We start from the raw sequence: 54,920 nt of genomic DNA on the forward strand, positions 1-54,920 counted from the left end.
ACTACAACCCGCAGGGCAACGACATCAACTTCCCCGCCGGTGTGCTGCAGCCGCCGTTGTACGACCCGAAGATGGACGCCGGCCCCAACTACGGCAACACCGGCGGCACCATCGGCCACGAGCTGATCCACGGCTTCGACGACGAGGGCCGCCAGTTCGACGCCCGCGGCAACCTGCGCAACTGGTGGACGCCGCGCGACGAGGCCGCCTTCAACGAGCGCGCCCAGTGCCTGGTGGACCAGTACGCCCAGTACCCGGTGGTGGACGACATCCGCATCAACAGCCGCCTCACGCTGGGCGAGGACCTGGCCGACCTGGGCGGCCTGGTGCTGGCGCTCATGGCCTGGCAGGCCGAGGTGGGCGAGCAGGCCACGGCCACGCAGCCGCTGCGCGACGGGCTCACGCCGCTGCAGCGTTTCTTCGTGGGCTTCGCCCAGTGGGCCTGCGAGAACACGCGCCCCGAGGAACTGCGCATCCACGCCCGGGTGGACCCGCACTCGCCCGGCCGCTGGCGGGTGAACGGCCTGGTGGTGAACCTGCCGGAGTTCCAGCAGGCCTTCGCCTGCCGCACCGGCCAGCCCATGGCCCCGGCCAGGCGCTGCCGCGTCTGGTGACCCCCTCGCGGGCCGCGGACGCCCCGCCCTTGGGGTAAACGACGATGGCCCGGATCGCCCGGGGCAGCGATACAGCTGCCCGGGCGGTCCGGGCCTTGTTCTTGCGAGGTCCTGCGCCGGTTGAACACCACACGAGGAGCGCAGCGGATGGGGCGTCGACAAAGGCAGCACGGGCCGGTGGGCCGGGCGCGGGCGTGGCTGGCCATCGGGATGGTCGCCGTCGGGGCGGCCGGGGCGGCCGGGGCGGTGCAGGCGGCGCCTGGGCTCACCATCGGCGCCATCGTGCCGCGCAGCTGGCCCAACGCCGCGGACGGCGAGGACATCGTGGCCGGCATGCAGCTGGCCATCAAGACCTGGCCCGGCAGCGTGGCGCCGCGCCTGGTGATCCACGACAGCGGCTGCCGGGCCGAGCGCGCCGACGCCGCCGCGCGCGAGCTGGTGGCGGCCAAGGTCGATGTGGTGCTCGGCAGCTGGTGCGTCATCGGCCAGGCGCCGCGCATCGTCGCCGAAGCGGGCCTGCCCTACGTGTCGGCGCACCCCGAGCGCCTGCAGCGGCCGCCGGCCGGCGTGCTGCAGCTCGGGCGCATCGAGGTCTACCAGGCCGAGCAGGTGGCGGCGCGGCTGCGCCAGGAGACGGGGCTGCGCGTGTCCGCCCGCACCGCCTGTTGGATGGACTTCCGCCCCGTGGTGCGCGAGCCCTATGACGCCGTGCTGTGCCCGGTGGTCGGCATCGACGCCGGGCGCTGGCAGCAGGCCGAGGCCACTTTCACCGCCGCGCACCGCCGGCCCTTCACCTGGGCCGTGGCGCGCGGTTACGCGGCGATGGAGGCGGCGCTCGCCCAGACACGGCGGCTGCGCACCACCGGCCGCGCGAACGAGCCGCTGCCCACGGTGCTGGGCCCGCTGCCGGCGGCCGACGCCCCGGCGCCGCGCGACGCGCTGCAGCTGGTGCTGGCGCCGCGCCTGCCGAAGCTGGCCGCGCGCGAGGCCGCTGCCGTGCAGCAGCTGCTGCAGACGAAGGCCTGCTGTGCACCGGGCAGCGCCTGCGCGCCCACCGGTCCGTGGGCCGAACTGCCCTTCGAGGTGCGCGGCGCGAGCGCCGCCTGCCCGGTGCGCACGCCGGGCGCCGCCCCCTAGGGAAAAAACCGATGACCCCCTGACTTGCGTCAACCCGGCTGGCGCGCCTATGATTTACCGACCGTCCGGTAAACAAACCCCCCAGCTGCCCCGCAGCGCGCCCCATGCCCGTCAAGACACCCGCCCCCGGCGACCTGGAGCCCATCGAGACCGCCAGCCGGGATGAGCTGGCCGCGCTGCAGCTGCAGCGCCTGCGCGACACGCTGGAGCGGGTCTACGCCCACGTGCCGCACTACCGCGCCGCGTTCGATGCCAAGGGCGTGCACCCGTCCGACCTGCGCACCCTGGCGGACCTGGCGAAGTTCCCCTTCACGACCAAGCACGACCTGCGCGCCAACTACCCGTTCGGCATGTTCGCCGTGCCGCGCGAGCAGGTGGTGCGCGTGCACGCCTCGTCGGGCACCACCGGCAAGCCCACGGTGGTGGGCTACACCCAGGCCGACATCGACACCTGGGCGGGCCTGGTGGCGCGTTCCATCCGCGCGGCCGGCGGCCGGCCGGGCGACATCGTGCACGTGGCCTATGGCTACGGGCTGTTCACCGGCGGCCTGGGGGCCCACTACGGCGCCGAGCGCCTGGGCTGCACGGTCATCCCCATGTCGGGTGGCCAGACCGAGAAGCAGGTCCAGCTGATCCGCGATTTCCAGCCCGACATCATCATGGTGACGCCCAGCTACATGCAGGTGATCATCGAGGAGTTCCGCCGCCAGCAGCTGGACCCGCGCGAGATGTCGCTCAAGGTCGGCATCTTCGGCGCCGAGCCCTGGACGGAGGCCATGCGCGCCCAGATCGAGGCCGATGCGGCCATCGACGCCGTGGACATCTATGGCCTGTCCGAGGTGATGGGCCCGGGCGTGGCCAGCGAATGCGTGGAGAGCAAGGACGGCCCGGTCATCTGGGAAGACCACTTCTACCCCGAGATCATCGACCCCGAGACGGGCGAGGTGCTGCCCGATGGCGCGGAGGGCGAGCTGGTGTTCACCTCGCTCACCAAGCAGGCCTTCCCGATCATCCGCTACCGCACGCGTGACCTTACCCGCCTGCTGCCGCCCACCGCGCGCGGCATGCGCCGCATGGGCAAGATCGTCGGCCGCTCGGACGACATGCTCATCATCCGCGGCGTCAACCTGTTCCCCACCCAGGTGGAGGAGCTGGTGCTGCAGACGCCGGGGCTGTCGGGCCAGTACCAGCTCGTCGTCACGCGCAACGGCGCGCTGGACGAGGTCACCGTGCGCTGCGAGCTGCTGCCCGGGCAGGCCGGCGCCGACCGCGACGGCCTGGCGCGCCAGCTGCAGCACCGCATCAAGACGCTCATCGGCGTGAGCACCCACGTGGAGGTGGGCGCGCCCGAGACCATCGAACGCACGCTGGTGGGCAAGGCCCGCCGCGTCATCGACCAACGGCCGCGCTGACGCCTCCCGCGCCCGCCAGCCGCAACCAGGAGACCGCATGTACACCCAGGCGATGGACACCGCGCCGCAGGAGGCGCGCCAGGCCGTGCGTTCGGCCGACGAGGCCGCGCTGGAGGCCCGCTTCGAGGCCCGCATCGACGACGGCGCCTTCATCGAGGCGAAGGACTGGATGCCCGAGCACTACCGCAAGACGCTGGTGCGGCAGATCAGCCAGCATGCGCACTCCGAGATCGTCGGCATGCTGCCCGAGGGCAACTGGGTCACGCGTGCGCCCACGCTCAAGCGCAAGGCCATCCTGCTGGCGAAGATCCAGGACGAAGGCGGCCACGGCCTGTACCTGTACGCCGCCGCCGAGACGCTGGGCACCAGCCGCGACCAGCTGCTGGACGCGCTGCACAGCGGCAAGGCCAAGTACAGCTCGATCTTCAACTACCCCACGCTCACCTGGGCGGACGTGGGCGTGATCGGCTGGCTGGTGGATGGCGCGGCCATCATGAACCAGATCCCGCTGTGCCGCTGCTCGTATGCCCCGTATGCGCGCGCCATGATCCGCGTGTGCAAGGAGGAGAGCTTCCACCAGCGCCAGGGCTTCGACGCCCTGCACGTGATGATGCGCGAGGGCACCGAGGCGCAGCGCGCCATGGTGCAGGACGCGGTGAACCGCTGGTGGTGGCCCAGCCTGATGATGTTCGGCCCGCACGACAGCGACAGCCCGAACAGCGCGCAATCCATGCGCTGGGGCATCAAGCGCATCAGCAACGACGACCTGCGCCAGAAGTTCGTCGACGCCACCGTGGAGCAGGCCAAGGTGCTGGGCGTGAGCCTGCCCGACCCGCTGCTGAAGTGGAACGAGGCGCGCGGACACCACGACTTCGGCCCCATCGACTGGGCCGAGTTCTGGCGCGTGGTGGGCGGCGAGGGCGCGTGCAACCGCGAGCGCCTGCAGGCCCGCGTGGACGCCTGGGAAGAGGGCGCGTGGGTGCGTGACGCCGCGCTCGCCCATGCGGGCAAGGCCCCCACGGCCCCTGGCGGGGCCTGCCCCCCGAGGGGGCTCGCGCAGCGGACCGGCCAAGCCGGATCCGCGCACGCCACTTGAAGGGCGGCGGCGCCTTCGGCGCGCCGCGTCAGTGACCGGTCAGCGAAATGAGGAGATGGAGATGAGCGACGTGAAGAAGGAATGGCCGCTGTGGGAAGTGTTCGTGCGGCCCAAGGCCGGCCTGGACCACAAGCACTGCGGCAGCCTGCATGCGGCCGACGCCCGGATGGCCGTGCAACTGGCGCGTGACGTGTACACCCGCCGCATGGAAGGCACCAGCCTGTGGGTGGTGCGCTCCGACCAGATCGTGGCCTCGGACCCGGCCGACAAGGACATGTACTTCGACCCGGCCGAGGACAAGGTGTACCGCCACCCCACCTTCTACGAGCTGCCCGAAGCCGTGAACCACATGTGAGCCTGGCGCGACCATGACGACCCCCTCCATCACGGCCCCCACGTCGCTGCGCGCGCGCTACCTGCTGCGCATCGCCGACACCTGCCTCATCCATGCCCAGCGCCTGTCCGAGTGGTGCGGCCACGGTCCCATCCTCGAGGAGGACATGGCGCTCACCAACATGGCGCTCGACCTCGTCGGCCAGGCGCGTGCGCTGCTCACGCATGTGGGTGCCGCGCAGCCGCAGGCACTGGACGAGGACCAGCTCGCCTTCCTGCGCGAGGAGCGCGACTACCTCAACATGACGCTGGCCGAGCTGCCCGGCCGGCGCGCCGGCCGCGACTTCGCCGACGCCACGCTGCGCAACTTCCTGCTCGGCCAGTGGCTGCTGCTCACCTGGCAGCGTCTGCAGGCCAGCAGCGACGCCGAGGTGGCCGCCATCGCGGCCAAGGCCGTGAAGGAAGCGCGCTACCACGTCGAGCATGCCAGCGGCTGGGTGGTGCGCCTGGGCGACGGCACCGAGGAATCCACCCGCCGCATGCGCCAGGCCCTGCAGCGCCTGTGGCCCTACACCACCGAGCTGTTCGACACCGACGAGGCGGATGCCGAGGCCGCGGCCACCGGCCTGGGCCCCGCGCGCGACACGCTGCGTGCCGACTGGCAGGCGGCGGTGGCCGCGGTGCTGGCCGACGCCGGCCTGGCGGTGCCGGCCGAGACGCCTTTCCGGTCCACCGGCAGCCGCGGCGTGCACAGCGAGCACCTGGGCTACATGCTGGCCGAGATGCAGCAGCTGCAGCGCAGCTACCCCGGCGGACGCTGGTGAGCCGCGCGGCCCACGGATGACGAGCATGGCGGCGTCGCGCACTTCCTCCTCCGCGCTGTTCCCCGCGCCCGAGCTGCCCGCCGCGGCGCTGGGTGCGCTGGGCGTGGGTGGCGTGGCGTTGCCGCCGGTGCCGCCGCGTGCGCCCGGCCAGGGCCGCGTCGAGCGTGCCTGGGCGGTGCTGGGCGGTGTGGCCGACCCGGAGGTGCCCGCGCTGTCCGTCACCGACCTGGGCCTGGTGCGCGAGGTCAGCGAATCGCCCGCCGGCCTGCAGGTGGTGGTCACACCCACCTACTCCGGCTGTCCTGCCACCGAGGTGATCGAGGCGTCCATCCGCCAGGCGCTGGAGGCCGACGGCCTGGGCCCGGTGCAGGTGAGCCAGCGCCGTTCGCCCGCCTGGACCACCGACTGGATCAGCGACGCCGGCCGCGAGCGCCTGCGTGCCTACGGCATCGCCCCGCCCGGCCGGTGCGGCGAGGCAGGCGCTGCCCCGGCCGAGCAGCCCGTGCGGATCGTCGCCCGTGGCGTGGCCTGCCCGCATTGCGGCAGCGCCCGGACCGAACGCCTGTCCGCCTTCGGCGCCACCGCTTGCAAGGCCCTGTACCGCTGCCTCGCCTGCCGCGAGCCCTTTGAGCACTTCAAGCCGATTTGATGGACCCCCACGCTCCCTGCCGGTCGCTGCCCCCCGAGGGGGCTCGCGCAGCGGACCGGCGAAGCCGGATCCGCGCACGCCACTTGGAGCGAGCGGCGCTTCGCGCGCTCCCTTGACGGAGATATTGCCGATGACTTCTCTTCACTTCCACGAGCTGCGCGTGCGCGACGTGCGCCCCGACACCGACGAGGCGATGATCGTGTGCTTCGACGTGCCGGCGGAAATGGCCGAGACCTTCCGCTTCACGCAGGGGCAGTACCTCACCGTGCGGCGCGAGCTCGAGGGCGAGGACGTGCGGCGCAGCTACTCCATCTGCGCCGGCCTGGACGACGGCGAGCTGCGCGTGGGCGTGCGCAAGGTGGCGGGCGGGCGCTTCTCCAACTGGTTGCACAGCCAGCTCAAGGCCGGCGACACGCTGCAGGTGATGCCGCCGCAGGGCCGCTTCTTCGTGCCGCTGGAGCCCGCCGCCGCGCGCCACTACCTGGGCATCGCCGGGGGCAGCGGCATCACGCCCATCCTGTCCATCATGAAGACGGTGCTGGCGCGCGAGCCCGGCAGCCGCTTCACGCTGCTGTACGGCAACCGCCGCGCCGCGTCCACCATGTTCAAGGAAGAGCTGGAGGACCTGAAGAACCGCTACCTCACCCGCCTGGCGCTGCACCATGTGTTCAGCGACGAGCAGGTGGACTCGCCGCTCAACATGGGCGTGATGAACCGCGAGAAGGTGGCCGAGTTCCTGCGCACGCTGGTGGACGTGGGCAGCGTGGACCACGCCTTCGTGTGCGGCCCCTACGCCATGAACGACGAGGCGGAGGCCGCGCTGCGCGAGGCGGGCCTGGCCGAGGAGCGCATCCACATCGAGCGCTTCGGCATCCCGCTGCAAAGCGCGGGCGACCTGGCGAAGCTGCATGCGCCGCAGGAGGGCGACGCCGACAATGCCCGCGTCACCGTGGTGCGCGACGGCCTCACGCGCGACATCGTCTTCCGCAAGACCGACCCCAGCATCCTCGACGCCGCGGCCGCCGCCGGCATGGACGTGCCGTTCTCCTGCAAGTCGGGCGTGTGCGGCACCTGCCGCGCCAAGCTGATGGACGGCCAGGTGCGCATGGACCGCAACTTCGCGCTGGAGAAGCACGAGGTGGCCCAAGGCTTCATCCTCACCTGCCAGGCGCACCCGCTCACGCCCTGCGTCACCGTCTCGTTCGACGAGCGCTGACCGGCTGCCCGCTGCATGGCCCGACCCCGTTCTGCCGGCTACGACGACCAGCGCGACGCCATCCTGGCCCACGCCGCGGCGCTGTTCGCGCAACAGGGCTACACCGCCAGTTCCATGAACCAGGTGGCGGCGGCGTGCGGGCTGTCCAAGGCGGCGCTGTACCACTACGTGCGCGACAAGCACGCCCTGCTCGCGCTGGTGGCCGAGGGCCACGTGAAGCGGCTGGAGGCGGTGGTGCAGGACGTGCTGGCGCAGCCGCTGGCTCCCGATGCCCGCCTGCGTGAGCTGATCCTGCGCTTCGTGCGCGAATACGCCAGCGCGCAGAACGAGCACCGCGTGCTCACCGAGGACGTGAAGTTCCTCGGCGACGAGGAGCGCGCCCGCGTGCTGGCCATCGAACGCCGCGTGGTCGATGCCTTCGCCCGCACCGTGGCCGAGGTGCGCCCCGAGCTGCAGCAGGCCGAGCTGCACAAGCCCCTGACCATGCTGCTGTTCGGCATGATCAACTGGATGTTCACGTGGCTGAAGCCCGCCGAGGTGGGTTCGCCACGATTGACGCACGAGCAGATGGCCCCGATCGTGGCGGAGTTGTTCTTCGGCGGCCTGCCCGCCGTGGCAGCCACCGCCGCATCCCGGCGCGACAACGACCCTGCACCCCGACAGAAGACCGCTCGAAAGGAGACCGCCCTGTGAAGACCCTCAAGACCCTGGCCGCTGCCGCCCTCGTGGCCATTGCCGGCCAAGCGCTGGCCGACATCAACGTCGGCGTCACCGTCTCGGCCACGGGCCCGGCGGCTTCGCTGGGCATCCCCGAGAAGAACACCATCTCCCTGATGCCCACTACCATCGCGGGGCAGAAGGTCAACTACATCGTGCTGGACGACGCGTCCGACACCACCAAGGCCGTGGCCAACACGCGCCGCCTCATCACCGAGGACAAGGTCGACGTGATCCTGGGCTCCACCACCACGCCCAACTCGCTGGCCATGATCGACGCCGTGTCCGAGGCCCAGGTGCCGATGATCTCCATGGCCGCCTCGGCGCGCATCGTCGAGCCCATGGACGCGAAGAAGCGCTGGGTGTTCAAGACGCCGCAGAACGACATCATGATGTCGCTCGCCATCGCCGCGCACATGGCCGACGCCAAGGTGAAGACCGTGGCCTTCATCGGCTTCGCCGACGCCTACGGCGAAGGCTGGTACGGGGAGTTCGCCAAGGCGGCCGGCATCAAGGGCATCAGCATCGTGGCCAACGAGCGCTACAACCGCACCGACGCCTCGGTGACGGCGCAGGTGCTCAAGCTGGTGGCCGCCAAGCCCGACGCGGTGCTGATCGCCGGCTCGGGCACGCCTTCGGCGCTGCCCGCATCGGCCCTGGCCGAGCGCGGCTACACCGGCAAGGTCTACCAGACGCACGGCGTGGCCAACAACGATTTCCTGCGCGTGGGCGGCAAGAACGTCGAGGGCACCTTCCTGCCCAGCGGCCCGGTGCTCGTGGCCGACCAGCTGCCTGCCGGCCACCCGGTGAAGAAGTCCGCCATGGAGTACGTGGCCAAGTACGAGGCCGCCTACGGCAAGGGCAGCGTCTCCACCTTCGGCGCCCACGCCTGGGACGCCGGCCTGCTGATGGCCGCGGCCGTGCCGCAGGCGCTGAAGAAGGCCCAGCCCGGCACACCCGCCTTCCGCGCCGCCCTGCGCGACGCGCTGGAGCAGGTCAAGGAACTCCCGGGCGCGCACGGCATCTTCACCATGTCGCCCAACGACCACCTCGGCCTCGACCAGCGCGCCCGCGTGATGGTCAAGATCGAGAAGGGCGCCTGGCGCTACGTTCCTTGAGCCCCCACGCCCCCTTGCCAGGGGGCTGCCCCCCGGGGGGGCTCGCGCAGCGGACCGGCGAAGCCGGATCCGCGCACGCCGCTGGAAGGGGGCGGCGCTGCGCGCGCCCCGTTCCGTTCTCCCTGAGCTTGTCGAGGGGGTTGCCTCTTTCCCCGTTCGCCCTGAGCTTGTCGAAGGGCCTTCGTCTTTCCGTTCTCCCTGAGCTTGTCGAAGGGCCCACGCCATGACCACTCCACAACTCCAAAGTTTCATTGCCGGCCGCTGGCTGGGCCAGGAGGCTGGGCAGACGCTGCGCAGCGCCATCAATGGGCAGCCCGTGGCGCGCACGCATGCGGATGCCATCGATTTCGCCGAGGCACTGGCCTACGCCCGCGGCACGGGCCTGCCCGGTCTGCTGGCGCTCGACTTCCAGCAGCGCGCCGCGCGGCTGAAGGCGCTGGCCAAGTACCTGGTGGAGCGCAAGGAAGAGCTCTACGCCATCTCCGCCCACACCGGCGCCACGCGCGCCGACAGCTGGATCGACGTGGAGGGCGGCACGGGCACGCTGTTCGCGTACGCCAGCATGGGCTCGGCCGAGCTGCCCAGCAGCAACGTGGTGCACGAGGGGCCCGTGGTGCCGCTGGGCAAGCACGGCGGCTTCGCGGGCACGCACATCCTGGTGCCGCGCCGCGGCGTGGCCGTGCACATCAACGCCTTCAACTTCCCCATCTGGGGCCTGCTGGAGAAGTTCGCCCCCACCTTCCTGGCCGGCATGCCCTGCATCGGCAAGCCCGCCACCGCCACCAGCTACCTCACCGAGGCCCTGGTGCGCCTGATCGACCAGTCCGGCATCCTGCCGGCGGGCAGCCTGCAGCTCGTCATCGGCGGCACGGGCGACCTGCTCGACCGCCTGACCGGCCAGGACATCATCACTTTCACCGGCTCGGCCGATACAGCGGCCAAGCTGCGCGTGCACCCCAACGTGATCCGCCAGAGCGTGCCCTTCAACGCCGAGGCCGACTCGCTCAACTGCGCCATCCTGGGCCCGGATGTGACGCCGGGTGACGTGGAGTTCGAGCTCTTCGTCAAGGAGGTGGCCCGCGAGATGACGGTGAAGGCCGGCCAGAAGTGCACGGCCATCCGCCGCGCCATCGTGCCGCGCCAGCACCTGGACGCCGTGGCCGCCGCGCTCAAGACGCGCCTGGCCAGGACCGTGGTGGGCGACCCCGCGGTCGAGGGCGTGAAGATGGGCGCGCTCGCCTCGCACAGCCAGCAGGCCGACGTGGCCGAGAAGGTGGCCCTGCTGCGCCAGGGCGCCGAGCTCATTCACGGCGGCGAGGGCGTGCAGCCCCAAGGGGCCGGCACTGCCGAGGGCGCCTTCTTCGCGCCCACGCTGCTGCTGGCGCAGCACCCCATGGCCAACGACGCGGTGCACGACATCGAGGCCTTCGGCCCCGTGAGCACGCTCATGCCCTACGACGATTTCGACGAGGCGCTCGCCCTGGCCGCGCGCGGCAAGGGCAGCCTCGTGGGCTCGCTGGTCACCAAGACGCCCGCCATCGCGGCGCAGGCCGTGCCCGTGGCGGCTGCGCACCACGGCCGCCTGCTGGTGCTGGACGCACAGGCCGCGCCCGAATCCACCGGCCACGGCAGCCCGCTGCCCATGCTCAAGCACGGTGGCCCCGGCCGCGCCGGCGGCGGCGAGGAGCTCGGCGGCACGCGCGCCGTGAAGCACTACCTGCAGCGCACGGCGGTGCAGGGCTCGCCCACCATGCTGGCCGCGGTGACCGGCGAGTACGTGCGGGGTGCGGCGCGCATCGAGACCGAGGTGCACCCCTTCCGCCGCCATTTCGAGGAGCTGCAGATCGGCGAGAGCCTCACCACCCACCGGCGCACGGTGAGCGAGGCCGACATCGTCAACTTCGGCGGCATCTCGGGCGACTACTTCTACATGCACTTCGACGAGATCGCGGCGAAGGACACGCAGTTCGGCCAGCGCATCGCGCACGGCTACTTCGTGCTCTCGGCGGCGGCCGGCCTGTTCGTGAGCCCGGCGCCCGGGCCCGTGCTGGCCAACTACGGGCTGGACACGCTGCGCTTCGTGAAGCCCGTGGCCATCGGCGACACCATCCAGGCGCGGCTCACGGCCAAGCGCAAGATCGACCGCATGAAGACCGACGACAAGGGCCGCGGCCAGGGTGTGGTGGCGTGGGACGTGGAGGTCACCAACCAGCACGGCGAGCTGGTCGCCAGCTACGACATCCTGACGCTGGTGGCGAAGAAGGCGTGAGGCGCTCGGCCAGGCGGGCTACAGCCCGCTGACCACGGCGTCCAGTGCACCCACGATATCGGCGGCCCGGTCGGCCAAGGAGGCGACGGGCCGCTTCAGCTGGCGGGCGTCGATGCCCGCCGCGAGATGCGGCTGCAGCGCCAGCAACTGCCCCTGCACGACGAACGTGGGTGACAGGCGACGCGGCGCATGCGGCAGCGCGGCGGCCGTGGCGGACAGCGGCACGACGAACCGCGTGCGCAGCTCACTGAGCATCGCGCTCTGCACATCGACCAAGTACGGCACCTGCTCGCGAGAACGCAGGTCCGGGTTGGCGTACACGTCGTACTGGGCCATGGCCGAGGCCGGTCACCAGGTGCGCAGCCCGTCGCTCCACACGCCGTGCAGGTCGACCGCGTCGTTCTGGGCCTGCAGCCACTCCCCATACTCTGCGCTCAACGGCCTGCTGCGCTGGCGGGCGCGCTGGGCCGCCTGCAGCCGTTCGTAGTCGGCGTAGGACAGCAGCACCGAATCCGGCTGGCCCGACTTCTCGATCACCACGGGCTCTTCCTTTGCGCGCAGACACAGCGCGCCGAATCGGTTCTTGGCTTCGGTGGCAGTGACTCGCATGGCGCGCTCCAGCTCAGGGATTGGCCATTTTAGCCAATGCCCGCGCGGGTGCTGGCGGCGGTGGTGAGCGCGCGCATGGGATGATGCGGCTGCCCGGATCCGCCTGCAGCCCGACCATGACCCGCACTGCTTCGTTTCTTCCCCGCCGGCTCGGCCCGGTCGCGCTTGGCCTGTGGGCGCTGGCCTGTGCCACTGCCACGCTGGCGCCCGCCGCCGCGCACGCGGCGGCGCGGCCCGCTGCCTGGCGCACGCTGCACGGCGGCGCGCTCCCGCGCATGGCGCAGGCCAGCCCGACGCCGGCCGCGGCCGTGCTCGGGGTGGCGAGCGGTCATCCCGTCATCGGCCTGTGGGACATCGAGGTCGAGGACAGCGGCTGCCACGAGACCTACGACGTGCGGCCGGACGGCACCGTGTCCGTCACCAGCGGCCGGCAGATGCTGGACGCCCGCTTCATGGTGGCGCCCGAGCCAGATGAAGACGGCTTCTACGCCTGGGCCGACCAGATCGTGCGCGACAACGGCGAGCCCGATTGCCTGGGCGAGCGGGCGGAGGTCGGCCAGCTCGCTTTCAGCTTCCTGTACTTCGACCACGGCCAGCGCCAGTTCCTGATGTGCGAGAGCGAGAGCCTGGACGCCTGCATCGGGCCCTTCCGGCGGCTGGACGACGACGCCTGACGGTGCGCCCGGCATGACCTGGCACGCCCGCCTCGACCTGCACTACACCACCACGCCCCAGGGCGGCACCGTGGGGCACGACCGCCACGAAGGCCCGCTGCGGGTGCTCAAGCGGCTCTACCCGGAAGGGCCGGCGGTGTGCCACCACGTGCTGGTGCATCCGCCCGGCGGCATCCTCTCCGGCGACCGGCTCGAGGTGCACGCCAGGCTCGATGAAGGCGCCCACGCGCTGCTCACCACCCCCGGGGCGACGCGGCTGTACAGGCGCGGCGAGGGCGCGGCCGATGCCGGCTGGCGCGCCGAGCAGGCCGTGCAGGCGGCGCTCGCGCCGGGTGCGCGGCTGGAGTGGCTGCCCATGGAGACCATCGCCTACCGGGCTTGCGTGGCAGACACGGCCCTGCGCTTCACCCTCGCTCCTGGCGCCGAGATGATCGGCTGGGACGTGCTGGCGCTGGGCCTGCCGGCGTCCGATGCGCCCTTCGGCCAGGGCACGCTCACCCAGACGGTGGAGCTGCCGGGCGTGTGGCTCGAACGCGGCCGCCTCGATGGCCAGGACACGGCCCTGCTCGATGGCGCCCTGGGCCTGGCCGGCCGGCGTGTGATGGCGCTGGCCTGGTTCGCGGCCGGCGCGCCGTTGGCCGATGCGCGCCGCGAGGCCCTGCTGGACGCCACCCGCGCCTTGCCGGCGCTGCAGGCGGCCCCGCTGGGCGACGCGCCCGTGGTGGCGGCCGCCACCGCGCCCCACCCGCAGGTGGTGGTGGTGCGGGCGCTGGCGCAGCGGGTGGAGCCCGCCATGGCGCTGATGCAGGCGGTGTGGTCCGCCTGGCGGCCGCTGGCGTGGGGCCTGCCGGCCCACCCGCCGCGGGTGTGGCGCACCTGAGCGCTCAGCGCGCGCGCTGGCCTTTCAGGGTCTGGCCGTTCTGGCGCAGCACGGCGTCCGTCACCTGGCCGTCGGCGCCCCGCACGAACTCCACCGTCGCCCCCACGGCGGGAATGGCGAGCTGGTCCGGCCCCGCCACCTGTGCCGGGATGGCCGGCTGCCCGGTGCCCTGCACCGTCCACTGGCCGTTGGCATAGGCCACCGTGATCGCGAACTGCGGCGCCAGCGCGTAGCGGCCCGCCCAGTCCTGCCCCGCGGGGGCCGGGCTGGTGGCCGACTGCACCGCGCCGTCGCCGATGCGCACGGCCTCCTGCAGGCCACCGCCCTGGCGCCAGGCGAAGCGCTGCACCGGCCCGTCACCGGGCGCGCTGGCCAGCGGCGTGAGCAGGGCCGAGAAGCCGCGCGGGTAGAAATCGCCGCGCGAGTCGTGCGCCAGCTCGAAGGCCGGCTGTCCGGTGGCCTGGGCCATCAGCCGGCCCTCGGCGGCCGTGACGCGCAGCTGCAGCGGCCCCGCCTGGTAGGTGCCCGCCATGGCGCGCGCCAGCTCGGGCGGCACCGGCTGCTCCACCCGCGGCGCCTGCACCGGCACGTCCAGCCCCAACAGCGACAGCCCCAGGTCGCCCAGGCCGCCCAGGTCGGACAGCGCGGTGTCGGCCAGCACCACCACCGCCTGGCGCGAGGCGGGGTCGACCATGGCCACCGACGAGAAGCCGCCCGTGCCGCCCTCGTGCGCCAGCACGCGCCGGCCGGCGCGGTCCAGCACCCCCCAGTTCATGGCGAAGCCGCCGGCCAGCGGCTGCTGCGTCATGCGCATGCGCGCCACTACCTCGGGCGGCCCGTCGCCCAGCTGGGCGCGCAGGTAACGCACCATGTCGTCGACGGTGGCGCGCACCATGCCCACGCCGGCCAGCGTGGGTGCGATCGTCCAGGCCGGCGTGGGCTGCCCGCCCGGCAGGTGGCCTTGGGCCGCCTTGGCCCGGGCCGGTGGTGTGACCCACGCACCGGCCATGCCCAGCGGCTCGAACAGGCGGCGGCGCAGCGCCGGCTCCACCGGCTCGCCGAGCGCCCGGCTCACGGCGAGCGACACCAGCATCATTCCCCAGTTCGAGTACTCGGCCTGGCTGCCGATGGGGCGCGTCAGGGCCACGGCGGCCAGCGGCGCCAGCACCCCCTTCTCGTCCACGGCGGCGTAGGGGTCGGCCGGGTCGCGCACCGCCATGCCGGGCGGCACCGGGGGCAGGCCCGCGGTGTGCGTGAGCAGGTCGCGCAGCAGGATGCGGCGTTCACCCTGGCGCGGCACGGTGGTGCCGGGTGGCAGGTGCTTCTCGATCGGGTCGTCCAGCGACCACGCACCCCGGGCCACCAGGTCGGCCACGAGGTAGGCCGTCATGGTCTTGGTGACCGAGCCGATCTGGAACGCCGCGTCCGCGTCGGGGGAGGGCGAGGCGCGGGTGCCCGCGCAGGCCTGGGCCCGGCGCACCGTGCTGCCGTCGATCACCGCGGCCTGCACGCACACGCCGGTGCGGTCGCCGGCCACGCGGGCCTGCAGTTGCCGCGCCAGATGCTCGTCGCTGGTGGGCACCGCCGCCTGGGCACACCAGGTGGCCAGCGCCAGGGGCGCCATCCAGGCGGCGCGTCCGACTCCTTGCATCCTGGCTCTCCTTGACGGGGGCGCCGACCGCGGCGCGGGCACCTACCATAGCGGCTTTGGGCATCGACATGGACGTCACCCTCGATTCCTGCGACGACCCGCCCGCCGCGTGGGTGGACGTCGTCGACGCGGGCCTCACCGCCTACAGCGACGCCGCGGCGCCGCTGCACGAGGTGCGTGCCATGGCCTGCATCGCACGCGACGCCCACGGCCGGGTGGTGGGCGGCGCCGTGGGGCGCCGCTGGGGCACCTGCTGTGAGCTGCAGCAGCTGTGGGTGGACGAGCCCCAGCGCGGCGCCGGGCTGGGCACCCGTCTCATGCGGCAGTTCGAGGCCGACGCCGTGCGCCACGGCTGCCGCCTGCTCTACCTGGAGACGCTCAGCTACCAGGCCCCCGGCTTCTACCGCCGGCTGGGCTACACGGTCGAGCTGGAGCGCCACGGCTTCCCGCAGGGCATCGTCAAGTACCACATGGGCAAGGCGCTGCCGGCCGCCGAAGGCTGACGCCGCTGCGCTGCCCGCCGGCCGTCAGGTCGTCAGTTCGTCAGGCCGGCCGGGTGTTCAGCTCGCCCAGCGCCTGCCGCCCCACGCTGGCCGCGCCGGACAGGGCCAGGGCGCCCATCACCGCCGCCACCACCAGGTCGGGCCAGGCGCTGCCCGTGCCGAACACACCGAGCGCGGCCAGCATGACCGCCACGTTGCCCAGCGCGTCGTTGCGCGAGCAGATCCACACCGAGCGCATGTTGGCGTCGCCGCTGCGGAAGTGGTAGAGCAGGGCGGCCACGCCGGCGTTCACCGCCAGGGCGGCGAAGCCCACCGCGCCCATGGTGAGCGGCTCGGGGGCGCCGCCCGCCTGCCAGGCCCATGCCGCCCGGCCCAGCACGAACACGCCGAAGCCGCCCATGCAGGCCGCCTTGAACAGCGCCGCCCGCGCGCGCGCCGCCATGCCCATGCCCAGCACCGCCAGGCTGATGGCGTAGTTGCCCGCGTCGCCGAAGAAGTCGATCGAATCGGCCAGCAGCGACACCGAGCCCGACGACCAGGCGGCCCCCAGCTCCACGCCGAACATCAGCGCGTTGAGCACCAGCGCCACCCACAACGCGCGGCGGAATCGGGGGTCGGTGGGGGCGGGCGCCGAGCAGGCGCCGGAGCAGCAGGTGTCGGACATGGCCGCCACTGTAGCGGCTTGGCCGACGCAGGCCGCGGTGGTACGGCCCTTGCAACCCCGCCCAAGGGGGGTGGAACGTCATGGACCTGTGATCCAATCCCGACCGCCCGCGATCTGCGCGCAGCCCGAGGTGGAGAAGCCGATACATGCTTGCCTGGTTCATCGATTGGACGACACAACTCAACCAGACCAACCACCTCGCGTTCGCGGTCGTCACGGTGGTCACCATGGCCAGCATCGGCGTGTGCATCGCCATGGTGGCCGAGCTGGTGCTCAAGCGCCTGTCGGCGGGCAAGTCCGGCGCGGCGGGTGACCCGCACGCGGGCCACTGAGGGAGCACGGCATGTTCGACTGGGTGGTCTACCTGCCGATCTCCGGCACCGAGGTCAATGGCTTCGCGCTGATCCTGCTGGGCTTCACCGTCGGGGTGATCGGCGGCTTCTTCGGCGTGGGCGGCGCGTTCATGGTGACGCCGGCGCTCAACGTGTTCGGCTTCCCGATGGCCTACGCCATCGGCACCGACATGGCGCACATCGCCGGCAAGTCCATCGTCTCCACGTTCAAGCACCGCAAGTTCGGCAACGTGGACATGAAGCTGGCGCTGTTGATGATCATCGGCACCGTCGTGGGCATCGAGCTCGGTGCCACGCTCATCCTGTGGCTGGAGAAGATCGGCCACATCGGCCCCATCGTGCGCATCACGTACATGTGCCTGCTGTTCGGCCTGGGCACGTTCATGCTCTACGAGTACATGACCGCCACGCGCAAGGCCGTCAGGCAGGCGGCGGCCCACGGCACCGACCCGCAGGCGGACGTCGGCAAGTCGCGGCTCGCGCTGTACATGCAGGGCATCAAGCTGCGGCCGGTGGTGTACCTCAAGGTCTCGGGCTTCCACATCTCGGTGTGGGTGATCATCGGCATGGGCGTGGTCACGGGCTTCCTGGCCGGCTTCCTGGGCGTGGGTGGCGGCTTCATCCGCATGCCGGCGCTCATGTACATCGTGGGGGCGCCCACCAAGGTGGCCGTGGGCACCGACCTGTTCGAGGTGATGGTCACGGGCGCCTACGGGGCGTTCAGCTACGCGCTCAAGGGCCGGGTGGAGCTGGTGGCGGCCATCATCATGCTGGTGGGCGCCGCCATCGGCGCGCAGCTGGGCGCCACGGCCACGCTGTACGCGCGCGGCACCATCATCCGCCTGTACTTCGCCATCACCATGCTGGCCGGCGGCACGTCGGTGGTCTTCAAGCACTTCGCCGAGGCCAGCAAGGACGTCTACCGCGACGCGCTGAACGCCTGGGCGCGCAGCAGTTCCGGCATCACCGACCGCATGGAGCTGGGCCTCTGGCTGCAGAACAACAAGCCGGCGGTGAAGGAGTGGTTCGCCAGCCAGCCCGATGCGCTGCAGCAGGCGCTGGCCACCGAGAAGATGTGGTCCACGTACTCGGGCTTCCTGATGCTGGGCTCGTCGTGCGCGCTGAGCGCCGTGATCATCTTCTGGCTGGTGCGCGGCGTGCTGCGCGAGCGCGCCGAGGCCGAGCAGGCCGCCACGCCCGCGCTGCCCGCCGCCCTGGGCGCCGGCCCGGCCGCACCCGGAGAGGCCGTGGCCGGCACGGGCGTGATGATCGTGGCCGGCGACCGCGCCACCGACCTGCCCGCGGCCCGCATGGGCGCGCAGATCGCCGCGGGCTGGAAGCAGCCCGCCACCCTGCTGGTGCGCGGCCGCGCCGGCGGCGCCGAGGCGGTGCTGCAGCAAAGCCGCGAGGCCCTGCAGCGCCTGGGCCTGGCGCCCACCGAGGTGGCCGCGCCCGGCCAGACGCACGAGCAGATCGCGCAGCGCGCGGCCGGCGCCCGGCTGCTGGTGGTGGGCGCCCGCCCGCTGACCACGCTGAACCCCACCTGGCACCTGGGTGACGACGCCACCCGCATCGTGCGGCACATGGCCACGTCCACCCTGGTGGTGCGTGGCCGAGAGCAGGTGCGCAAGATCCTGCTCAGCACCGATTTGCCCGCCAGCCCCGCCACGGTGCGCATGGCGCAGGACGTGGCCCTCGCCACGGGCGCCAGCATCGAGGTGCTCTACACGGTGCCGCTGCCCACCATGTACATGGCCGAGACACCTTCGGCCGACGCGGCCGAGGACGCCCAGCGCCTGGGTGTGCAGCCCGACCGCCTGGGCCAGCTCATGGCCATCCGCCACGCGCTGGCCGACGCCGGCGTGGCGCAGGTGGGCGTCAAACTGCGCCAGGGCATCGTCGAGGAGGAGATCATCAAGGAGTCGCTGGACGGCGACTTCGACCTCATCGTCGTGAAGGAGGGCTACCTCAAGACCCCCTTCGGCCTGCTGCTGGGGCGCCTGTCCACCAACCTCGCCACGCGCTCGCCGCAGGCGTCGGTCCTGATCGTCAAGCGCTGAGCGGCGCCGGCGCCATGGCCCGGCGACGTGCCCGTCACGTCGGCCGGGTGTGCAGGGAGAAGAAGCGGACCATCTCGCGCGAGGCCTGCGGCCCATGCGGCGTGGCGAACGAGCCGGCGGTGCTGCCTCCCATCCAGGCATGGCCGGCTCCCTGCACGGTCCAGTGCTCCACGACCGGTGTGCCGTCGCTGTCGCGGTGCGTCGTGCGGATGCAGCGGCTGCCCTGGCAGGTCCGCTGCTCCACGACACGCGCCAGCGGTCCTCGTTCCGCTTCGAGCCGGGTGAGTGCATGCGAGGCGATGGCCTCGCCGTTCGCGGGCACCACCGTCGCGTCGGCGTCTCCGTGGAAGACGATCGTGGGAACGGCCCGCCCGGGTGCGCCGCGCCGAGGCGGTACGGCGCGCCTCGGCCCCGCCCCTGCGGCGCCTTGCATGGCCGCGAAGGCAGACGGCACATCGGTCGCGGCCCCCGGCGGCAGCCCGGAGTGGGCGGCGGCGGCCGCGAAGACGTCCGGGTGGGTGTCGCTCAGGATCATCGCCATGGCGCCGCCCGCTGACAGCCCGGCGACGTACACGCGGCGCGCATCCACCGTGAACGCGCGCGCTATCTCGGCGACCATGGCGACGATGATCGAGGGCTCGGCTCCCCCGCGGTGCTGCTGGTCGCGTTCGAACCAGCGCCAGCAGTTGGAACCGTTCGCCTTGCGGGACTGGGCCGGGTAGGCCACCAGCAGACCGTTGTCCTCCGCCACTTCGTTCATGCGCGTACCGCGTGCGAAGTCGGCGGGGTCCTGCTTGCAGCCATGCAGCATCACGATCAGCGGCATCCGCACGCCCTCGCGGTACGAGGAGGGGACGTAGAGCTTGTACGTGCGGCTGCCGTGGGGCCCCGTGTGTCGGTGATCCAGGAAGCGTCCCGAGCGCGGCTCCACGGCGGATGGCGGCGCCCAGCCGGGTTCGCCCGGGTCGTCCAGCGAACGGCCCTCCACGTCGATGACGAGCTGCGTGGTGTCGGCGGTGCGCGTCGAGGGTGGGGGGGCTGCCCCGGGGCGCTGCGGCATCCCCGCTGCCCCCAGGGCCTGCTCGATGGTGTCCAGCACGCCGCGGGCGACGCCCGTGCGCGTGTCGAGGCCGGCGGCGGCGAGGGCGCGGTGGATCTGGGCGCGGATGTGCTCGGTGGACAATGGCGGCTTTCGTATGTTGCAGTGCAGCATAGACCGCTTGCAAAGCCATGCCGTCGTCAGGGAGCGGCCGCCGGGGCGGCGAGCGAGGCCCGCACCCGGGCTCACCCCCAGGTGCAGGGAGCCCGCCCTGCCTAGGTCTGGATGACCAGGATGCTCTTTTCCCGCTGGATCTCCAGCGGGGTGTAGGTCTCCACGCCCACGATGCGCGACCCTTCCCGGCGACAGACCGACTCGTAGTCCGCCAGCGTCCGCCAGCGGCAATGGGGGGATGCGCTGGGCTCGGCGGTGAGGTTCTCGACGATGCACAGATGGCCGCCCGGCTGCGTGTGGGCGTGCAATGCGGCGAGCGTGCGTTGCCACTCCTCGTCGTCGACCACGTGGTACAGCACGTCGATGCACAGGACGGCCGCGAAGGACTCGCCCAGGTTCAGCGTCGCCAGGGGGGATTGCACGTAGGTGATCCGGTCCCGCCCGTACGCGTTCTCGACCGCGTCCTTCGACACGTCGCAGCCCACGCAGTCGAGTCCGATCTGCGCCAGGAGCATGGTCAGGTACCCGCGCCCGCACCCCGCATCGAGCACACGCGCGCCGCGGGCCACGCCGAGGCGGCCGAGCACGTGGGCGAGCAGCAGCGCCTTCTGCAGGATCTGTCGCTCGTTGGCATCGCACGCCAGCGACACGTTGCCCACGCCGCGGAAATCGGCGCCGTACTTGCGATGCCGCGCCTGCCAGTAGCCATGGGCATCGAACTTCCCGGGCCCGGCGGCGCCGCCCTTCGTGTCGCTCACGGGTGTTCGCCCACTGTCGCCATGGACCGCAGGATAGCTCAGTCGGCCCCTGCCCACCGGCCCGCCCGCGCCTGAGCGCGCCGAGCGGCCGACCTCCCGGCCGCCCGACCCGGCGGCCACGACGCTGCCGACCCGTGACCTGCCTGCCCACTGGCCACGCGGCCCGCCCCATCGGCGGGGCACCGAGTGCGACGTGGCCGGAGGTGGCCGTGCAGCTGCCGCGCGCGCCGCACAACGACGTGGCGTTCGAGCTGCGCGCGCTCACCCACGACGGCCTGCAGGAGCGTGCCGACGCGGCCGGCCAGCCGGTGGCCGAGGCTAACGGACTACTTCTTCAGAACCCGGTAGATCACGGATCCCTCGCTGAAGCCGCGGCTCGCAACGCCGTACATGTATGAACCGGCGCGGGTCAGGCGCCCCATGGGCGAGTTGGGCGTTCCGGCGTAGGTGAAGGCTTGCAGCACGCGGGCCTCGCCCGCTGTCGACATCGTGAAGACTGTACCGCCGCCCTCCGCGCCCGACCCGCGTGTGACTCCGTACAGCAATCCCTCGGGCCCAAGGATCAAGTCCCCGTTGACGGGAAAGCCGAGGTCGCCGAAGAACTCGAGCGTGTGGACAAGGGAGACGGTGCCATCTTGCGACAGGCGAAAGATGGTGCCGCAGCAGTATCCGCCGCGGCCGGTCGATCCATAAAAATTGCCGTCCTTGGCCAGGAGGAGTTGGCCAAATGGGTTGGATCCGATCGTGTCCGATTCGTAGGTGAACGAATACACCACGCGATACTCGCTGCCATCGGGTTTCAGTGAGTAGATGGTCCCGACATCGAACTTCCCCCCGCTGGGAGTGACGCCGACCAGCTCGCCTGTCGGAGAAAGCGCCACGCTGACGGGCGAGTAGCCGTCCCCAGTGCCCCAGCCAGCGAAATTCCTGAGGGTCTTGAACTTTCCGCTGGCGGGGTGCCACTTGTAGACGGTACCTGCATCCGCGCTGCCGCCATATTCAGTCGTGCCGTAGATCCAGCCGTCGGGCCCCTGGGCCATTGCCCCACGGGGATTGCAGCCCTCGGTTCTCCTGCCAAGGACGGCAAACGGGCGCATGACCGTGTATTCACCTGTCGATGGCGACACGCGAAAGAGCGATCCGCAGTGCGACACGCCACCGTACCGGACGGTGCCATAGAGATAGCCGTCGCTCGCCGACAACAGGGTCGTCGAAGGATATTGCCCATCGACAGAGGCATCGAACGAATGCAGCACCTCGAAGGTCCCGCGTTTGTCCATCGAGAAAACGGTTCCGGAACGCAGAGCGCCGCCATAGGTCGCCACGCCATAGAAGCGCCCATCACTTGCAAGGGTCAGGGGTCCTGGGGCATCGCCATCCAGAGGAGCGAATACATGGAGCGTTTCGAGGGGCTCCTTCGTTCCCGCATGGGCGCTCGGAAGGATCACGAGCGAAGCGGCGAGGCCGGCCCCACAGAGGGCATTCAAGAACTGCCGAACGGCCCGCAGGCCGACCAAAGTGAATTGCACTGATCTCTCCCTTCTTGTGGTCTGTCTTATGGTCAAGTTCATGGTGCCCCTCGTGCTCGTCACGAGCATCGGGAGGATGCCCAGTCGATGGGAAGTCGGCCCCGACGTCGGTACTGGCACTGACACCGAACGAGGCCACCGCGCACGCCCGGCCTCCCACTTGTCCGGTCTCAGGCACCTCGGTCTTTATAGCGTGGATCCCTGCGCACCCTCGGCGGATTGAACAATCTTGACGACGCGGGCATCGTGCGCGTGCGGGGGCTGTTTCTCCGCCATGTGCAGTCGGTCACCCCGGGCTGCCCATGTCCAATAGGTCGCGTGGGGGCTTGGACGACCAGTCGCGGACATCCAGCGACCTGATGACCGGCTGCCCCCGTACTGCTGGATGGCGAACAATGCCGGGATGGCGACTGGCGGGGTGCCTGGAAGGTGCGCGCCAACGTGAGACTCGCGGTCGTCCGGCATGGCCGATCCTTGCCCAAGGCCATGAGCGCAGCCGGATCGACGCCGTGCGGTGGATGCCGAGTGACGTCTCTCAGATGCTGACGGCGACGAACGGCAGGTCCATGTCGTGGGCGTCATTCCAACGCCGCCACTGACCGGCTCCTCCCCGTTCGGGGCCGCCCTCCCGCCTAGATGCTCATCCTGGCCCGCACCCCGTCGCGCTCCATGTCGGCCCCGCGGCCTCGCTGCACGATCTCGCCGCGCTCCATGACGAGGTACTGGTCGGCCAGCTCGGCGGCGAAGTCGTAGTACTGCTCCACCAGCACGATGGCCATGTCGCCGCGGTCGGCCAGGTGGCGGATGACGCGGCCGATGTCCTTGATGATGCTGGGCTGGATGCCCTCGGTGGGCTCGTCCAGCATCAGCAGGCGGGGGCGGGCGCACAGGGCACGGGCGATGGCCAGCTGCTGCTGCTGGCCGCCGGAGAGGTCGCCGCCGCGGCGGCCGAGCATCTGCTTGAGCACCGGGAACAGGGTGAACAGCTCCTCGGGCACGCGCTCGCCGGCCGGGCGGGTGGCCAGGCCCATGCGCAGGTTGTCTTCCACCGTGAGGCGGCCGAAGATCTCGCGGCCCTGGGGCACATAGGCCATGCCACGGCGCACCCGCAGGTGGGTGGGTGTGGCGGTGAGGTCGTCGCCGGCCAGCTGGATGCTGCCGGCGCGCACGGGCACCACGCCCATCAGCGACTTCAGCAGCGTGGTCTTGCCCACGCCGTTGCGGCCGAGCACCACGGTGACTTCGCCGAGCCGCGCGTCGAAGCCCACGCCGCGCAGGATGTGCGAGCCGCCGTAGTACTGCTGCAGGCCCTGCACGCGCAGCACGGGTGGGGTGGTGTCAGCGGCCAAGGTACACCTCCACCACACGCTCGTCGTTCTGCAGGTCGCGCAGCAGGCCCTCGGCGAGCACATGGCCTTCGTGCAGCACGGTCACACGGCGCTGCCCCTGCGTGAGCTGCTCCACGAAGTGCATGTCGTGCTCCACCACCACCAGCGAGTGCTGGCCTTCCAGCGTGAGCAGCAGCTCGGCGGTGCGCTCGGTCTCTTCGTCGGTCATGCCGGCCACCGGCTCGTCCAGCAGCAGCAGCTTGGGCTCCTGCGCCAGCAGCATGCCGATCTCGAGCCACTGCTTCTGGCCGTGGCTCAGCAGGCCGGCGGTGCGGTGCGCCTCGGGCGCCAGCTGGACGAGCTGCAGCAGGGCGTCGATGCGGTCGCGCTGGGCGCCGCTGAGCGCGCGGCCCAGGTTGGCGGCCACGCGGCGGTCGGCCTTGAGCGAGAGATCCAGGTTCTCGAAGACGGTGAGGCGCTCGTACACCGTGGGCTTCTGGAACTTGCGGCCGATGCCCACCTGCGCGATCTCGGGCTCGGTGAGGCGCCGCAGGTCGATGTTGCTGCCGAAGGACAGGCGGCCGGTGTCGGGGCGGGTCTTGCCGGTGATGCAGTCCATCATCGTGGTCTTGCCCGCGCCGTTGGGGCCGATCATGCAGCGCAGCTCGCCGTGGTCGATGGTGAGGTGCAGGTCGTTGAGCGCCTTGAAGCCGTCGAAGCTCACCGACACGCCTTCCACGTACAGCGCCACGCCCTGCGTGAACACCGGCTCGCCGTGCAGCACCGGGCGGCCGTAGCCGCCGGCCCGCGCGCGCTCGGCGGCCAGGCGGCGGGCGCCGGCTTCCATCAGCTCGGGCGTCATGGCGCGGCCTCCTCGTCGGTGCCCCGGCGCCGCTTCCACAGCCCCAGCAGGCCCATCAGCCCCTGCGGCAGGAAGAGCGTGACGGCGATGAACAGCGCGCCCAGGAAGAACAGCCAGAACTCGGGGAACGCCACCGTGAACCAGCTCTTGGCGCCGTTGACGAAGAAGGCGCCGACGATGGGGCCCACGAGGGTGCCGCGCCCGCCCACGGCGGCCCAGATGGCCATCTCGATGCTGGCCGCGGGGCTCATCTCGCTGGGGTTGATGATGCCCACCTGCGGCACGTACAGCGCGCCCGCCACGCCGCACATCACGGCGCTGAGCGTCCACACCGCCAGCTTGTAGGCCACCGGGTCGTAGCCGCTGAACATGACGCGGTTCTCCGCGTCGCGCACGGCCTGCAGCACGCGGCCCGCGCGGCTGGTGACCACCGCGCGCGCCAGCAGGAAGCAGCCCACCAGCACCAGGCCCGAGAGCACGCACAGCGCCACGCGCATGGCCGGCGTGGCCAGCGGCATGCCGAGCAGGCGCTTGAAATCGGTGAAGCCGTTGTTGCCGCCGAAGCCCGTCTCGTTGCGGAAGAACAGCAGCATGGCGGCGAACGTCATGGCCTGCGTGATGATGGAGAAGTACACGCCCTTGATGCGCGAGCGGAAGGCGAAGAAACCGAACACGAAGGCCAGCAGCCCCGGCACCCCCACCACCATGGCCAGCTGGAAGGCGAAGCTGTCGCTGCCGGCCCAGTGCCAGGGAAAGCTCTGCCAGTTCAGGAACACCATGAAGTCGGGCATGTCCGAGCGGTACTGCCCGTCGCGGCCGATCTGGCGCATGAGGTACATGCCCATGGCATAGCCGCCCAGCGCGAAGAACAGGCCATGGCCCAGCGAGAGGATGCCGGTGTAGCCCCAGATCAGGTCGATGGCCAGGGCGCAGATGGCGTAGCAGAGGATCTTGCCGAGCAGGCTGACATGGTGCTCGCCCAGGTGCAGCGGGTGGCCTGCGGGCACGGCCAGGTGCGCCAGCGGCACGACGACCGCCAGCAGCAGCACGGCGGCCGCCACGCCGGCCCAGCCGCGGGGGGACAGCAAGGTGGGCTTCATGCCTCGGCGCTCCGGCCCTTCAGGGCGAACAGGCCCTGCGGGCGCTTCTGGATGAACATGACGATGAGCACCAGCACGGTGATCTTGGCCAGCACGGCCCCCTGCCAGCCCTCGAGCAGCTTGTTCACGATGCCCAGGCCCAGCCCGGCGTACACGGTGCCGGCCAGCTGGCCCACGCCGCCCGTCACCACCACCATGAACGCGTCGACGATGTAACCCTGGCCCAGGTCGGGCCCCACGTTGCCCACCTGGCTGAGCGCGCAGCCGGCCAGGCCGGCGATGCCCGCGCCCAGCGAGAAGGCCCAGGTGTCCACGCGCGCGGTGGGCACGCCCACGCAGGCGGCCATCTGGCGGTTCTGCGTGACGCCGCGCACCAGCAGGCCCAGCCGGGTGCGCGCGATGAGCAGCGCCATGCCGGCCAGCACCGCGGCCGCGAAGGCGATGATGGCCAGCCGGTTGTAGGGCAGGGTGAGATTGGGCAGCACGGCCAGGCCGCCCGAGAGCCAGGCGGGGTTCTCCACCGCCACGTTCTGCGCGCCGAACAGGCTGCGCACCGCCTGCATGAGGATGAGGCTGATGCCCCAGGTGGCGAGCAGCGTCTCCAGCGGGCGGCCATAGAGCCAGCGGATCACGCTGCGCTCCAGCGCCGCACCCACGGCCGCGGCCACCAGGAAGGCCGCCGGCACGGCCGCCACGATGTACCAGTCGAAGGCGCCGGGCAGGTGCTGGCGGAACAGGTTCTGCACCACGTAGGTCGTGTAGGCGCCGATCATCATCAGCTCGCCGTGGGCCATGTTGATCACGCCCATCAGCCCGTAGGTGACGGCCAGGCCGAGCGCCACCAGCATGAGGATGGAGCCCAGGCTGATGCCGGAGAAGAGCACGCCCAGGCGGTCGCCCCAGGCCAGGCGCGATTCCACGTCGCGCAGCGCCAGCGCCAGCGCGGCGCGCACGCCGGGGTCGGCCTCGGCTTGCAGGCGCTCGAGCAGCAGGGCGCGCACGCTGGGGTCGGCGGCCGCGGCCAGCTCGCCCGCGGCGGCCAGGCGCAGCGAGCGCTCGGGCGCCGCGATCAGCGCGCCGGCGCGCAGGCGGTGCAGGCGCAGCGTGAGCGTCTCGTCGGTCTCGGCGGCCAGGGCGCGGTCGATCAGCGGCAGGCGCGAGGCGTCCACCCCGTCGGCGAGCGCCGCGATGGCCTGCTCGCGTGCCGCCCGCTCGGGCGACAGCAGCGCCAGCGTGGCGGCCATGGCCTCCAGCTCGCGCCGCATGCGGTTGTTGTTGACGACGTCCTGCGCGTCGTCGGGCAGGGTGGCGGGTGCGCCGGTGGCCGCATCGACCACCTGGCTGCCCTGCACCCGCAGTGCCCGCGGCGGGTCGCCTGGCACCAGCTTCACCTCGTCGGCCAGCAGCGCCTGCACATAGGCCGCCAGCGCCGGGTCCGCCGCCGCGGCGTTCAGTGCCTCGATGCGCGCGTCGCTGTCGCCCGCGGCGATGCGCGACGCCTGCTCGGGCGTGAGCGCGCTCGCGCCGCTGGCGAGCAGCAGACCGGGAATCCACCCGAGCAGCAGAACTCGAAACCGCAACACCGAACCCCCATCCATCGAGACGCAACCCTGACGCGCGCAGCGCCGTCAGTCTTCCAGTGGCGTGTGCGGATCCGGCTTCGCCGGTCCGCTGCGCGAGCCCCCTTGGGGGGCAGCGAGCGCCAGCGAGCGTGGGGGCACTCGGTCCCCCGGTCCGCTGCGCGAGCCCCCTCGGGGGGCTGCCCCCTGGCACGGGGGCGTGGGGGCCTTATTTCGCGGGCTCGTCCTTCTTGCCCTTGTTCTCCGGGATGTAGGGGCTCCAGGGCTGGGCCTTCACCGGGCCGGGGGTCTTCCACACCACGTTGAACTGGCCATCGCCCTTGACCTCGCCGATGAACACGCTCTTGTGCAGGTGGTGGTTCTTCTCGTCCATCTTGCTGGTGATGCCCGACGGTGCCTTGAAGGTCTGGCCGGCCATGGCGGCGATCACCTTGTCGGTGTCGGTGCTCTTGGCCTTGGTGACGGCCTGCGCCCACATGTTGATGCCGATGTAGGTGGCCTCCATCGGGTCGTTGGTGAGCGGCTTGTCCTTGTGGCCGGGGATGCCCTTGGCCTTGGCGTAGGCGGCCCACTTCTTGGTGAACTCGTCGTTGGCCGGGTTCTTGATGGACATGAAGTAGTTCCATGCCGCCAGGTGGCCCACGAGCGGCTTGGTGTCCACGCCGCGCAGCTCCTCCTCGCCCACCGAGAAGGCGACGACGGGCACGTCGGTGGCCTTCAGGCCCTGGTTGCCCAGCTCCTTGTAGAAGGGCACGTTGCTGTCGCCGTTGATGGTGGACACCACGGCGGTCTTCTTGCCCTCACCCGCGAACTTCTTGATCTTCGCGATGATGGTCTGGTAGTCGGCATGGCCGAAGGGGGTGTACTCCTCCATGATGTCGGCATCGGCCACGCCCTTGCTCTTGAGGAAGGCGCGCAGGATCTTGTTGGTGGTGCGCGGGTACACGTAGTCGGTGCCCAGCAGCACGAAGCGCTTGGCGCCGCCGCCGTCCTTGCTCATCAGGTACTCCACCGCGGGAATCGCCTGCTGATTGGGCGCGGCGCCCGTGTAGAACACGTTCTTGGAGAGCTCCTCGCCCTCGTACTGCACGGGGTAGAACAGCAGGCTGTTCGTCTCCTCGAACACCGGCAGCACGCTCTTGCGGCTCACGCTCGTCCAGCAGCCGAACACCACGGCCACCTTGTCCTGGGTGATGAGCTGCTTGGCCTTCTCGGCGAACAGCGGCCAGTTGGAGGCCGGGTCCACCACCACGGGCTCGAGCTTCTTGCCGAGCAGGCCGCCCTTGGCGTTGATCTCGTCGATGGCCATCAGCGCGGTGTCCTTGAGCACCGTCTCCGAGATGGCCATGGTGCCGGACAGCGAGTGCAGCACGCCCACCTTGATGGTGTCGGCCGCCTGGGCCGGCAACCCCCAGGCCAGGGCAGCGGCCGCAGCGGCCACGGAAGTCATCAGTCGGCCGGTGAACACGCGGCGGTTGGTCTTCATGGGAACGCCTCTCCTCACAAGGGCAATCAACAAGGGACACACACACAGACTCGGGCAGCACACGAAGGCTCGCGTGCCGTGGCGTCTTTCGCAGCTTCCGTGCCACATGTCGTCACACCCTGTGCCGCGGTGGGGCGTGCACCGCGCTGGCATCGCCCTTGCACTCATGCGGGGCACGATGAATCTCACCCCGCACGAAAAGGACAAGCTCCTGCTGTTCACCGCCGCGCTGCTGGCCGAGCGCCGGCGCGCGCGCGGGCTCCAGCTCAACCACCCCGAGGCCGTGGCGCTCATCAGCCTGGCCATCCTCGAAGGCGCCCGCGACGGCCGCACCGTGGCGCAGCTGATGGGCGACGGCAAGCGCGTGCTCACGCGCGAGGACGTGATGGAGGGCGTGCCCGAGATGATCCCGGAGATCCAGGTGGAGGCCACCTTCCCCGACGGCACCAAGCTGGTGACCGTGCACCAACCCATTGCCTGAGGAACCACCGCGATGCGTCGTCCTTCCCTTGTTCCGCTGCTTGGTCGCCTGGCCGTGCTGGCGGCGGCCACGCCGGCGCTGCCGGCTTACGCGCACGAAGGCCACGGCCTGGCGCTGCCGCACCTGCACAGCCATGAATGGATGGGCCTGGCGCTCGCCGCGGCGGTGGGCGCCGCGCTGTGGTGGTGGGTGCGCCGCGGCGGCGGCCGCTGACTCCGGAGCCGCGCATGGTTCCCGGTGAACTGCTGGTCGACGAAGGTGAGCACACGCTCAACGCGGGCCGCCGCACCTGCACGCTGGTGGTGGAGAACACCGGCGACCGGCCCATCCAGGTGGGCTCGCACTACCACTTCGCCGAGACCAACCCGGCGCTGCGCTTCGACCGCGCGGCCGCGCGCGGCATGCGGCTGAACATCGCCTCGGGCACGGCCGTGCGCTTCGAGCCCGGCCAGCAGCGCACGGTGGAGCTGGTGGACTACGCCGGCACGCGTGCGGTGTGGGGCTTTCGCGGCACCGTGATGGGCGCGCTGTGAGGAAAGGGCTGTGATGAAGATCGGGCGACGCGCCTATGCCGAGATGTTCGGCCCCACCACCGGCGACCGCGTGCGGCTGGCCGACACCTGCCTGGTCGTCGAAGTGGAGCGCGACTTCACCGTGCCGGGCGACGAGGTCAAGTTCGGCGGCGGCAAGACCATCCGCGACGGCATGGGCCAGTCGCAGGCGGTCAACGGCCCCAGGGCGGCCGAGGCCTGCGACTGCGTCATCACCAACGCGCTCATCGTCGACCACTGGGGCATCGTCAAGGCCGACATCGGCCTGAAGGGCAGCCGCATCGCCGCCATCGGCAAGGCCGGCAACCCCGACGTGCAGCCGGGCGTGGACATCGTCATCGGCCCGGGCACCGAGATCGTCGCCGCCGAGGGCCTGATCGTCACCCCGGGCACCGTGGACACGCACATCCACTTCATCTGCCCGCAGCAGATCGAGGTGGCGCTGATGAGCGGCACCACCACCATGCTGGGCGGCGGCACCGGCCCCGCCACGGGCACCTTCGCCACCACCTGCACGCCCGGCCCCGAGAACATCGAGCGCATGCTGCTGGCGGCCGAGGCGTTCCCCATGAACCTGGGCTTCATGGCCAAGGGCAATGCCAGCCGGCCCGAGGGCCTGCGCCAGCAGGTGCAGGCCGGCGCGGTGGGCATGAAGCTGCACGAGGACTGGGGCACCACGCCGGCGGCCATCGACTGCTGCCTCACGGTGGCCGAGGAGACCGACACGCAGGTAGCCATTCACACCGACACGCTCAACGAGTCGGGCTTCGTGGAGGACACCATCGCCGCCTTCAAGGGCCGCACCATCCACAGCTTCCACACCGAGGGCGCGGGCGGCGGCCATGCGCCCGACATCCTCAAGGTGGTGGGCGAGGCCAACGTGCTGCCCTCGTCCACCAACCCCACGCGGCCCTACACGGTGAACACCATCGACGAGCACCTGGACATGCTCATGGTGTGCCACCACCTCGATGCCGGCATCGCCGAGGACCTGGCCTTTGCGGAGAGCCGCATCCGCCGCGAGACCATCGCGGCCGAGGACATCCTGCACGACCTGGGCGCGATCAGCATGTTCAGCTCCGATTCGCAGGCCATGGGCCGGGTGGGCGAGGTGACGCTGCGCTGCTGGCAGACCGCGCACAAGATGCGCGAGCAGCGCGGCTGGCTGGCCCCGCCCTCCAGCGCGCTGATGCCCCCTTCCGTTCGGGCTGAGCCCGTCGAAGCCCTGCCGCCCCCTGCCGTTCAGGCTGAGCCTGTCGAAGCCCGGCCGCGCAACGACAACGTCCGCGTCAAGCGCTACATCGCCAAGCTGGGCATCAACCCGGCACTGGCGCAAGGCATCGCGCACGAGGTGGGCTCCATCGCCGTGGGCAAGTGGGCCGACCTGGTGTTCTGGCACCCGGCCTTCTTCGGCGTGAAGCCCAGCCTGGTGATGAAGGGCGGCTTCATCGCCGCCGCGCAGATGGGCGACGCGAACGCCAGCATCCCTACGCCGCAGCCGGTGCATGCGCGGCCCATGTTCGGCGCCTTCGGCGGCGCGCTGGCGCGCGGCTCGATCACCTTCGTGAGCCAGGCCGCCGAGGCGGCGGGCGTGGCGCAGCGGCTGGGGCTGCAGCGCGCGGTGTCGGCCGTGCGCGGCTGCCGCAGCGTGAAGAAGGCCGACATGGTGCACAACGGCTACACGCCGCACATGGCCGTGGACGCGCAGACCTACGCCGTGCAGGCCGACGGCCAGCTGCTCACCTGCGAGCCCGCCACCGTGCTGCCCATGGCGCAGCGCTACTTCCTGTTCTGAGCGCCCGCCCATGCTGATGATCGAGAAACTCCTGCCCGGCGGGCAGGGCGTGGCGGCGCCGCTGCGCGCGCGGGCGGCCCGCCTGTCGCTGGACTGGGACCGGCGCAGCAAGAGCCGCTTCGCCGCCACCGACAACCAGGGCCGCGCCCTCGGCGTGGTGCTGCCACGCGGCACGCAGCTGCGCGGCGGCGACGTGCTGGTGGCCGCCGACGGCTCGCTGGTGCTGGTGCAGGCCGCACCGCAGCCGGTGCTGCAGGTGCGCGCACCGGCCGGCCCGGACGCCGGCTTCCTGCTCATGCGCGCGGCCTACCACCTGGGCAACCGCCATGTGCCGCTGCAGCTCACGCCCGAGGTGCTGACGCTGGAGCCCGACCCCGTGCTGGCCGACATGCTGGCGCGCATGGGGCTGCAGGTGACGGCCACCGAGGCGCCGTTCGAGCCCGAGGGCGGCGCGTATGGCGGCGGCGGGGGGCATGGGCATGGCCACGACCACGCGCACGACCACGACCACGCGCACGACCACCCCCACGACCACCCGCACGGGCACCCCCATTGACCGTGGACACGCTCGCCCCCGACGCCCTGCTGCAACTGATGTGGCTGGCCTCGCCGGCCTTGCCCGTGGGCGCCTTCAGCTACTCGGAGGGCCTGGAGGCCGCGATCGACGCCGGCCTGGTGGTGGGCGAGGCCGGCGTCGCGCCATGGCTGCAGCAACAGCTGGAGCTGAGCCTGGCGCGCAGCGAGCTGCCGCTGGTGGCGGCCGCCCTGCGCGCCTGGCAGGCGCATGACGCCGCACGCATCCAGGCGCTCAACGCCTGGGCGCTGGCCAGCCGCGAGACGGCCGAGCTGCGGCTGCAGGCCGAGCAGATGGGCCGCTCCATGCGCGACTGGCTGCGCCAGCGCGCTCCCGACGACACGCGCGTGGACACGCTGGCCGCGCTGCAGCCCCCCGCCTGGGCCATCGCCTTCGCGTTGGCCGCCGCGGTGGCCGGCGCGCCCGAGCGGCCGGCGCTGCTGAGCTTCGGCTACGCCTGGGCCGAGGGCCTGGTGCAGGCGGCGGTGAAGGCCGTGCCGCTGGGCCAGAACGCCGGCCAGCGCCTGCTGCGCGGCGTGGTGGCGGCACTGCCGGCCGCCGTGGAGCGCGCGCTCGTCACCGGCGACGACGCCCGCGTCGCCTTCGCCCCCATGGCGGCGCTGCTCAGCGCCCGCCACGAGACCCAGTATTCCCGCCTGTTCCGGAGCTGACACCCGATGGACACCCCCCGCCGCACCAAGAAGCTGCCCGCGCTGCGCGTGGGCGTCGGAGGCCCCGTGGGCTCCGGCAAGACCACGCTCGTCGAGATGCTGTGCAAGACCATGCGCGAGCGCTGGGACCTGGTGGTCGTGACCAACGACATCTTCACCAAGGAAGACCAGCGCCTGCTCACCGTGGCCGGTGCGCTGGAGCCCGACCGCATCCTGGGCGTGGAGACCGGCGGCTGCCCGCACACGGCCATCCGCGAAGATGCCTCCATCAACCTGGAGGCGGTGGACCGCCTGCTCGCGCGCTACCCCGACGCCGACATCGTGTTCATCGAATCCGGCGGCGACAACCTGGCAGCCACCTTCAGCCCCGAGCTGTCGGACCTGACGATCTACGTGATCGACGTGGCCGGCGGCGAGAAGATCCCGCGCAAGGGCGGCCCGGGCATCACCAAGAGCGACCTGCTGGTGATCAACAAGACCGACCTGGCGCCCCATGTGGGCGCCGACCTGGCGGTGATGCGCCAGGACACCCTGCGCATGCGCGGCGAGCGGCCCTTCGTGATGACCAACCTGAAGACCGGCGAGGCGCTGGCCGAGGTGGTGCGCTTCATCGAGCGCGAGGGGCTGCTGCAGGCCGCGGGCTGACTCAGCCCAGCCGCTCGGCCGAGAGGTAGTCCACCAGAAAGGTGTCGAAGGGCAGGGTCTCGGCCAGCTCGATGCGGCGCTGCTCGTCCAGCGAGGCGGCGGCCTGCGCGGCCCAGCGGGCGGGGGCGTCCGCATCGGGCAGCGGGCGGGCGAGCGCGGCGTCGCGCGCCAGGGCCGAGCGGGCGTCGATGAAGGGCACGAACTCGCCGCCGTGCTCGGCCTGCATGTGGGCCAGCACGCGGGCCGACGGCAGGCTGGCCGGGTCCACCAGGGCCTGCTGGGCGGCGGCCACGGCGTCGCGGTGGGCGGTGCCACCGTGCACGGCGTCCAGCGCGCGGGCCAGCGGGCCGCATTGCTCGATGATCTCGGCGGCCCAGTCGACCAGCTTCACGTCGCGCCCGTCGCGCTCCAGCGTGAGGCCGGGCTCGCGGCCGCGTGCGGCGGTGAGGTGCTGGTTGCGGCCCAGCGCCCCGATTTCCTCGGGCGTGTCCGGCGGGCTGTCGGCCAGCAGGCAGTGCAGCAGGAAGACCTCGAGGAAGTGCGCGGTGGTGGCGCCGATGCCGAAAGTCTCGAAGGGGTCGAGGTCCATGCAGCGCACTTCCACGTACTCCACGCCGCGCTCGCGCAGCGCATGCAGCGGGCGCTCGCCGGTGCGGATGGTGCGCTTGGGCCGGATGGTGCCGTAGAACTCGTTCTCGATCTGCAGCAGGTGGGTGGACAGCTGCTTCCAGCTGCCGTCTGCCTCGCGCAGGCCGATGCGCTCGTAGGCGGGGTAGGGCTCGGTCAAGGCGGCCTGCAGGGACGCGCCGTAGCCCTCGAGGCCGTTGTAGCTCACGGCCAGGCGGCTTTGCGCGTCGCTCTGGTAGCCCAGGCGGCCCATGCGCAGCGAGGTGGCGTGCGGCAGCTGCAGCGTGCCGTTGCCCATGGGCAGCAGGCCGTGCGGCAGGCCGTCCACGAAGCTGCGGCACACGGCGGGCGAGGCACCGAACAGCCACAGCAGCAGGAAGCTCTGGCGGCGGAAGTTGCGGATCAGGCCGAAGTAGTCGTCGTTCGTCGCGCCCGGGATCGACCAGTTGTAGTGGATGCCCGAGATCGTCTGCATCTTGCGGCCGTAGCGGTGCGACAGCCCCATGCGGTAGACCGTCTTGGCGCGGCCCACGTTGGAGTGGCCGTACTGGCCGATGGGGATCTGCTCGTCCGCTGGCAGGCAGCTGGGCATGCTGCTCACCCACAGGCGCTCGTCGGGCTGCTCGGCCTGCAGCGCCAGGAACACGGCCTGGTGGATCTGGGCCAGCTCGTCGAGCATGCCGGGCACGCTGGCGTGCACGCCGGTGATGAGCTCGAGCTGGGACTCGCTGAAATCGGTGGTGATGCGCGGGTGCGTGAGCGCCGAGCCCAGCGCCAGCGGGTGCGGCGTGAGCGCCAGCGTGCCGCCGGGCAGCACGCGCAGGCTCTCCTTCTCCAGCCCGCGGCGGATGCCTCGCAGGCGGTCAGGGCCCAGCGCCTGCAGGCGCGTGGCGAGCAGGGATGCGGATGCACTCACGTTGTCGTCCATGTTCTTTTCAGGGTGCGCCATTGGAATGCGGCTCCATGTCCGGAGCGTGGCGTAGGGAATTGCCGCGCTGTGTTAGGCCGGGTGCCTGGCCGGGGCGGCGGCGTGGGCGGAGGCGGGGCGGGGCTCGGCCAGCGCGCGGGCGATGTGCTGGCGCCGCACGGTGGGCCTGGGCACGGGGCCGCGCAGCTCGGTGAACCAGGCGCGCACGTCCTCGTCCAGGCCGATGCCGTGCATGTAGTTGTAGATGGCCTTCTTCAGCCCGCGGCCCAGCGCGTCGTGGTCGGCGCCGGTGGGGTCCACGAAGCCCACGTCGTTCTTCGCGAAGCGGCCGGGCGGCAGCGGCAGCAGGCGGATGCCGTAGTCCTGCGGCCGCTGGCCCACGGGCGAGTGCACGGTGCAGGCGAAGCGGTGGAAGAAGCCGGAGTGGATGCAGCCGTTGGCGAAGAGCTGGCGCACGTATTCCAGCGCGTCCACCGTGTCCTGCACGGTCTGGGTGGGAAAGCCGTACATCAGGTAGGCGTGCACCAGCACACCGGCATCGGCGAAGCCCTTGGTGACGCGCGCCACCTGCTCCACCGACACGCCCTTCTTCATCAGCGACAGCAGCCGGTCGGAGGCCACCTCCAGCCCGCCGGAGATGGCGATGCAGCCGCTGTCGGCCAGCTGCTGCGCCAGCGCCGGGGTGAAGGTCTTCTCGAAGCGCACGTTGCCCCACCACGAGATGGCCACGCCGCGGCGTTCCAGCTCGTCGGCCAGGGCGCGCAGCGCCTTGGGCGGCGCGGCTTCGTCGACGAAGTGGAAGCCGGTCTGGCCGGTCTCGTCGACGATGCGCTCGATGCGGTCCACCAGCGTGGCGGCCGAGGCCGCCTCGTAGCGCGAGATGTAGTCCAGCGAGGTGTCGCAGAAGCTGCACTTCTTCCAGTAGCAGCCCTGCGCCACGGTGAGCTTGTTCCAGCGCCCGTCGCTCCACAGCCGGTTCATGGGGTTGAGCATGTCCAGCAGCGACAGGTAGCGGTCCAGCGGCAGGCCGTCCCAGGTCGGCGTGCCGGTCTCGTCGAAGGGAACGTCGGGCTCGGGCCAGTTCACCCAGCGCACTTGGCCGGCGTCGTCGCGCACGAAGGTGCGCACCAGGCGCTCGGCGCTGCGCCCGCCCTGCAGGTGGTCCAGCATCGCCAGCAGCGGGCGCTCGCCGGCGTCCAGCGTCACATGGTGGACGAAGTCGAACAGGCGCGGCTCGGCCAGCTCGCGCAGCTCGGTGTTCACGAAGCCGCCGCCCAGCACCACGGTGACCTCCGGCCAGCCGGCGCGGATGGTCTGCGCGATGCGCAGCGCGGCGTACACCGCGCCGGGGAAGGGCACGGAGAGCAGCACCACCTGGGGCTGGTGGACCTGCATGGCCTCGACGGTGAGGGCATGCAGGGTCTCGTCGATGAGGTGGCGCGGCGCGGCCAGCGCCTCGGCCAGCGGGTCGAAGTGCGGCTGGCTGGTGGCCAGCTGCTCGGCGTAGCGCACGAACTCGAAGCGCGGGTCCACCGCGTCGCGCAGCACGTCGGCCAGGTCGTTCAGGTACAGCGTGGCCAGGTGGCGCGCGCGGTCCTGCAGCCCCAGGGCGCCGAAGGCCCAGGCCAGCGGGTCGGCGTCGTCGGGGTAGAGCTCGTCGTAGACGCCGAGCGACGCGAAGCGCGGGCCCTCGGGCAGAAAGGCGCGCGTGGCGATGCGGTGGGCCAGGGTGGCGTCGCGGCCCTGCAGGAAGGCGATGACGCGCTCCACCGTGGCGGCGTAGGCGGGGTAGGCGGCCTCGAACTGGCGCGTGGCGGGTGTCTGGCGCGCGCTCGGCAGGGCCTGCACGCGCTCGCGCAGCGCCGCCAGCCCGGGGCGCGAGAGCAGGCGCAGCACCAGCGCGAGCGCCAGGTCGGCCTGGCGCGCGTCCACCCCGCGCGAGCGCAGGAAGCCGGTGAGGTAGGCGGTGGAGGGGTAGGGCGTGTTCAGCTGGGTCATCGGCGGGATGAGGCTCAGCACCCGCATTCCCGCCGGCGCACCGGCCATGCCCGCACCGCCCGCCATGTCAGTCACCGAACACGTCGCGGTAGGACGTCCACAGCGTGAGCAGGCTCACCGGCACCAGCAGCAGCCAGCCCAGCATGGCCGGCACGCTGGCGATGACGGACGCCACGAAGTAGAGGATGCCGTACAGCAGCATGGGCACGATGTTGCGCAGGCAGGCCTGGAAGCTCAGCTTCAGGGCCTCGATGGGGGCCGTGCCGCGCACCACCACGAGCGTGGGCGCGAACCAGAAGGCCATGGCCACCGGCACGCTCAGCGCCAGCACCAGCAGCAGGCCCACGGCGCCCATGCCGAGCGCGGCCAGCACGCCACCCGTGCTGCCCATCGCACCGCCCATGGCCATGCCGATGACCGAGCCGACGCCGAACATCCACATCACGGCCGTCATGGCCACGCCGGCGGCCAGGGCGATGCCGCCCAGCACCAGCAGCGGCGTCATCACCGGCTCCTTGAAGCCCAGCAGGATGTCGCCCGGCTCCAGCGTGCCGCCGCCCTGCAGCTTGCGGGTGGCCAGCACCCAGCCGCCCACCAGCCCGGGCAGCGCCAGCGGCAGCAGCAGCTGCCCCAGCAGCGGGATGACGCTCAGCAGGCCGAAGGCCACGATGAACAGCAGGCCGAGCACCAGCCACATGCCGGGCTGCTTCATGAACAGCGCCCAGGCGTCGGCCCACCAGGCCACGCCGCGGTCGGCGTTCACGCTGCGGGGGCCTTCGGTGGGCATGAGCGGGGTGGTCGAGCTGGCGTCCATGGGGGCCGTCCTCCTTCGGGCGGTGTCTGTGTGTGTGTGAAGCCCGCACGATAGCGGGTTTGCGGCCGGTACGGCCGCCGCACGGGCTCGCGAGGCGCCGCGGCTCAGGCGTCGAACAGGCCGGCCTGCACGCCGGCCGCGGGGCCGAGGCGGGCCCCTTCGGCTTGCAGCAGCCGCAGCTTGGCCGCCACGCCGCCGGGGCCGGAGAACCCGCCGGACGCACCGCCCGCCGCGAGGACGCGGTGGCAGGGCACCAGCGGAGCGAAGCGGTTGCGCGCCAGCGCCTGGCCCACGGCGCGTGCCACGCCCGGGCCGCCCAGCTCGGCCGCCAGCTCGCCGTAGGTGCGCGTGTGGCCGGGCGGGATGCGGCGCGTCAGCGCATACACCTGCCGGTGGAAGGCGGGCACGTCCTCGTCCGCCAGCGGCACGTCGTCGAGCGTGTCGGGTGCACCCTGCAGCGCGGCGGCCAGGCGGGTAAGCACCTGGACGATGGCCGCCGGGGGGGCGTCGACGGCCGCCAGCTCCGGGTAACGGGCGGCCATGCGGGCGCGGGTGAGCGCCTCGGGGTCGGCCATGCCCACCTCGGGCAGCTGGCCGCCCAGCACCGCGCCGCGCGCGTCCCACGCCAGCCCGCAGCAGCCCGCGGGGGTGGGGAAGAACGCGTAGCCCGGCGTCATGGGCTCACTGTCTCACTGCGGCACGAAGCCGGTGGACCGGATGATGCGTGACCACGTGGCCGTGTAGGCGCGTTCGCGCTGCCCCAGCTGCTCGCCCGTCATGTGGCCGACCGTGAGGCCCATCGCGGCCAGGCGCTCGCGCACGGGCGGGCGGGCCAGCACCCGGGCCAGGGCGGCAGAGAACTGGTCCAGCGCGGGTCGCGGCGTGCCGGCGGGTGCGAACACGCCGTAGTAGGGCACGTCCTCGAAGCCGGCCAGCCCGAGTTCGGCGAAGGTGGGCACGTCGGGCAGGGCGGCCTGGCGCTGGCTGCCCAGCACGGCCACCACGCGCAGCTTGCCGTGGCGGTGGTTCTCGATGAAGTCGGGGATGCTGCCCACGCCCGCGGCGATCTGGTTGCCCAGCATGTCGGCCATCATGGGCGCGCTGCCGCGGTAGGGGGCCGCCACCAGGTCGAGCTGGTACTTCTGGGCCACCAGCTTGACGAGGAACTCCGGCACCGAGGCCGGCGCAGGGATGCCCACCGCGCCCTTTCCGCCGCTGGCCGAGCGCACCCAGGCCACGTACTCGCCAAAGCCCTTGGCGGGCGTGCCGCCGGAGACGGCGAACGCGTTGACGAAGGTGGCGAAGCCGGCCACGGGGACGAAGTCGACCGCGGGGTCGAAACCGGGGGTCTTCACCACCTGCGGCAGGATGGAGATGGTGTGGTCATGGCTGAGGAACAGCGTGGTGCCGTCCGGTGCGCTGGCCTTGAGCGCCTGGGCCGCCAGCTGGCCGCCCGCGCCGGGCTTGTTCTCCACGATGACCGTGGCCCCGAGCTCGTCCTTCAGCTGCTCGGCCAGGATGCGGGCGATGGCATCGGTGCCGCCCCCGGCGGGAAAGCCCACCAGCAGCCGCAGCGTCTTGCCGGCCAGCGGCTGGGTGGCCGCCTGGGCGGCGGCCGGGCCGGCGGCCAGCAGGGTGGCGGCCCCGGTGGCCAGCGCCAGCGTGGCGGCCAGCAGGCGGCGGCGGGTGGGGGTGGGGCGCATGGGGCGCGTCGGGCGCGGGGTCATGGGGGGCTCTCCTCGGTGCAACCCCCTGAGCGTAACCCGCCAGGGGCACAATCGCGGCCCGGCGTGCGGCCCCTTGCCGCGTGCCCGCTGCCATGCCCTACCCCCAATACGACCGCGCCTCCAACCACCTGCCCCTGGACGACCAGGAGCTGCAGGACTTCGACGACCTGCTGGCGGCGCTGCCGGTGGACGGCGCCATGAACGTCGAGGGCGTGGACGGTTTCCTCACCGCCATGCTGCTGGCGCCGCCCGCGTGGCTGGACACCTGGCCCACCGCCGACTGGCTGCCCCAGGTCTGGGGCGGCGACGGACCGGACGGCCAGCCCTTTGCCAGCGGCCGCCAGCGCAAGCGCGCGGTTCTGCTGTCGCTGCGCCACCTGCGGGCGATCGACTGGGCGCTGCAGGAGCACGCCCGCCGCGGCGACGCCGCACAGGGCGCCTGGGAACCGCTGTTCAGCGTGGTCGAGCTGGAGGGCCAGCGCGGGCACGAGTGGATCGACGCGGCCGACTGGTGCGCCGGCTTCCTGCAGGCGGTGGACCTCGAACCCGCCGCCTGGGAGGCCTGGCGCAACGATGCCGAGCTGGCGCCGGTGCTGCGCACCATCGCGCTGCTGGGGGGTGACGAGGAGCCGGCCGTGGACAGCGAGGAGGCCCGCCGGCTGGCCGACCCCGAGGGCCGCGACGGCCTGGCACGGGAGGTGGCCGACGGGGTGCTCGAGATGTTCGCCCGGCGCCAGGCGGGCTGACGGCGGCCGCCGCCGGCCGCCCTCAGGCCCCGGCGGCCGTGCCCTGGCGAAGCACCAGCAGCAGGTTGTTCGCCGGCAGGGTGCGCGGGGGCTCCGGCGCGAAGCCGGCCAGCCGGGCCTGGTCGAGCACGTCGGCCAGCGGGCGCACGCCCCACGCCGCGTCGCGCCGGCGCAGGTCGGCATCGAACGCCAAGTTGCTCGCCGCGTCGCTGCCGTCTCCTTGCAGGAACGGCCCATACACCAGCAGCACCCCGCCGGGCCGCAGCACGCGTGCGGCGCCGGCCATCAGCGCCGGCGTGGCAGCCCAGGGAGAGATGTGCAGCAGGTTGGCGCAGAACACCGCGTCGTACGGCCCGCCGTGCCACGCGGCCGGCCACGCCTGCACATCGAGCGGCAGCGCGGGCCGCACCGAGGAACAGGTGGCCGTGCGCGCCCGGATCGCGGCCACCGCGCCCGGGTCGGCATCGGTGGGCTGCCAGTCCCAGCCGGGCTGGTGGGCCGCGACGTGCTCGGCGTGCTGGCCGGTGCCCGCGGCGATCTCCAGCACGCGCGCCCGCGCCGGCAGCAGGCCCTGCAGCTCGGCGAGGATGGGCCCGCGGTTGCGTTCGGCCGCGGGGCTGAAGGGCAGCGGGGCGTCGGTCATGGCGGCATTGTGGCGGGCCACGGCCGCGCCCCGCGCGGCCCGCTTCAGGGGGTGATGACGAGCGTGGGGTTGGGGAAGTACGCCGAGAAGTCGGTGTCGCTGTACATCATGTAGCGGAAGTTCCGGCCCGCGTCCTCGATGTACACGCTGTAGAGCATGTAGCGCCCGGGCGTGAGGTCGGCCCGGGCCTCGGCGCCGACACGGATCACGTTCGCCTCGCGGCCGAGCTCGGCCACCTGCCCGGGCAGCTCGAAGCGGTCCACGCAGTCGCCGAAGCGGTCGGGCAGGCAGAAGGTGAGGACGGCGCTGCTGGCGCCGGCCACGATGCCGTTGCCGGTGTCGGTGGTGTGCACGGCGGCGGCCAGGTAGGGCAGGCGGCCGGGCCAGCTGCCCGGGGGCGGCGTGCTCAGCGACACGCGCGGCGTCTGCACCGCGCCGCGCACCAGGCGCGGGGCCTCCTTGTCGTGCCCGGCGGGGTTGTGCACCGTGAAACTCGTGCGGCCCATCGCCGCGAGCATGTCGCGGTCGTAGATGCGCATGTTGTAGGCGTTGTCGGAGACGAACAGCGACTCCACCGTCCAGGTGCCGGGCTCGGTGTAGGCCGTGAACGGCACCGCCGCCACCGGCGAGCCGCCCACCGACACGCCGCCCGCGACGCGGCGCTGGCCCGTGGCGACGCCTTCCACGCGCTGCACCATCTGGCCGGAGGGGCCCACCAGCGTGACGATCCAGGTCTGCAGGCCCGACAGGTCGTCGCTCAGCGCCATGCGCACGGTGGCCGACGGCACGGGCGCGCGCGCATCCACGTCGCCCACCACGGTGAAGCGCTCCAGCACCGGCGGGGTCGCGTCGGTGTCGGCCAGGGCCTGGGGCAGGGCGGCCCGCTGGCGCGCCGCCTGCTGCCGGGCGGCCTGCAGGCGCTCGGCGGGCGTGCGTGCCATGGACGGCTCGGCGGCGGCCGCCGGCGGCGTGCTGAGGGCGGTGGCCAGGGCGGCGAGGGTGGTGGCCGTGCCGGCCGCCATGGCCAGGCGGCCAAGCACAAGGGTGCGCAGATGGATCACGGGGCCCTCCTTCGGGCGGTGCAGGGTCGAGGAAGGCCCCAGCTTAGGCCGCCGGCGAGGCGCCGTCCATCAGTCCTTGAAATATGCTGAGAATACTTGAAGGTCGAACGGCTATCCTGCTGCCATGGCAGTCAAGACCGAACTTCCCGGCGCCGACCGGCCCGCCGACCTGGCCCTGCGCCGACAGGCGGAGGCCGTGGGCGAGGCGCTGCAGCTGTCGGTGGCCGACATGCTGGACCGCCTGGCCGCCGCCGGCCGCCGCGACCAGAAGGCGCTCCAGGCCACGCTGCAGCTGAGCCAGTCGGTGGTGAGCCGGCTGATGTCCTCGGTGCGCCAGGGCGACCCGCTGGCGACGCTGGCGTCGATCCCGGGCCAGGAGGCCCTGCGCCAGATGCTGCGGGGTGCCAGCCGGGCCGGCGCCGGGCCGGACTGCGTGGCGCGTGTGCAGCAGGCCATCGACGACTATGAGGCCTTCGTCGACACGCAGGTGGGCGACCGCGCCACGCTGGACGCCGTGCTCAGCGACTGGGTGCACGAGTCGCGCGCCAGCTTCGAGCTGCGCCACAAGGCGGCGGCCTTCAAGGCCATGAGTGCCCTGCGCGGCGTGCAGGCCGACCTGGTGTTCACCACCGGCATCCTGCATCCCGGCGGCGAGCCGGGCCGGCTGGACTGCCTGGGCCTGGACGGCGTGCTGGGCTGCCGCCGCACCCGCCCGTCGGGCGTGCTGCACCTGTTCGGCTACACGCTCATGCCCGACCGGGAGGACGGCCAGGACCACCGCATCACCGGCCTGGCCGGTCAGCCCCTGCGCAGCATGGCCGACGTGCTGGTGCCGGCGTTCTCCACCGTGCCGCCCGAGGCGGTGCACACCGAGCGCCTGGGCGACGTGGTGCAGACCACCGTCGGCGGCCTGCCGCTCGGCCGCGTGCCGCTGCCCGGGGCCGACCTGGTCTGTGCCCAGCACCTGCACGGCATGCACCGGGCCTGGCGCGCCCCCGGCAGCTCGGCCACCACCGGCATCGGCGGCCAGGCCGAGCCGCCCACTGCGTGCTTCATCGTGGACGTGCTGCTGCACGAGGACGTGTGGCCCGGCGTGCAGCCCGAGCTGCAGGTGCTGGACACGGTGGTGCGCGGGGTGGCCCACCCGGACGACGCCTCGCGCCAGGCCGACCGCATCGACACGCTGGAGAGCGTGCAGTTCCTGGGCCGCGGCCCGGACAGCTTCCGCATGCCCGAGTACCCGCGCTACACCGAACTGGTGCGCCAGGCCTGCGAGACCGCCGCCTGGGACGCGGGCCGGCTGCGCGGCTACCGCTGCCGCGTGCGCTACCCGATCTACGGCGCGCAGATCGGGCTGGGCTTCCGCCTGCCCGACGCGCCCTGACGCGGCCGCGGCGTCGGCCCCCGGGCCGGCCTCAGGGGGCGATCGCCAGTCCCTGCCGCCACAGCGGCGCGGCCCGCTCGAAAGGCGAGGCCCCCGTGCCCGCGGCGGCCAGCGCCTGCGCGCCCGGCGCCAGCGCCAGCCAGGCCCGCGTGTCGTGGTGGCCGCCCGCCGGCTCCTGCGCCCGCTGCGCCAGCAGCCACGCGTGCAGCGCCGGGTAGGCCGGCGCGTGGTGCTCGGCCGTCCAGGCCAGGCCCACGAGGTCGCCATAGCCCTCCTCGCGGCGCGTCTCGCGCATTTCCCGCCAGGCCGGGCGCTGGGTGTCGCTGAGGCCACCCGGCTCGCTGGCATCGGCCGGCAGGAAGCCGGCCGGCACGCCGCGCCAGGCGCCGTCGAGCCAGCGCCGGCAATGGCCCAGCTCATGCGCCGCCATCAGCTCCAGCGCCGCGCCTTCCAGCCCCGGCGGCACGCCGGCCAGGGCCTCCTCGGCCAGCGGGTTGCCACGCAGTGAGAGCACCAGCTGGCAGCGGCCGTCCTCGAAGGCCAGCGCCATGGGCGCCAGGCCGGGCGCGTCCTGCGGCTGCACCACGATGTCCAGCGGCATGCGCTGGGCCTCGGCCCACGCGATCACCGGGGCGGCGCCACGCAGCCAGCGCGCCTCGGCCGGCGTCAGCCCGGGTTCGCCGGCGGCGGCCGCAGCGGCGGCGGCCAGGCAGGGCAGGGCGAAGGCAGTGGACACACGCATGGCAGCTCCCGGACAGGTGCCACGGCTTCGGCCGTCGCCCGGCCGGGTTGACGGCCCGCGCGTGCATCCGTCACGCGGCCAGAAAAAAGGCCCGCGTCGTGTGACGCGGGCCTTGTTTCTTGCGTGTGGTGCCGGTGAAGAGAGTCGAACTCCCGACCTTCGCATTACGAATGCGCTGCTCTACCAACTGAGCTACACCGGCGAAAGCGCGCATTCTAGCAGCAAGATCTGGCACGTCGATGCAGCGCCCGTGTGCGCCGGCTTGACCCCCGGCAGCCGGCCGGCCGGGCCGGCGCGGCACACTGGCCCGATGACCGCCGTCCTGCGCGCTGCCTTGCCCCTGCTGCTTGCCGCAGGGGCCGCTGCCCCCGTGACGGCGGCCGACGGCCCCGACCTGCACGCCTACTGGGACGACCGCTGCGCCGGCTGCCACGGCGACGCCGGCCCTTTCGCCCGGGCCACGCTGCGCGTGGTGGACGGCCGCCTGGCGGGGCCGCACCATGGCACGGCCGTGGACGATTTCCTGCGCACCCACCACCTCACCCCGGCCTTCCACGGCCCGGTTATCGCCATGCTCGCGGCGCAGGTGCAGACCCGGCCGGTCTACGCGGCCCGGTGTGCACGCTGTCATGGCCCGGCCGCCAGCCTGGTGCGGCAGGCACTGCGCTGGGACGGCCGGGAGTGGGTCGGCCGCGAGGGCGGCCAGCCCCTGCAGAGGCTGCTGGCCCGGCATGGCGGCGTGCCCGAGGCCGACGTGCCCGTGCTGGCCGGCACCCTGCGGCGCGTGGCCACCGAGGTGGGCCTGGCCACCGGCGCCATCGCACCCTGAGGGATGCCAATGGCACCGGCCTGCTCCTACACTCCCGCGCTTTCCCACCCACCACGAGAGGGCCTGCCATGTTCGGAAAGATCGCTGCGGATGCGCTGGGGCTGAGCGACATCGGCGTCATCGTGCCACCCGCCGACTACAACAAGGTCGACGCGGACGACTACCTCTTCCATGAGGACGGGGAGAAGATCTTCTTCCTCATCAAGTCGAAGAAGGACGAGTACTGCTTCACCAACCTGGGCGTGATCCACGTGGACGGCGATTCCGCCGTGTCGTCCAAGCGCTCCATCAAGCGCTACGACTTCAGCCGCGTGGCGGTGCACGGCGTGTCCATCGAGACGGCCGGCACGGTGGACCGCGACGTGGAGCTCAAGTTCGTGCTGGGCGACGTGCCGTTCAGCATCGACGTGAAGAAGAGCTTCATCGAGCCGCTGAAGGACATCTACAAGGCGCTCATCGCCATCGGCCGCCAGCAGCACAAGGACGAGGTGGCGCGCGAGAACGCGCTGCGCTGCCTGGGCGCGGCGGCGTCGGCCTTCAAGATCTCGCAGCCGGCTGGCGACGACGCGCTGCCGCGCCAGTTCAACGGCCTGCTGTCCGCCCTGAACGAGGCGATGCTGGTGACGCACACCACGCGCGACTACAGCGCCGTGTTCGACCGCTACATCCACGGCTGACGCCGCGGCGCCGGCGGCGCTCAGCCGCGGATGCGCCGCACCAGTGCGGTGGTGGAGTAGCCGTCCACGAAGGGCAGGGCGAGCGAGCGGCCGCCCCAGCCCTGCACCAGCGGCGTCTCGGCCAGGGCCGCCATGTCGTAGTCGCCCCCCTTCACGTACAGCCCGGGCTGCAGCCGGGCCAGCACGGCCAGCGGCGTGTCCTCCTCGAACACCACCACCGCGTCCACGCTTTCCAGGCCGGCCAGCAGGAAGGCGCGGTCCTGCTCCCGGTTCAACGGCCGGTCGGGGCCCTTGCCCAGGCGGCGCGCCGAGGCGTCGCTGTTCACCGCCACGATGAGCCGTTCTCCCAGTGCGCGCGCGGCGGCCAGGTAGGCCACGTGGCCGCGGTGCAGCACGTCGAACACGCCGTTGGTGAACACGGTGCCCGGCTGTCCGCGGAAGCGGGCCTCGGCCTCTTCCTGGCTGAGCAGCTTGCGGGCGGGGTCGAAGCGGTCGAAGCGGTCGGAAGGACCGGCAGGGGCGGGCGAGTCGGTGGCGGTGTCCATGCCCGCATTGTCGGCCGGGCCGCCGCCTTGCCTGGGAGCCCCCCATGACCGTGCTGGCCGGGATCGATTTCGACGCGCCCTCGCACGAGGTGGCGCAGGCGCTCATCGGGGTGGAGCTGCGCGTGGCGGGCGTGGGTGGCCTCATCGTCGAGACCGAGGCCTACGACCGCGACGACCCCGCCTCGCACAGCCACGGCGGCGTGACCGCACGCAACGCCGCCATGTTCGGCCCGCCGGCGCATGCCTACGTCTACCGCTCGTACGGCATCCACTGGTGCCTCAATGTCGTCTGCCGCGAGGCGGGGCATGGGGCCGGGGTGCTGATCCGCGCCCTGCAGCCCACCGTCGGCCTGGCCGCCATGCGCGAGCGCCGCGGCCTGGACGACGAGCGCCTGCTGTGCAGCGGCCCCGGCCGCGTGGGACAGGCGCTCGGCATCACCCGTGCGCTGGACGGCCGGCCGCTGGACGCGCCCCCCTTCGAGCTGCGGGCCCGGCCGGCCGGCAGCGTGCCGCCGGTGGCGGTGGGCGTGCGCATCGGCATCTCCAAGGCGGCCGACGTGCCCTGGCGCTTCGCCTGGGCGGGCTCTCGCTACCTCAGCCGGCCGCTGCGCTGAGGCGCGTGGCGCCCGCGAGTGCCCCCACGCCATGTGCGGCCGGGCCCGGGGGCGTACCGTTCGCGATCCATTCCCGGCCAGGCGCTTGTCCCATGACCAACAGCTTCGGTGCCCGCTCCCTCCTGCACGTCGGCGGCCGTGCGTACGAGATCTTCCGCCTGGATGCGCTGGAGCGCGAGGGCCATGCCGTGCAGCGGCTGCCGTACTCGTTGCGCATCCTGCTGGAGAACCTGCTGCGCCACGAGGACGGCGTCACCGTGACGGCGGACGACATCCGTGCCCTGGCCGGCTGGCAGCCCGGCGAGCCGCCGCAGCGCGAGATCGCCTTCACGCCGGCGCGTGTGCTGCTGCAGGATTTCACCGGCGTGCCCGCGGTGGTGGACCTGGCGGCCATGCGCGACGCCATGGCCGCGCTCGGCGGCGACCCGGCGCGCATCAACCCGCTGCAGCCGGTGGAGCTGGTGATCGACCACTCCATCCAGGTGGACCGCTTCGGCTCGGCCGAGGCCTTCGCACAGAACGAGGACCTGGACTACGCGCGCAACCGCGAGCGCTACGCCTTCCTCAAGTGGGGCCAGCAGGCCTTCGCCAACTTCAAGGTGGTGCCGCCCAACATGGGCATCTGCCACCAGGTGAACCTGGAGTTCCTGGCGCGTGTGGTGTTCGGCGCCGGGGACGACGGCGCGCGCGGACAGGACGGGCTGCCGCAGGCCTACCCCGACACGCTGGTGGGCACCGACTCGCACACGCCCATGGTCAACGGCCTTGGCGTGCTCGGATGGGGCGTGGGCGGCATCGAGGCCGAGGCCGCGATGCTGGGCCAGCCGGTGTCCATGCTGATTCCCGAGGTGGTGGGCGTGCGGCTGTCGGGCGAGCTGCGCGAAGGCGCCACCGCCACCGACCTGGTGCTCACCGTGACCGAGCTGCTGCGCCGGCACGGTGTGGTGGGGCGGTTCGTCGAATTCTTCGGCCCCGGCGTGGGCAGCCTGCCGCTGGCCGACCGCGCCACGCTGGGCAACATGGCGCCCGAGTACGGCGCCACCTGCGGCATCTTCCCGGTGGACGCGGTGACGCTGGACTACCTCCGCTTCACCGGGCGGCCGCCCGAGCAGGTCGCGCTGGTCGAGGCCTACATGAAGGCCCAGGGGCTGTTCCATGGCCCGGACAGCCCCGAGCCGGTGTTCTCCAGCACCCTGTCGCTGGCGCTGGAGACGGTGCAGCCCAGCGTGGCGGGGCCGCGGCGGCCGCAGGACCGGCTGCCGCTGTCGCACACCCGCGCGGTGTTCCGCGATGCGCTGCCCTCGTTGCGCCCGGCCGGCGCCGCGCCGGGCACGGCCGCCGCGGCGGCGCCGGTGACGCCGCTGAAGGACGCCGCCATCGCCACCCCGCCCGGCCAGAAGGACGTGGGCGTGTGGGGCGAGGGCCGGGCCCAGCCCGAGCCGGCCTCGGCCACGCCCGAGTGGGCGGAGTCCCTGTCCGACGGCGCGGTGGTGATCGCGGCCATCACCAGCTGCACCAACACCAGCAACCCGTCGGTGATGCTGGCCGCCGGCCTGCTGGCACGCAAGGCGGTGGCGCTGGGCCTGCAGCGCCAGCCCTGGGTGAAGACCTCGCTGGCCCCCGGCTCCCGCGTGGTGACCGCCTATTTCGAGCGCGCCGGGTTGACGCCGGCCCTGGACGCACTGGGCTTCCAGACGGTGGGCTACGGCTGCACCACCTGCATCGGCAACTCGGGCCCGCTGCCTGAGACCGTGTCGGCCGCCGTCCAGCGCCGCGGGCTGGTGGTGGCCTCGGTGCTGTCCGGCAACCGCAATTTCGAGGGCCGCATCCACTCCGAGGTGCGCGCCAATTTCCTCATGTCACCGCCCCTGGTGGTGGCCTTCGCCCTGGCCGGGCGCATCGACATCGACCTGGAGACCGAGCCGCTCGGCACGGGCGCCGACGGGCGCGAGGTGTTCCTGCGCGACCTGTGGCCCAGCCGGGCCGAGGTGCAGGAGGCGCTCGCCCAGGCGCTGCAGCCGCAGATGTACCGCGACATCTACGGCCGGGCCTACGACGGCGACGAGCGCTGGCGCGCCCTGCCGGCGCCCGGTGGCGACCGCTTCGCCTGGGACGAGGGGTCCACCTATGTGCGGCGGCCGCCGTACTTCGACGGCATGTCGGCCGAGGTGCCGCAGGAGGCGCCGGCGCTGCGCGGCGCCCGGGCCATCGCCGTGCTGGGTGACAGCATCACCACCGACCACATCTCGCCGGCCGGCAGCATCCGCCGCGATGCGCCGGCGGGTCGGCTGCTGCAGTCGCTGGGCGTCTCGCCGGTGGACTTCAACTCCTACGGGGCGCGGCGTGGCAACCACGAGGTGATGGTGCGCGGCACCTTCGCCAACGGGCGCATCCGCAACCGGCTCACCCCCGGTGTGGAAGGCGGCGTGACCCGCCACCTGCCCACCGGCGAGCTCATGTCCATCTACGACGCCGCCGCCCGCTACCAGGCCGAGGGCACCCCGCTGGTGGTGCTGGCGGGGCTGGAGTACGGCTCCGGCTCTAGCCGCGACTGGGCGGCCAAGGGCCCGGCGCTGCAGGGGATCCGCGCGGTCATCGCCGAGGGCTACGAGCGCATCCACCGCTCCAACCTGGTGGGCATGGGCATCGTGCCGCTGCAGCTGATGACCGGCGAGACCATCGCCTCGCTCGGCCTCACCGGTGAAGAGCACTTCGATGTGGTGGGCTTGGCGGACCTGCTGCGCACCGGGTTCGCCCACGGGCGGGTCGTGCAGGTGCGGGCCACCGGCGCCGACGGCACGGTGACGGCGTTCAGCGCGCTGGTGCGCATCGACACGCCGCAGGAGGTGCTGTACCACCGGCATGGCGGCATCCTGCCCTACGTGCTGCGGCAGCTGCTGGGCCGGCGCGACCGGCCGGTGCCCGTGGCGGCCGAAGCCGCCACCGCCGCGCCACCGCCGCCCACGCGCACGGCGGCCGACCGGCAGGTGGACACGCACTCCGAGCAGTCCTTCCCCGCCAGCGACCCGCCGTCGCACTGAGACGGGTCGGACGACCGGCGCCGCGGGCAGGCCGCGGGGCCGGCCGCGACGCTCAGGCGGCGCGCGGCGTGGTGCTCATGCGCTGGCATTCCTCCGCACAGCGGCGGCAGGCCTCGGCGCACGCCTGGCAGTGGTCGTGCGCGTGGCGCGCACATTCGTCGCCGCAGCGCCCGCACAGCGTGGCGCACAGGGCGCAGATGGCCGCGGCGTTCTCGCTGCCCCGCGCCATGGCCGCGGCCGCCAGCTCGCACAGCGCGGCGCAATCCAGGTCGAGCGCGATGCAGCGCGCCATCTTCTTCGGGTTGTCCTCCTGCAGGCAGGCGGCGGCGCAATGGTGGCAGGCGGCGGCACAGGCCTGGCAGGCGGCGATGCAGTCGGCAAAGGTGTCGTGGGCCATCGGGCGCTCCGTGTCGTGTGGGGGATGCGCCGGGGGCGGGCAGATCGCGTTCCCGGCCCGGGTGCGACAAACTGCCCACCGTGGCCTGCGGCCGACGCGCCGGCAGCCGGCACACTCGCGGGCAGTGTTGTAACGCCCGGTGTCCGTGATTCCTCGTCCTGCTGTTCCCGGCCCGCGCCGCGCCGTGCGTGCCGTGCCCGCCCTGGCGCTCGCTGCCGCGCTCGCCGGCTGCACCACCCCGCCGGCGCCGCCGCCTGCCGGGGCGGCCGACTGGCAGCCGGTGCTGCTGCCGGGCAAGCGCGCCACCGTCTACCAGTGGGTCGAGAAGGACGGCCGGCGGGCGGTGCTGGCGCAATCGGACCGCTCGGCCAGCATGTGGCGCCAGCGGGTCAGGCCGCCGCTGCAGGCGGCGCGCGAGCTGCAGTTCTCGTGGTGGCTGCCCGAGCTCAATGCGGCCGCGCGCGTGGCCGAGGCCGAGCGGGGCGACGCCTCGGTGCGCGTGCTGCTGGGATTCGGGGGCGATGTGTCCGCCCTGCCGCTGCGCACCCGCATGCTGTTCGACCTGGCGCAGGCGCTCACCGGCGAGGCCCCGCCCTACGCCACGCTGGCCTACGTGTGGGACCCGGTGCTGCCCGTGGGCAGCGTGGTGCCCGATCCGCGCACCGACCGCATCCGCAAGATCGTGGTGGAGTCCGGCGCCGAGGGCCTGCGCCGCTGGCGCGACCACCGGCGCGACCTGGCGGCCGACTTCGAGCGCGCGTTCGGCGAGAAGCCCGGCCCGCTGCTGCATGTGGCGCTGATGACCGACAGCGACAACACGGGCACCACGGCCCGGGCGTGGTACGGGCCGGTGGAGCTGCGCTGAGGGCGCAGGCCCCGACCGGCCCGGTGCACCGAGGCGGCGGCCTCAGCGCGCGGCGGTGTCCGCCTCCAGGTGGTAGCCGGTGACCCGCTGCACCTCGTTCTTCGAGCCCAGCACCACGCTCACGCGCTCGTGCAGCTTGCCCGGCTGGATGTCCATGATGCGCTCGCGCCCGTTGGTGGACATGCCGCCGGCCTGCTCCACCAGGAAGGACATCGGGTTGGCCTCGTACATCAGGCGCAGCTTGCCGGGCTTGTCCGGCTCGCGCTTGTCCCACGGGTACATGAAGATGCCGCCGCGGGTGAGGATGCGGTGCACGTCCGCCACCATGCTGGCCACCCAGCGCATGTTGAAGTCCTTGCCGCGCGCGCCTTCCTTGCCCGCCAGGCACTCGTCGATGTAGCGCTTCACCGGGGCGTCCCAGTGGCGCATGTTCGACATGTTGATGGCGAACTCCTTGGTGTCCTCGGGGATGGTCACGTTCTCGGCGGTGAGCACCCACGAGCCCTGCTCGCGGTCGAGCGTGAACATGGCCACGCCCCGGCCCACGGTGAGCACCAGCGTGGTCTGCGGGCCGTACACGCAGTAGCCGGCAGCGGCCTGGCGGCGGCCGGGCTGCAGGAAGTCCTGCTCGCTCACGCCCGGGTGGTTGTCCACCTTGCGCAGCACCGAGAAGATGGTGCCGATCGACACGTTCACGTCGATGTTGGACGAGCCGTCGAGCGGGTCGAACAGCAGCAGGTACTCGCCCTGCGGGTAGCGGTTGGGCACCAGGTGGATGGAGTCCATCTCCTCGGACGCCATGGCCGCCAGGTGGCCGCCCCACTCGTTGGCCTCCACCAGCACCTCGTTGGCGATGATGTCCAGCTTCTTCTGCACCTCGCCCTGCACGTTCTCGCTGCCGGCCGAGCCGAGCACCTCGCCCAGCGCGCCCTTGTTGACGCTGATGGCGATGCGCTTGCAGGCGCGGGCGACCACCTCGATCAGCAGGCGCAGCTGGCCGGGGATGTGGCCGTGCTCGCGCTGCTGCTCGACGAGGTACTGGGTGAGGCTGATGCGTTGTGCCATGCGGAAGGCTCCCTCCGAGAGTGCGATGGAAGTGGGGTGGATGCGCCGGGTCAGTCCTGCAGCGCGCGCTGGATGATCTCGGCCGTGTCGGCCGAGAGCTCGGTGCGCGCCGCCACGCGGGCAATGGCCACGCGGGCGGCCGAGCGGTAGGGCTCGGCCAGCTGGCGCCAGCGGTCCAGGGCACGCGCGAAGCGCGAGGCCAGCTGCGGGTTGATCGCGTCCAGCTCGATCAGGCGGTCGGCCCAGAACACGTAGCCGGCGGCATCCGCGCGGTGGAACGCGGCCGGGTTGTAGAACGCCAGCTGCAGCAGCAGCGAGCGCGCCCGGTTGGGGTTGTGCAGCGTGAAGTCGGGGTGCTGCAGCAGCTGGCGGGCGCGCGCGAACACCCGGCCGTCACGCTCGGGGGCGCGGGCCTGCAGCGTGAACCACTTGTCCAGCACCAGCGGCTCATGGCGGAACAGGGCGTGGAAGCGCTCCAGCGCCGGGGTGGCCAGCTGCGCGTGTGCGTTCACCAGGGCCGCCAGGGCGCCCAGGCGGTCGGTCATGTTGCTGGCGTCCTTGAAGCGCTGGTAGGCGCGGCCCGGCCACACGGGATCGTCCGTCGCCACCGCGCGGCGCACCAGCATGGCCAGCGCGAGGTTGGCCAGCGCGCGCTGTCCCGCCTGCTCGGCCGTCGGCTCGTAGCCACCCGCCACCTGATGCGATTCGAAGGCCCAGACCCAGTCGCCGTGCAGGCGCTCGGCCAGCTGGTCCACCAGCGATTCGCGCACCGCATGCACGCGCTGCGGGTCCACGTCGGCCACCTGCTCGGCCACGTAGCCTTCGGACGGCGGGGTGAGCGCCAGCTCCTTGAAGGCGGGGCTCAGGGCGGGGTCGCGCAGCAGGCCGCGCATGGCCTCGATGAAGGGCTCGTCGAGGTGCACCAGGCCACCGGTGCGCAGCGCGGCCAGCAGCCGGTTCAGCGCCAGGCGCTGGCTGGCCTCCCAGCGGTTGAACGCGTCGCCGTCGTGGGCCAGCAGCACCAGCAGCGCGTCGTCGTCCAGGCCGTCGTCCAGCACCACCGGGGCCGAGAAGCCGCGCAGCAGCGACGGCACCACGCCTTCGGTGACGCCGGTGAACACGAAGCGCTGCTCGGCCTCGGTCATCACCAGCAGGCGCTCGGTGCCGGCCGGTGCGGCTTCACCGTCCAGCTGCAGCGGCAGGGCGCGGCCGCTGTCGCGGCCCACCAGGCCGAGCGCCACCGGGATGACCTGGGGCAGCTTCTGCGGCTGGCCGGCGCTGGGGGCGTTGTGCTGGGTGAGGGCGAGCGTGTAGGTGCCCGCGGCGGCGTCGTGCTCGCCGCGTGCCGTGAGGCGCGGCGTGCCGGACTGCGCGTACCAGCGCTTGAACAGCGCCAGGTGCTCGGCCAGGGCACTGCCGGGGTTGGCATCGGCGATCGCCTGGGCGAAGTCGTCGCAGGTCACCGCCTGGCCGTCGTGGCGCTGGAAGTACGTGGCCATGCCGCGCGCGAAGCCCTCGCGGCCGACCAGGGTGTGCATCATGCGCACGACCTCGGCGCCCTTCTCGTACACCGTGGCGGTGTAGAAGTTGTCGATGGCCTGGTAGGCGTCGGGACGCACCGGGTGGGCCATCGGGCCGGCGTCCTCGGGGAACTGCGCCTCGCGCAGGCGCAGCACGTCGGCGATGCGGCACACGGCGCGGGCCGACGGGCTGCCGGCCATGTCCATGCTGAACTCCTGGTCGCGGAAGACCGTGAGGCCCTCCTTGAGCGACAGCTGGAACCAGTCACGGCAGGTGATGCGGTTGCCCGTCCAGTTGTGGAAGTACTCGTGCGCCACCACGCTCTCGATGCCGTCGAAATCGACGTCGGTGGCGGTGGCGGGGCTGGCCAGCACGAACTTGGTGTTGAACAGGTTCAGGCCCTTGTTCTCCATCGCGCCCATGTTGAAGTCGGGCACCGCCACGATCATGAAGCGCTCGAGGTCCAGCGGCAGGTTGAAGCGCGCCTCGTCCCACACCAGCGAGGCGATGAGCGAGTTCATCGCGTGCTCGGTCTTGTCCAGGTCGCCGCGGGTCACGTAGATCTGCAGCAGGTGGTCCTTGCCCGAGCGGGTGCGCACCCACTGCTCGCGGGCCACCAGGTCGGCCGCCACCAGCGCGAACAGGTAGCTGGGCTTGGGGAAGGGGTCGTGCCAGCGGGCGAAGTGGCGGCCCCCGTCGAGCTCACCTTGCTCCACCAGGTTGCCGTTGGACAGCAGCACCGGGTACTTCTTCCTGTCGCCGCGCAGGGTGACGGTGTAGACCGCCATCACGTCCGGGCGATCGAGGAAGTAGGTGATGCGGCGGAAGCCCTCGGCCTCGCACTGGGTGAACAGGCCCGAGCCCGAGGCATACAGGCCCGACAGCTGGGTGTTCTTCTCCGGGGAGATGGTGTTGCGGATCTCCAGCGTGAAGGCGTCCGCCGCCGGGGCGTCGATCACCAGCATGCCGTCCTCGTGGCGGAACGACACGCTCTGGCCGTCCACCAGCACGCGCAGCAGGTTCAGGTCCTCGCCGTGCAGCCGCAGGGGCTGCACGGGCTGCCCACCGTTGCGCTCGATGGCCAGCTTGCTGGCGACGATGGTCTTGGCCGCGTCCAGGTCGAGCGTGAGCTCCACGGTGCGGATCCAGTAGGCCGGGGCGAGGTAGTCCTCGCGGCGGACGATGGGGGCGACGCCTTCACGCAGCATGATGGGCGGTCCTGTTCTTGGTTGGGTCGGGCGGTGAAGAAGGGCCGCGTGGATCACACGCGGCCCGCGGGGTCAGAGGCCTTGCTTGAGGCTGGCCTCGATGAAGGGGTCGAGGTCGCCGTCCAGCACCTTCTGG

55 protein-coding genes and 1 tRNA gene (2 of these 56 running past the window's edge) are annotated in these 54,920 nt (G+C 72.3%); 30 read left to right on the forward strand and 26 right to left on the reverse strand.

Annotated features, from left to right (window positions below; translation table 11 throughout):
• The 11 genes from ACE3UN_RS13020 to paaZ all read left to right on the forward strand — a co-directional run.
• Positions 1 to 614, forward strand: the final stretch of a protein-coding gene (locus ACE3UN_RS13020) for a M13 family metallopeptidase (RefSeq protein ID WP_374675387.1). Its footprint begins 1,444 nt before the window's first position; only the last 614 of its 2,058 coding nucleotides appear in the window; the start codon falls outside the window, past its left edge; the stop codon is at positions 612 to 614.
• Between the two features lie 147 nt (positions 615 to 761).
• Positions 762 to 1,751, forward strand: coding sequence for a hypothetical protein (locus ACE3UN_RS13025; RefSeq protein WP_374675388.1), 990 nt, complete (start codon positions 762 to 764; stop codon positions 1,749 to 1,751).
• 104 nt (positions 1,752 to 1,855) lie between these two features.
• On the forward strand, positions 1,856 to 3,163 hold the full coding sequence (gene paaK / locus ACE3UN_RS13030; protein ID WP_374675389.1) for a phenylacetate--CoA ligase PaaK: 1,308 nt from the start codon (positions 1,856 to 1,858) through the stop codon (positions 3,161 to 3,163).
• A 37-nt stretch (positions 3,164 to 3,200) separates the two neighbouring features.
• Positions 3,201 to 4,259, forward strand: coding sequence for a 1,2-phenylacetyl-CoA epoxidase subunit PaaA (gene paaA / locus ACE3UN_RS13035; RefSeq protein WP_374675390.1), 1,059 nt, complete (start codon positions 3,201 to 3,203; stop codon positions 4,257 to 4,259).
• 61 nt (positions 4,260 to 4,320) lie between these two features.
• Complete coding sequence (gene paaB, locus ACE3UN_RS13040) at positions 4,321 to 4,614, forward strand: 1,2-phenylacetyl-CoA epoxidase subunit PaaB (RefSeq protein ID WP_374675391.1); 294 nt, start codon at positions 4,321 to 4,323, stop codon at positions 4,612 to 4,614.
• 13 nt (positions 4,615 to 4,627) lie between these two features.
• The gene (gene paaC / locus ACE3UN_RS13045; RefSeq protein ID WP_374675392.1) at positions 4,628 to 5,416 is read left to right on the forward strand and encodes a 1,2-phenylacetyl-CoA epoxidase subunit PaaC; all 789 of its coding nucleotides are present in this window, start codon (positions 4,628 to 4,630) and stop codon (positions 5,414 to 5,416) included.
• Between the two features lie 25 nt (positions 5,417 to 5,441).
• On the forward strand, positions 5,442 to 6,065 hold the full coding sequence (gene paaD / locus ACE3UN_RS13050; protein WP_374675393.1) for a 1,2-phenylacetyl-CoA epoxidase subunit PaaD: 624 nt from the start codon (positions 5,442 to 5,444) through the stop codon (positions 6,063 to 6,065).
• 130 nt (positions 6,066 to 6,195) lie between these two features.
• The gene (gene paaE, locus ACE3UN_RS13055) at positions 6,196 to 7,281 is read left to right on the forward strand and encodes a 1,2-phenylacetyl-CoA epoxidase subunit PaaE (protein ID WP_374675394.1); all 1,086 of its coding nucleotides are present in this window, start codon (positions 6,196 to 6,198) and stop codon (positions 7,279 to 7,281) included.
• A gap of 15 nt (positions 7,282 to 7,296) precedes the next feature.
• A complete protein-coding gene (locus ACE3UN_RS13060; RefSeq protein WP_374675395.1) occupies positions 7,297 to 7,974 on the forward strand; it encodes a TetR/AcrR family transcriptional regulator in 678 nt (225 codons plus the stop codon).
• Entirely contained in the window at positions 7,971 to 9,116 is a 1,146-nt protein-coding gene (locus tag ACE3UN_RS13065; protein WP_374675396.1) for an ABC transporter substrate-binding protein, read from the forward strand. The genes ACE3UN_RS13060 and ACE3UN_RS13065 overlap by 4 nt, the downstream gene beginning before the upstream one ends.
• A 223-nt stretch (positions 9,117 to 9,339) precedes the next feature.
• Positions 9,340 to 11,385: a phenylacetic acid degradation bifunctional protein PaaZ gene (gene paaZ, locus ACE3UN_RS13070; RefSeq protein WP_374675397.1), complete on the forward strand. Its 2,046-nt coding sequence runs from the start codon at positions 9,340 to 9,342 to the stop codon at positions 11,383 to 11,385.
• An 18-nt stretch (positions 11,386 to 11,403) separates the two neighbouring features.
• On the opposite strand, the gene ACE3UN_RS13075 is transcribed toward paaZ, so the two are convergent.
• Complete coding sequence (locus ACE3UN_RS13075) at positions 11,404 to 11,721, reverse strand: CcdB family protein (RefSeq protein WP_374675398.1); 318 nt, start codon at positions 11,719 to 11,721, stop codon at positions 11,404 to 11,406.
• A gap of 12 nt (positions 11,722 to 11,733) precedes the next feature.
• The gene (locus ACE3UN_RS13080; protein WP_374675399.1) at positions 11,734 to 11,994 is read right to left on the reverse strand and encodes a type II toxin-antitoxin system Phd/YefM family antitoxin; all 261 of its coding nucleotides are present in this window, start codon (positions 11,992 to 11,994) and stop codon (positions 11,734 to 11,736) included.
• A gap of 116 nt (positions 11,995 to 12,110) precedes the next feature.
• Here ACE3UN_RS13080 and ACE3UN_RS13085 point away from each other — a divergent pair, with 116 nt between their 5' ends.
• Positions 12,111 to 12,668, forward strand: a complete 558-nt coding sequence (locus tag ACE3UN_RS13085; protein ID WP_374675400.1) for a hypothetical protein — start codon at positions 12,111 to 12,113, stop codon at positions 12,666 to 12,668.
• Positions 12,669 to 12,681: 13 nt separating this feature from the next.
• On the forward strand, positions 12,682 to 13,548 hold the full coding sequence (locus tag ACE3UN_RS13090) for an urease accessory protein UreD (protein ID WP_374675401.1): 867 nt from the start codon (positions 12,682 to 12,684) through the stop codon (positions 13,546 to 13,548).
• Positions 13,549 to 13,552: 4 nt separating this feature from the next.
• Here the strand turns inward: ACE3UN_RS13090 and ACE3UN_RS13095 are convergent, their stop codons facing one another.
• Entirely contained in the window at positions 13,553 to 15,199 is a 1,647-nt protein-coding gene (locus ACE3UN_RS13095) for a serine hydrolase domain-containing protein (protein ID WP_374675402.1), read from the reverse strand.
• A 68-nt stretch (positions 15,200 to 15,267) separates the two neighbouring features.
• Between ACE3UN_RS13095 and ACE3UN_RS13100 the strand changes: the two genes are divergently transcribed.
• Positions 15,268 to 15,702, forward strand: coding sequence for a GNAT family N-acetyltransferase (locus ACE3UN_RS13100; protein ID WP_374675403.1), 435 nt, complete (start codon positions 15,268 to 15,270; stop codon positions 15,700 to 15,702).
• A 40-nt stretch (positions 15,703 to 15,742) separates the two neighbouring features.
• On the opposite strand, the gene ACE3UN_RS13105 is transcribed toward ACE3UN_RS13100, so the two are convergent.
• Positions 15,743 to 16,366 (reverse strand): cation transporter, encoded by a 624-nt coding sequence (locus ACE3UN_RS13105; protein ID WP_374675404.1) that lies wholly within the window; start codon positions 16,364 to 16,366, stop codon positions 15,743 to 15,745.
• A gap of 146 nt (positions 16,367 to 16,512) precedes the next feature.
• Between ACE3UN_RS13105 and ACE3UN_RS13110 the strand changes: the two genes are divergently transcribed.
• Complete coding sequence (locus tag ACE3UN_RS13110; RefSeq protein ID WP_374675405.1) at positions 16,513 to 16,698, forward strand: hypothetical protein; 186 nt, start codon at positions 16,513 to 16,515, stop codon at positions 16,696 to 16,698.
• 11 nt (positions 16,699 to 16,709) lie between these two features.
• Entirely contained in the window at positions 16,710 to 18,779 is a 2,070-nt protein-coding gene (locus ACE3UN_RS13115; RefSeq protein ID WP_374675406.1) for a TSUP family transporter, read from the forward strand.
• Positions 18,780 to 18,813: 34 nt separating this feature from the next.
• On the opposite strand, the gene ACE3UN_RS13120 is transcribed toward ACE3UN_RS13115, so the two are convergent.
• The 8 genes from ACE3UN_RS13120 to urtA all read right to left on the reverse strand — a co-directional run bounded on the left by ACE3UN_RS13120 (position 18,814) and on the right by urtA (position 28,635).
• Positions 18,814 to 19,962: a PHB depolymerase family esterase gene (locus tag ACE3UN_RS13120; protein WP_374675407.1), complete on the reverse strand. Its 1,149-nt coding sequence runs from the start codon at positions 19,960 to 19,962 to the stop codon at positions 18,814 to 18,816.
• Positions 19,963 to 20,093: 131 nt separating this feature from the next.
• Entirely contained in the window at positions 20,094 to 20,750 is a 657-nt protein-coding gene (locus ACE3UN_RS13125; protein ID WP_374675408.1) for a class I SAM-dependent methyltransferase, read from the reverse strand.
• A 326-nt stretch (positions 20,751 to 21,076) separates the two neighbouring features.
• Positions 21,077 to 22,279, reverse strand: coding sequence for a choice-of-anchor tandem repeat GloVer-containing protein (locus ACE3UN_RS13130; protein WP_374675409.1), 1,203 nt, complete (start codon positions 22,277 to 22,279; stop codon positions 21,077 to 21,079).
• Positions 22,280 to 22,911: 632 nt separating this feature from the next.
• Entirely contained in the window at positions 22,912 to 23,604 is a 693-nt protein-coding gene (urtE, locus tag ACE3UN_RS13135) for an urea ABC transporter ATP-binding subunit UrtE (protein ID WP_374675473.1), read from the reverse strand.
• 13 nt (positions 23,605 to 23,617) lie between these two features.
• On the reverse strand, positions 23,618 to 24,469 hold the full coding sequence (gene urtD, locus ACE3UN_RS13140; protein WP_374675410.1) for an urea ABC transporter ATP-binding protein UrtD: 852 nt from the start codon (positions 24,467 to 24,469) through the stop codon (positions 23,618 to 23,620).
• A complete protein-coding gene (gene urtC / locus ACE3UN_RS13145; RefSeq protein ID WP_374675411.1) occupies positions 24,466 to 25,569 on the reverse strand; it encodes an urea ABC transporter permease subunit UrtC in 1,104 nt (367 codons plus the stop codon). The genes urtD and urtC overlap by 4 nt, the downstream gene beginning before the upstream one ends.
• Positions 25,566 to 27,167 carry an urea ABC transporter permease subunit UrtB gene (gene urtB / locus ACE3UN_RS13150; protein WP_374675412.1) on the reverse strand — a complete coding sequence of 534 codons (1,602 nt, stop codon included), beginning with the start codon at positions 27,165 to 27,167 and terminating at the stop codon, positions 25,566 to 25,568. The genes urtC and urtB overlap by 4 nt, the downstream gene beginning before the upstream one ends.
• A 190-nt stretch (positions 27,168 to 27,357) precedes the next feature.
• Positions 27,358 to 28,635, reverse strand: coding sequence for an urea ABC transporter substrate-binding protein (urtA, locus tag ACE3UN_RS13155; protein WP_374675413.1), 1,278 nt, complete (start codon positions 28,633 to 28,635; stop codon positions 27,358 to 27,360).
• Between the two features lie 178 nt (positions 28,636 to 28,813).
• On the opposite strand from urtA, the gene ACE3UN_RS13160 reads away from it, so the two are divergent.
• Genes ACE3UN_RS13160 through ureG form a run of 7 tightly spaced genes read left to right on the forward strand, consistent with a single transcriptional unit; the run spans position 28,814 to position 33,352 of the window.
• Positions 28,814 to 29,116, forward strand: coding sequence for an urease subunit gamma (locus tag ACE3UN_RS13160; protein WP_374675414.1), 303 nt, complete (start codon positions 28,814 to 28,816; stop codon positions 29,114 to 29,116).
• 12 nt (positions 29,117 to 29,128) lie between these two features.
• A complete protein-coding gene (locus ACE3UN_RS13165; RefSeq protein WP_374675415.1) occupies positions 29,129 to 29,329 on the forward strand; it encodes a hypothetical protein in 201 nt (66 codons plus the stop codon).
• Positions 29,330 to 29,343: 14 nt separating this feature from the next.
• Positions 29,344 to 29,649, forward strand: a complete 306-nt coding sequence (locus tag ACE3UN_RS13170; RefSeq protein WP_374675416.1) for an urease subunit beta — start codon at positions 29,344 to 29,346, stop codon at positions 29,647 to 29,649.
• A gap of 10 nt (positions 29,650 to 29,659) precedes the next feature.
• A complete protein-coding gene (locus ACE3UN_RS13175; RefSeq protein ID WP_374675417.1) occupies positions 29,660 to 31,462 on the forward strand; it encodes an urease subunit alpha in 1,803 nt (600 codons plus the stop codon).
• Positions 31,463 to 31,472: 10 nt separating this feature from the next.
• Positions 31,473 to 32,018 (forward strand): urease accessory protein UreE, encoded by a 546-nt coding sequence (ureE, locus tag ACE3UN_RS13180; protein WP_374675418.1) that lies wholly within the window; start codon positions 31,473 to 31,475, stop codon positions 32,016 to 32,018.
• Positions 32,015 to 32,707, forward strand: a complete 693-nt coding sequence (locus ACE3UN_RS13185; protein WP_374675419.1) for an urease accessory protein UreF — start codon at positions 32,015 to 32,017, stop codon at positions 32,705 to 32,707. The genes ureE and ACE3UN_RS13185 overlap by 4 nt, the downstream gene beginning before the upstream one ends.
• A 6-nt stretch (positions 32,708 to 32,713) precedes the next feature.
• Positions 32,714 to 33,352, forward strand: a complete 639-nt coding sequence (gene ureG / locus ACE3UN_RS13190; protein WP_374675420.1) for an urease accessory protein UreG — start codon at positions 32,714 to 32,716, stop codon at positions 33,350 to 33,352.
• A 1-nt stretch (position 33,353) separates the two neighbouring features.
• Here the strand turns inward: ureG and gshA are convergent, their stop codons facing one another.
• The 5 genes from gshA to ACE3UN_RS13215 all read right to left on the reverse strand — a co-directional run bounded on the left by gshA (position 33,354) and on the right by ACE3UN_RS13215 (position 39,446).
• A complete protein-coding gene (gshA, locus tag ACE3UN_RS13195; protein WP_374675421.1) occupies positions 33,354 to 34,928 on the reverse strand; it encodes a glutamate--cysteine ligase in 1,575 nt (524 codons plus the stop codon).
• 51 nt (positions 34,929 to 34,979) lie between these two features.
• Positions 34,980 to 36,905, reverse strand: coding sequence for a radical SAM protein (locus tag ACE3UN_RS13200; RefSeq protein ID WP_374675422.1), 1,926 nt, complete (start codon positions 36,903 to 36,905; stop codon positions 34,980 to 34,982).
• A gap of 67 nt (positions 36,906 to 36,972) precedes the next feature.
• Positions 36,973 to 37,719, reverse strand: a complete 747-nt coding sequence (locus ACE3UN_RS13205; protein ID WP_374675423.1) for a BPSS1780 family membrane protein — start codon at positions 37,717 to 37,719, stop codon at positions 36,973 to 36,975.
• A gap of 104 nt (positions 37,720 to 37,823) precedes the next feature.
• A complete protein-coding gene (locus ACE3UN_RS13210) occupies positions 37,824 to 38,396 on the reverse strand; it encodes a methylated-DNA--[protein]-cysteine S-methyltransferase (RefSeq protein ID WP_374675424.1) in 573 nt (190 codons plus the stop codon).
• 12 nt (positions 38,397 to 38,408) lie between these two features.
• On the reverse strand, positions 38,409 to 39,446 hold the full coding sequence (locus ACE3UN_RS13215; protein WP_374675425.1) for a Bug family tripartite tricarboxylate transporter substrate binding protein: 1,038 nt from the start codon (positions 39,444 to 39,446) through the stop codon (positions 38,409 to 38,411).
• Positions 39,447 to 39,538: 92 nt separating this feature from the next.
• Between ACE3UN_RS13215 and ACE3UN_RS13220 the strand changes: the two genes are divergently transcribed.
• On the forward strand, positions 39,539 to 40,192 hold the full coding sequence (locus tag ACE3UN_RS13220) for a UPF0149 family protein (protein ID WP_374675426.1): 654 nt from the start codon (positions 39,539 to 39,541) through the stop codon (positions 40,190 to 40,192).
• A gap of 22 nt (positions 40,193 to 40,214) precedes the next feature.
• On the opposite strand, the gene ACE3UN_RS13225 is transcribed toward ACE3UN_RS13220, so the two are convergent.
• Both ACE3UN_RS13225 and ACE3UN_RS13230 read right to left on the reverse strand, forming a co-directional pair.
• Positions 40,215 to 40,835 carry a DUF938 domain-containing protein gene (locus ACE3UN_RS13225; protein ID WP_374675427.1) on the reverse strand — a complete coding sequence of 207 codons (621 nt, stop codon included), beginning with the start codon at positions 40,833 to 40,835 and terminating at the stop codon, positions 40,215 to 40,217.
• 44 nt (positions 40,836 to 40,879) lie between these two features.
• The gene (locus ACE3UN_RS13230; protein ID WP_374675428.1) at positions 40,880 to 41,896 is read right to left on the reverse strand and encodes a hypothetical protein; all 1,017 of its coding nucleotides are present in this window, start codon (positions 41,894 to 41,896) and stop codon (positions 40,880 to 40,882) included.
• A 124-nt stretch (positions 41,897 to 42,020) separates the two neighbouring features.
• Between ACE3UN_RS13230 and ACE3UN_RS13235 the strand changes: the two genes are divergently transcribed.
• Positions 42,021 to 43,280: a hypothetical protein gene (locus ACE3UN_RS13235; RefSeq protein ID WP_374675429.1), complete on the forward strand. Its 1,260-nt coding sequence runs from the start codon at positions 42,021 to 42,023 to the stop codon at positions 43,278 to 43,280.
• Between the two features lie 31 nt (positions 43,281 to 43,311).
• Here ACE3UN_RS13235 and ACE3UN_RS13240 read toward each other — a convergent pair whose 3' ends face one another.
• Both ACE3UN_RS13240 and ACE3UN_RS13245 read right to left on the reverse strand, forming a co-directional pair.
• Positions 43,312 to 44,022, reverse strand: coding sequence for a hypothetical protein (locus ACE3UN_RS13240; protein ID WP_374675430.1), 711 nt, complete (start codon positions 44,020 to 44,022; stop codon positions 43,312 to 43,314).
• A 126-nt stretch (positions 44,023 to 44,148) separates the two neighbouring features.
• Positions 44,149 to 44,224, reverse strand: a tRNA-Thr gene (locus ACE3UN_RS13245).
• Positions 44,225 to 44,332: 108 nt separating this feature from the next.
• Here ACE3UN_RS13245 and ACE3UN_RS13250 point away from each other — a divergent pair.
• Entirely contained in the window at positions 44,333 to 44,851 is a 519-nt protein-coding gene (locus ACE3UN_RS13250) for a hypothetical protein (protein ID WP_374675431.1), read from the forward strand.
• 68 nt (positions 44,852 to 44,919) lie between these two features.
• Complete coding sequence (locus ACE3UN_RS13255) at positions 44,920 to 45,528, forward strand: PH domain-containing protein (RefSeq protein ID WP_374675432.1); 609 nt, start codon at positions 44,920 to 44,922, stop codon at positions 45,526 to 45,528.
• 20 nt (positions 45,529 to 45,548) lie between these two features.
• On the opposite strand, the gene ACE3UN_RS13260 is transcribed toward ACE3UN_RS13255, so the two are convergent.
• Complete coding sequence (locus ACE3UN_RS13260; RefSeq protein WP_374675433.1) at positions 45,549 to 46,073, reverse strand: adenylyltransferase/cytidyltransferase family protein; 525 nt, start codon at positions 46,071 to 46,073, stop codon at positions 45,549 to 45,551.
• Positions 46,074 to 46,117: 44 nt separating this feature from the next.
• Here ACE3UN_RS13260 and ACE3UN_RS13265 point away from each other — a divergent pair, with 44 nt between their 5' ends.
• Both ACE3UN_RS13265 and acnA read left to right on the forward strand, forming a co-directional pair.
• Entirely contained in the window at positions 46,118 to 46,687 is a 570-nt protein-coding gene (locus ACE3UN_RS13265; protein ID WP_374675434.1) for a DNA-3-methyladenine glycosylase, read from the forward strand.
• Positions 46,688 to 46,779: 92 nt separating this feature from the next.
• Positions 46,780 to 49,728: an aconitate hydratase AcnA gene (gene acnA, locus ACE3UN_RS13270; protein ID WP_374675435.1), complete on the forward strand. Its 2,949-nt coding sequence runs from the start codon at positions 46,780 to 46,782 to the stop codon at positions 49,726 to 49,728.
• A gap of 52 nt (positions 49,729 to 49,780) precedes the next feature.
• Here the strand turns inward: acnA and ACE3UN_RS13275 are convergent, their stop codons facing one another.
• Positions 49,781 to 50,125: a four-helix bundle copper-binding protein gene (locus ACE3UN_RS13275; protein WP_374675436.1), complete on the reverse strand. Its 345-nt coding sequence runs from the start codon at positions 50,123 to 50,125 to the stop codon at positions 49,781 to 49,783.
• Positions 50,126 to 50,309: 184 nt separating this feature from the next.
• Between ACE3UN_RS13275 and ACE3UN_RS13280 the strand changes: the two genes are divergently transcribed.
• The gene (locus ACE3UN_RS13280; protein WP_374675437.1) at positions 50,310 to 50,990 is read left to right on the forward strand and encodes a DUF3047 domain-containing protein; all 681 of its coding nucleotides are present in this window, start codon (positions 50,310 to 50,312) and stop codon (positions 50,988 to 50,990) included.
• A gap of 42 nt (positions 50,991 to 51,032) precedes the next feature.
• Here ACE3UN_RS13280 and ACE3UN_RS13285 read toward each other — a convergent pair whose 3' ends face one another.
• The 3 genes from ACE3UN_RS13285 to prfB all read right to left on the reverse strand — a co-directional run.
• Complete coding sequence (locus ACE3UN_RS13285) at positions 51,033 to 52,055, reverse strand: class 1 fructose-bisphosphatase (RefSeq protein ID WP_374675438.1); 1,023 nt, start codon at positions 52,053 to 52,055, stop codon at positions 51,033 to 51,035.
• 50 nt (positions 52,056 to 52,105) lie between these two features.
• Positions 52,106 to 54,781, reverse strand: a complete 2,676-nt coding sequence (gene pepN, locus ACE3UN_RS13290; protein ID WP_374675474.1) for an aminopeptidase N — start codon at positions 54,779 to 54,781, stop codon at positions 52,106 to 52,108.
• A gap of 75 nt (positions 54,782 to 54,856) precedes the next feature.
• Positions 54,857 to 54,920 (reverse strand): peptide chain release factor 2 gene (prfB, locus tag ACE3UN_RS13295; protein ID WP_374675439.1); it runs 1,041 nt beyond the window's last position. Within the gene, positions 54,857 to 54,920 belong to an annotated coding region that runs on past the window's edge; the region does not span the whole gene.

Origin of the sequence: Ideonella sp., from assembly GCF_041918995.1 — a bacterium.
GTDB lineage: Bacteria > Pseudomonadota > Gammaproteobacteria > Burkholderiales > Burkholderiaceae_C > Ideonella.

Bases quoted from the DNA above. Each gene is read 5' to 3' on its own strand.
- ureG (WP_374675420.1), top strand. From the start codon at position 32,714: ATGGACACCCCCCGCCGCACCAAGAAGCTGCCCGCGCTGCGCGTGGGC.
- paaK (WP_374675389.1), top strand. From the start codon at position 1,856: ATGCCCGTCAAGACACCCGCCCCCGGCGACCTGGAGCCCATCGAGACC.
- ACE3UN_RS13090 (WP_374675401.1), top strand. From the start codon at position 12,682: ATGACCTGGCACGCCCGCCTCGACCTGCACTACACCACCACGCCCCAG.
- ACE3UN_RS13060 (WP_374675395.1), top strand. From the start codon at position 7,297: ATGGCCCGACCCCGTTCTGCCGGCTACGACGACCAGCGCGACGCCATC.
- ACE3UN_RS13115 (WP_374675406.1), top strand. From the start codon at position 16,710: ATGTTCGACTGGGTGGTCTACCTGCCGATCTCCGGCACCGAGGTCAAT.
- ACE3UN_RS13255 (WP_374675432.1), top strand. From the start codon at position 44,920: ATGTTCGGAAAGATCGCTGCGGATGCGCTGGGGCTGAGCGACATCGGC.
- urtB (WP_374675412.1), bottom strand. From the start codon at position 27,167: ATGGATGGGGGTTCGGTGTTGCGGTTTCGAGTTCTGCTGCTCGGGTGG.
- ACE3UN_RS13240 (WP_374675430.1), bottom strand. From the start codon at position 44,022: ATGCGTGTGTCCACTGCCTTCGCCCTGCCCTGCCTGGCCGCCGCCGCT.
- ACE3UN_RS13105 (WP_374675404.1), bottom strand. From the start codon at position 16,366: ATGTCCGACACCTGCTGCTCCGGCGCCTGCTCGGCGCCCGCCCCCACC.
- paaA (WP_374675390.1), top strand. From the start codon at position 3,201: ATGTACACCCAGGCGATGGACACCGCGCCGCAGGAGGCGCGCCAGGCC.
- ACE3UN_RS13215 (WP_374675425.1), bottom strand. From the start codon at position 39,446: ATGACCCCGCGCCCGACGCGCCCCATGCGCCCCACCCCCACCCGCCGC.
- ACE3UN_RS13210 (WP_374675424.1), bottom strand. From the start codon at position 38,396: ATGACGCCGGGCTACGCGTTCTTCCCCACCCCCGCGGGCTGCTGCGGG.
- ACE3UN_RS13220 (WP_374675426.1), top strand. From the start codon at position 39,539: ATGCCCTACCCCCAATACGACCGCGCCTCCAACCACCTGCCCCTGGAC.
- ACE3UN_RS13025 (WP_374675388.1), top strand. From the start codon at position 762: ATGGGGCGTCGACAAAGGCAGCACGGGCCGGTGGGCCGGGCGCGGGCG.
- ACE3UN_RS13085 (WP_374675400.1), top strand. From the start codon at position 12,111: ATGACCCGCACTGCTTCGTTTCTTCCCCGCCGGCTCGGCCCGGTCGCG.
- ACE3UN_RS13110 (WP_374675405.1), top strand. From the start codon at position 16,513: ATGCTTGCCTGGTTCATCGATTGGACGACACAACTCAACCAGACCAAC.
- paaZ (WP_374675397.1), top strand. From the start codon at position 9,340: ATGACCACTCCACAACTCCAAAGTTTCATTGCCGGCCGCTGGCTGGGC.
- ACE3UN_RS13075 (WP_374675398.1), bottom strand. From the start codon at position 11,721: ATGGCCCAGTACGACGTGTACGCCAACCCGGACCTGCGTTCTCGCGAG.
- ACE3UN_RS13160 (WP_374675414.1), top strand. From the start codon at position 28,814: ATGAATCTCACCCCGCACGAAAAGGACAAGCTCCTGCTGTTCACCGCC.
- ACE3UN_RS13265 (WP_374675434.1), top strand. From the start codon at position 46,118: ATGACCGTGCTGGCCGGGATCGATTTCGACGCGCCCTCGCACGAGGTG.
- ACE3UN_RS13165 (WP_374675415.1), top strand. From the start codon at position 29,129: ATGCGTCGTCCTTCCCTTGTTCCGCTGCTTGGTCGCCTGGCCGTGCTG.
- paaC (WP_374675392.1), top strand. From the start codon at position 4,628: ATGACGACCCCCTCCATCACGGCCCCCACGTCGCTGCGCGCGCGCTAC.
- ACE3UN_RS13250 (WP_374675431.1), top strand. From the start codon at position 44,333: ATGACCGCCGTCCTGCGCGCTGCCTTGCCCCTGCTGCTTGCCGCAGGG.
- ACE3UN_RS13080 (WP_374675399.1), bottom strand. From the start codon at position 11,994: ATGCGAGTCACTGCCACCGAAGCCAAGAACCGATTCGGCGCGCTGTGT.
- ureE (WP_374675418.1), top strand. From the start codon at position 31,473: ATGCTGATGATCGAGAAACTCCTGCCCGGCGGGCAGGGCGTGGCGGCG.
- urtA (WP_374675413.1), bottom strand. From the start codon at position 28,635: ATGAAGACCAACCGCCGCGTGTTCACCGGCCGACTGATGACTTCCGTG.
- paaB (WP_374675391.1), top strand. From the start codon at position 4,321: ATGAGCGACGTGAAGAAGGAATGGCCGCTGTGGGAAGTGTTCGTGCGG.
- urtD (WP_374675410.1), bottom strand. From the start codon at position 24,469: ATGACGCCCGAGCTGATGGAAGCCGGCGCCCGCCGCCTGGCCGCCGAG.
- paaE (WP_374675394.1), top strand. From the start codon at position 6,196: ATGACTTCTCTTCACTTCCACGAGCTGCGCGTGCGCGACGTGCGCCCC.
- ACE3UN_RS13200 (WP_374675422.1), bottom strand. From the start codon at position 36,905: ATGACCCAGCTGAACACGCCCTACCCCTCCACCGCCTACCTCACCGGC.
- gshA (WP_374675421.1), bottom strand. From the start codon at position 34,928: ATGGCGCACCCTGAAAAGAACATGGACGACAACGTGAGTGCATCCGCA.
- acnA (WP_374675435.1), top strand. From the start codon at position 46,780: ATGACCAACAGCTTCGGTGCCCGCTCCCTCCTGCACGTCGGCGGCCGT.
- ACE3UN_RS13170 (WP_374675416.1), top strand. From the start codon at position 29,344: ATGGTTCCCGGTGAACTGCTGGTCGACGAAGGTGAGCACACGCTCAAC.
- ACE3UN_RS13285 (WP_374675438.1), bottom strand. From the start codon at position 52,055: ATGGCACAACGCATCAGCCTCACCCAGTACCTCGTCGAGCAGCAGCGC.
- ACE3UN_RS13095 (WP_374675402.1), bottom strand. From the start codon at position 15,199: ATGCAAGGAGTCGGACGCGCCGCCTGGATGGCGCCCCTGGCGCTGGCC.
- ACE3UN_RS13275 (WP_374675436.1), bottom strand. From the start codon at position 50,125: ATGGCCCACGACACCTTTGCCGACTGCATCGCCGCCTGCCAGGCCTGT.
- ACE3UN_RS13235 (WP_374675429.1), top strand. From the start codon at position 42,021: ATGGCAGTCAAGACCGAACTTCCCGGCGCCGACCGGCCCGCCGACCTG.
- paaD (WP_374675393.1), top strand. From the start codon at position 5,442: ATGGCGGCGTCGCGCACTTCCTCCTCCGCGCTGTTCCCCGCGCCCGAG.
- ACE3UN_RS13225 (WP_374675427.1), bottom strand. From the start codon at position 40,835: ATGACCGACGCCCCGCTGCCCTTCAGCCCCGCGGCCGAACGCAACCGC.
- urtC (WP_374675411.1), bottom strand. From the start codon at position 25,569: ATGAAGCCCACCTTGCTGTCCCCCCGCGGCTGGGCCGGCGTGGCGGCC.
- ACE3UN_RS13205 (WP_374675423.1), bottom strand. From the start codon at position 37,719: ATGGACGCCAGCTCGACCACCCCGCTCATGCCCACCGAAGGCCCCCGC.
- ACE3UN_RS13100 (WP_374675403.1), top strand. From the start codon at position 15,268: ATGGACGTCACCCTCGATTCCTGCGACGACCCGCCCGCCGCGTGGGTG.
- ACE3UN_RS13260 (WP_374675433.1), bottom strand. From the start codon at position 46,073: ATGGACACCGCCACCGACTCGCCCGCCCCTGCCGGTCCTTCCGACCGC.